Origin of the sequence: Mesorhizobium sp. M1307 (assembly GCF_040318155.1) — a bacterium.
Lineage (GTDB): Bacteria > Pseudomonadota > Alphaproteobacteria > Rhizobiales > Rhizobiaceae > Mesorhizobium.
In genome coordinates, this window is sequence record NZ_JAMYLR010000030.1 from 1 (window position 1) to 56,571 (window position 56,571).

The following is a 56,571-nucleotide window of genomic DNA, read 5'->3' on the forward strand; positions in this document are numbered from 1 at the left end:
TCGGCATGCCCCACAGCAGATTGGCCAGTTCGCGTTCGCCGTCCAGCGCATTGCGCACCACCGGGCCTGGCTGGTTGGGATAGATATCGATGGCGGGTTCGAGATTGCCGAGGATGTCGCGCAAGGCGCGGGTCCACTGGCGGATGGCCTCCTGGCTGGTCGTGATGTTGTAGAGATTGCACATGGCTTGGAATGTGCCCCAATCGCTGCCGTGTCGCAACGTCGACAGGGCAATAGGCACGGCCTCCATTCCCCTGAAATGGACTAGCAGAAGTTTAGCAAGGCCTGCTTTGGCAAAGCTCACACTCGCTGCGGGCAACTACCGTATGTGCAAGGTCGGCCGCTGCGAATCGACAAACACACCCTGGACGAGCTGAACCCGCTCCGCTGGTTCAGCGCGCAGATGGGGTGCGCTTGCGAGGCGCGGCACAGAATTATCGCGCATTACAGATGCGCGATAATTCAGGCCTGCGGTCAGATGTCTGGGAATTTCGCGCATCTTAGATGCGCGATATTCTTGCGTAGGGATCAAGCCCGGCTTTCGCCGTCGCTCGAGACGATCAACATCGCCCGGATATATTCGTGACAGTGGCGCAGCAACCGCCAAGACTCAGATAACAGGACATTTGTTTAGAAAACGAAACATCAGATTTGATATCCGGCAATCGATGTGCTATGGCTGCGAGAGCAGAAGGAACTTACGCGATGGCACGCTCGACCGCTCAAAGCGCTTTGCGCTATCCACTCACCATTATGCTCGGCACCGACGCAAGCGTAAGATTGCTCCGGGAATTATCCCGGCACGGCGGCTTGCTTTCTTCGCCATTGCTTGCGGCTCGTAGTGGGCTTGCGAGGGCAAGCGTATGGTCTGCTCTCGCAACCTTGGAGGGGATTGGCATCGTATCTTCAGAGGGAACGGGCAGGGCTCGTCTTTATCGGTTGAATGATCGCCATCCACTGGCGACATCACTGGAAGCCCTCTTTGAGCAGGAGGCGCTTCGGTATTCCAACATTCGCGCTGTAGTCACTGAGGCGGTTTCCGCAGTTCGGCCGAACGTACTCGCAGCCTGGATTTACGGCAGCGTGGCGAGGGGCGAGGACCGTCCAGACAGCGATCTCGACATCGCAGTGGTTACGCCATCCGAAAAGCTAGAAAGCGCGCTCCAAGAAATCCGTGAGGCACTGGTGACCCAAGGTCAAAAGCTTGGCTTCAATCCCTCGGTCGTGGGACTCACTCCGCAGGATGTGGCAAGGCTGTCGAGCACGCGAGACCCGTGGTGGGGCGGGGTTGAAGCTAATGCCCTGCTCGTCTTGGGTCCACGCCCGGACGAACTCGCAACAAAAACTCGCCAGAAGGCGTTGGCATGATCAGAAGAGGTGCGACGAAAGCAGTCGAGACAGGCTTTGGCGAGGGGCGACTGCGCATCGCCCGCTCATATTTGAAGGCTGCCCGTTTGGAGGTGGCAATGTCTGAAACGGGTGACATCGGAAATCCGGCTATGTCGCAGATCGTAAATGCGGCAATAGCATACGCCGATGCGCTCACTGCCCGATTTGCAGGAAAGATCAACCGCGCGGATCATGCGGCCGTGGTGAAAACCATGCGCGATGCGCTTGGAAATCGCCTTCCTGCAGCGCAGGCCAGCAGGTTGCGGAGCATCCTCGATGAGAAGGACGAAGCTCAATACGGAATCAGGGCAAAATCACTACCCGAAGCCGAGAGCTTGCTCGTCAAGTTGGAAAAATTCGCGGAGTGGGCGGAAAAAGAACTGGAAGTCTGATCAGCAATGGAGGCGGCATGTCGCTTATGGCGACCTGAATGTTACTTCAGCAGTTTGATCAGCACTGTGAAAGCCGCGTCGATGTCGGCGCGAACCGCGCGCGGACCGCTTCCGTATTGCGGTCTCGCAGCGCTGCAAACATCTGCTGATGGTGCTGGTTGGCGGTCGAATAGTTTCCAGAATCGTGCAGCATGTTGAAATAGGAGCTGATCTGCAGCCACAGGTTCTCGATGATGTTGAGCATGTTTTCCGAGCCAGCGGCTCGATAGATGAGAAATGAAAGGCGTAGTTAGCCCTGAGGTAGGATCCGGAGTGGAACAGCGGGTTTTGACGAAGGTTGGGCACCAGCAAAAAACGTAGGTGAAGCATGGCTGCTCATCAGGAAAGCAATGATCGCACTGAGCGTACGGCACGGGAGGCAAAAACGGCCAGACTACGGGAACAGCGGCTGAAGACTGGGACTGCTATGCAAGAGCGGAATGATGAGGGCGCAAAACGACCGTCAGCACAGCGACGCCGCAACCGGTGACGCCTATCTTGTTGGCAGTTAGGGCCTCGTTAGCTCCCGGGCCTGCTCGGGGGACAAGGCCGAATGGGTCAAGCCCGACCTTGTCGGTCGGGTGAAATTTTGCTGCTCAATTTCCTCGATGAGACCTGACTGCCTTTAGCAGTTCGCGCTCGTCCGTGTGAGCATTTCGAAAAGTCGCCACTACCGTTTCCGCCAGGATTTTGCCCTGTTGGCTTAAAGGGTCGAGGTCTTCGTCTGCGCAAATCCGATCGAAAACGCGCTGGCAAATAGCCAAATCATGAGGACTAAGGCAGGTGCGATTGGTACGCTGGCGCTGCGGCATGTGCGAACCCTCAGAGCCCGCTGCCCGTGCAGAGCAGCGGGCCTTTACAGCCAGACTGGAGAACGGAGGAGAGTTCAGTCTCGCGCAAAAAAACGTTTGATGTAGAGTGCTTGTTCCCGGCTAACGAAGTTGGTAATTTTCGTACAGTGCGCCACCTGGGGTCCCGCAAGCAGTTAGCCGTTCAACTGTTTCAATGATAGCCGTGGCAAGCGCCTCATCCTCATGCATGGGCTCTTGGCCATAAGAGCAGGAAGACAGCCTCCTCGATCGGCAGCACGCCGGCCGGCAGGTCTCCTCGATGCCACGCGCACCAGAGCAAGGGCGGCCAGACCTAGCGGACTTGTCTTCGGCATCGATGGTTTGATCTGCGTTCGCTAATCCGCCTCATCTGTGAGCGACATCTTTTTGCGGCGGACAGGCGTCCAGTCGGTGATCGTATCGGCATCCACGGTGATTAGCCCGCCAGCTTTCACGGTCACCCTTCGATTTTCCTCGTCGACCCGCGTGACCTCGCCAGTGAGCTGGAGCTCGTCACCTGGTTTGGCCTTTTTAGGAGCAGGGATCGAATGCGGAAAACCATAGGAGGGGATGCTGACGCTAGCTCTTCCGTCGTCCAGGAGCTTCAGCACCGTCACGGTGATCGCCACCTCATCGCCGATATTGATGTCCGCAATTTCCCAAGCCATGCCCATGATTCTGGAGCGGCTTTGACGATAGTCAAGGGATTGCTAATATGCGGAAAATGCCAACGCCGCCAGCGTGCACCTTGTTTCGGAACCGATTCGAACCAGCGATATTGATTCAAATGGTAGTGTCTGGAGTGCGGGCGCATGCTTCCGTCACAACGCATTTCGGATAGGCTTGCAACCAAGGTCGCTTCTGGCGTGAACCGCCGTGCGGCAGTTAAACGGTTCGAGTTGAAAACGACCGGAGCCCGATTGCTCAGCCGATCAGCAACACGGTTGTGGCGCACCGAAGCAGAGGAACGCTGGCCCTCTGTATTTGCTTTGCCGAGAGCCTGCTTCGCGACGCACAAACTTTTCTGATGCAGTGCGGTTTTGGCCTTCGCACCTGCACAGAACTATGCAAAACCGTCACCGCTGGAACTTGACCCGAGGGAATGTGCCCATGAGTGTGGCGGTTGAGACAAAGGCGCTGACGCCGTCGGACATTGCGGCCCGAAAGCACAAGAAGCCGATTGTCTGCTTAACAGCGTATACAACGCCCGTTGCGCGCCTCGCCGATAGGCATTGCGACGTGGTCCTGGTCGGCGACAGCGTCGGCATGGTGCTTCACGGCCTGACGTCAACCCTCGGGGTTACGCTGGAGATGATGATCATGCACGGCAAGGCCGTGCGCCGCGGTCTTAAACGAGCGCTGATGGTCGTCGACATGCCGTTCGGCTCCTATGAGGAGGGCTGCGAACAGGCCTTTCGCAACGCCGCCCGGCTGATGGCGGAGACCGGATGCGCCGCGGTCAAGCTGGAGGGCGGCGAGAGCATGGCTGACACGATCCGCTTTCTCGTTGCCCGCGGCATCCCCGTCATGAGCCATGTCGGGCTGACACCGCAAGCGATCAATGTGCTTGGCGGCTACAAGGTCCAGGGCAGGGGCAGAGACGGCGACAGGATTTTGCGGGACGCTGTTGCTGTTGCCGAATCCGGCTCATTCTCCGTTGTGCTGGAAAAAGTGGCCGAGCCGCTCGCACGAAGAATAACCGAGGAGGTTACGATTCCAACCATCGGGATCGGCGCCTCCGCCGCCTGCGACGGCCAGGTTCTGGTCGTCGACGATATTCTGGGCATGTTCACCGGTTTTCGTCCGAAATTCGTCAAGCGCTATGCCGAACTGGGCTCAGAGGCCGAAGCTGCCATTGCGGCTTACGCGGCTGATGTGCGGGGAGGGCGCTTTCCGGCGGCCGAACATCTCTTCGCCGACGCGCCGCAGGCCGGAGAAACCGCGTGAGCGTGCCGATCGTCCGCACCATTGCCGAGCTTCGTACCGTTGTGGCGGGATGGCGCCGTTCTGGTGCCAATATCGCCGTGGTGCCTACGATGGGAGCCTTGCACGAAGGGCATTCGAGTCTCGTGCGTTCTGCGCTTCAAAAGGCCGATCGCGTGATCGTGACGCTGTTCGTCAATCCCAAGCAGTTCAACAGTGCGGCGGATCTTGCCGCCTATCCCCGCATGGAAAATGAAGACGCTGCAAAGCTTACGCTGCTGGGCGCCCACCTGCTTTATGTTCCGGATGCGACTGAGATGTATCCTGACGGCTTCGCCACGACCGTGTCCGTGTCCGGCGTCAGTGAAAGCCTGTGCGGTGCGTTCCGGCCCGGCCATTTCGATGGGGTGGCGACCGTCGTTGCAAAACTCTTCCTGCAGACCGGCGCTGATTTCGCCTTTTTCGGAGAGAAGGATTTCCAGCAGCTTCAACTTATCAGGCGCATGGTCCGGGACCTGGATATTCCGATCACCGTCGTCCCCTGTCCGACAGTCCGGGAAGCCGATGGTCTCGCTTTGTCATCGCGCAATGTCCGGCTCTCGCCGGCAGAGCGCGCCGTCGCCCCAAGGCTAGCATCGGTCCTACTCGATACGGCGTCGGGGCTCTCGAACGGCTCTCCCGTCCTGCCAACGCTTGCCGAAGCGCGCGCAGCGATCCTGTCCGCAGGCTATCGCGAGGTCGAGTACCTGGAACTCCGTGGCGAGGCAGATCTGCAACCGATAGCAAGCCTGGATCGGCCGGCACGCCTGTTTGCAGCGGCCTGGCTCGGCGAAACGCGGCTCATTGATAACGTCAGAACACTGCCGTCTCCCCTTCTCGTTGACAAGCCGCCGCCATCAATCGGGCATGCCTTCACCCGTGCCGACGGTCACACCGCAACGCCAGCATTAAAGGATGAGCTTGTAGGCTCTGGCAAGCGCTACCCCTGACCAACTCCGCCCTGTGAGCGCTGGATCGTCCCCTCTGGATGAATCACCGCAGCAGGGCGCCGGAAATGCCCGCTGATGCTCGGCGGTTCGGTTGGTGGTGAGCATCACCGTCCTGCTATGTCGGGCTTGGCGACCTCACCCTATTTCAGCAGTTTGATCAGGACAGTGAAAGCCGCGTCGATGTCAGCGCGAACCGCAGCCCGGACCGCCTCCGCGTTGCGGTCTCGCAGCGCTGCAAACATCTGCTGATGGTGCTGGTTCGCGGTCGAATAGTTTCCGGAATCGTGCAGCATGTTGAAATAGGGACTGATCTGCAGCCACAGGTTCTCGATGATGTTGAGCATGTTTTCCGAGCCTGCGGCTCGATAGATGGAGAAATGGAAGGCGTAGTTGGCCCTGAGGTAGGATTTGACGTCGCCGGCGGCATTGGCCTGTTCGAGTGCGTCCAGATGCTGGCGCAGCAGCGCCACGCTGGCATCGTCCATTCGCTCGGCCGCCCATGCGGCGGCGATCGCCTCGATCTCAAACCTGACGTTCCTGAGATCGATGAGTCGCGCGCGGCTTAATGCCGGGATACCGATTGACCGGCCCGAAACCACCATCAATGCGTTGGCGGCGCTCAGACGCCGCAGTGCCTCGCGAACCGGCATCGGGCTGACGCCGAAAGCGTCGGCAAGGCTCTGCACCGTCACCATTTCACCTGGAACGATACTGCCGTCGAGGATCAACTCGGTGACGTGCCGGTAAACCCTGTCCTGCAGGGTTTCCCTGGAAAGCGGCGTGATCTCGACGCCCGGCTTCCTGAATGCCGCCCCAGCCATCTCTGCCTACCTTTCCCCATACGGCGACATACGGCGACGCTCTTGTCCTACCCGGCGCCTGTGCCCGGAATGCAAGGTTCGGATTGCCGCGTCAAGCGCCGGCCTATCCGGGTTTTACTTATTAGCTTTTCATCATTGATCTTTGATCAAATCATGATACGGTCAGCTGCATCGAATGACAAGGAGCACGTTTCGCGCCCTTGGGAGGCATTTGGTCGTCTGAACTGGGAGGAGTTTTGAATGGGTATCGGATCGAAAGCCCGGCGGCTTGCGCTGCTTGCCGGCATGGCTGTTTGCGTTCTTGGTACGTCCGCCGCCGAAGCGGCCGGAAAGCACAAGATATTTCTCAGCATGAGCTTCATCGGCAATGATTGGCAGGCCGAGGCCGCCAACATGGTCAAGGCGATGGCGTCGCACAAGAGCATGGCCGACAAGGTGGACCTCCAGGTCCAGGTTGCGGGGCCGAACGCACAGCGCCAGATCCAGCAGATCAATGCGATGGTGCAGACAGGTGCCGAAGCCATCGTGATCTTCCCGATCTCGCCGACCGCGCTCAACCAGGTGGTGAAGAACGCCTGCGACAAGGGCGTGAAGGTGTTTGCCTACGATGCCGAGATCACGGAGCCCTGCGCCTACAACGTCCATATCGACCAGGAAGAGGCTGGCCGCGTAACGGCGGAGTGGCTGGTCAAGAAGCTCAATGGCAAGGGCAACATCATCGCGGTGACCGGCGTTCCCGGCACCTCGGTCGATGATCTGCGCACCAAGGCGGCGAAGGAGGTGTTTGCCAAGCATCCCGACATCAAGATCGTCGGCGAGGCTGTCGGCATGTGGAGCCAGGCGGTGGCCCGTACCGAACTTTCCAAGATATTGGCGACGCGCAGTTGGGACGACATCAACGGGCTGTGGATGCAGGTCGGCTGCTTCACCGCCAATTCCATGCAGCTCGAGGCCGGCAAAAAGGTCAGCGAACTCCTGCCTTGCGCCGGCGAGGGTTCCAATGGCGGGCGTATCCAGATGCTGCCGGAGGGCACGGAGGTCGAGGGCGCGACCTCTCCCTATGCGCCGCTCGGCGCGCCGCGCATTTCCTACGCGTCGCCGCCTTATTCCGGTGCGCTGGCCCTCAAGCTTGCGGTCGAGGCGCTTGACGGCAAGGAGGTTGCCAAGAAGACGATCCTGCCACTGCCGGTCGTCACCAACGAGACGATAAAGCTTTGTGACGAAGGCACCTGGGCGGAGATGAAGGCTGGTTGCAACGCGTTCAAACCGTCGCTGGTCTCGAACCCAGGCTGGTTCGCCTCGATCTTCTCCGATCAGACACCGGAAATCGGTCTCGCGGCCGCCCTTGTAGGCCAGCCCGAGGAGTAGGCCCTCCCGAAGTGGGTGTGGGGTGCTTGCGAGGCGCTCGACGCACCTTTCATGCAGGCCGGGACTGGGATCATGATGTCAGCGCATTCGACAGCTGTCGGCATAGAGGGCGTCCGCAAGGCGTTTGGCGCAACAGTCGCCCTCGATGACGTTTCCTTCGAGATCGCTTCGGGCAGCGCGCATGCCTTGCTTGGCGAGAACGGTGCGGGCAAGTCCACGCTCGTCAAGCTGCTGTCGGGACTGGTGCGGCCCGACGAAGGGCAAATCACCGTTCTTGGTGAACCGGCGCCACTCGGTTCGCCGCGCGCCGCGCACGCCAAAGGCGTGCAGACAGCCTTCCAGGAAATGACGCTGGTGCGCGATCTCAGCGTTCTCGACAACATGCTGCTGCCCTACGCGCCTGTCGGCCCGATCGGCCTGATCAAGCGGTCGGCCGCGCGCAAGGCGGTGCGCCAGCACATTTCAGATCTCGGCTTTTCGGTCGATCTTGATGCCGAGGTCGCGACCCTCGATCTCGCCGTCCGCCAGAAGATCGAGATCGCGCGCGCGCTCTATCGCAAGCCGCGCATCCTCCTGCTCGACGAACCGACCTCGACGCTGTCGGGCGGCGATGTCAAATGGCTGGGCGGCATCATCGCGCGACTTAAGGCCGCCGGCACAACGGTCGTGTTCATCACCCATCGCATGCGCGAGGTGCGGGCCTTCTGCGATATGCTGACCATTCTCAGAAACGGCCGTCATATCGTGACGGCGCCGGTTGCCGACGTCCCGGATGGAGAAGTGATCGAGAAGATCATCGGTCGCAGCATCGCCCAGACCTTTCCGCCGAAACCCGAAAGCGAGGCCGTCTTCGGTCCTCCGGTGCTCGGCGTGCGCGATCTCAAGGCCGGGAGGAAGCTCGACGGCGTCGGTTTCGACCTGCGCAAGGGCGAGATCCTCGGCATTGCCGGGCTTCAGGGCATGGGCCAGCTCGACCTGTTCCTCGCCTGCTTCGGCATGGCCGAGATCGAGCGCGGCCATGTCCTGGTCGACGGCCGCATGGTTTGGCTTGGATCGCCCGCCGATGCGCTCAAGCCCAACATGGCGATCGGGCTGGTACCCGAGGACCGCAAGACCGAAGGCCTGTTCCTGAAACTCTCGGGCCGGCAGAACGTATCGCTGCCGGTCGTCGCGCGTTTTACCCGATTTGGCCTGATCAGCAGGCACGAGGAGGCGCGGGCCGTACAGTCCGCCTTCTCGACGGTCGAGGTCGACCACCGCGCCATGTGGACGAGGGCGGGGGCGTTTTCGGGCGGTAACCAGCAGAAGATCGCCATCGCCAAATGGCTGGTCGCCGAGAGCCGCATTCTGCTGCTCTTCGACCCAACCCGCGGCATCGACGTCGGCACCAAGCACGAGCTCTATGTGATGATGCGCGACTATGTGGCGGCCGGCGGCTCGATCCTTCTGCATTCAACCGAAATTCCCGAGCTGGTCCATCAATGCGACCGAGTGCTCGTCCTCTATGACGGTCGCCTGGTGGCGGAGCTTGCCGGCAACCACATCACGGAAGGCGCGATCATGCGACCAGCGCTGGGCCACGGCGACTTGGTCCGGGAGGCGGCGGAATGAGCGTGACGAGTTTGCCCGCCGCGGCACCGGCCGCGACTTTGACGCGGCTTCTCGCGCGGCACAGCGGCGCGATCATAGCGGCGATCGTCTTTGCGGTGCTCCTGCTTATCGTCGATCTGGTCAGTGCCGGGCGGCTCACCTATTTCGACATTTCGTTTCTCTCCAGCGGCGGCGCCACCTCGGCACTGGCGGCGATCGGCCAGACCGTGGTCATCCTGTCCGGCGGTTTCGACCTGTCCGCCGGCGCGGTGATCTCGCTGGTCAATGTCGTCCTGGCAAAAGGCATGGATCCGATGGCGACCGGCACCAGTGTCGCGCTGTGGACCTTGGCCGGAATTGGTGTCGGCATGCTGATCGGCGCCTTCAACGGCTTCTTCATCGCCGTCCTGCGCATGCAGCCAATCGTCGTCACGCTGTCGACCATGTTCATCCTGCAGGGGGTAACGCTGCTGGTCATGGACAAGCCGGGCGGCTTCGTCTCTCCCGATCTTGGCGCCTTCTATCTCGGTGACGCCATCGCCGGCTGGATACCGATGCCGCTGGTGGTTATTGGCATCGTCCTGCTCGGCTGGTTCTGGCTCAAAGGCACACGCTTCGGGACGGCGCTTTATGCCGTCGGCAGCGATCCGGATGCGGCCGCTTCGGTCGGCGTGCGCGTCGTTCTCGTGCGCTTCCTGGTCTATGTCATAGCCGGCGGCTGCTACGGGCTCGCCGGCGTCTTCATTAGCGCCCAGACCGGCAGCGGCGATCCGCTCGTCGGCAACCCGTTGTTGCTGTCGATGTTTGCGGCGGTTGTTGTCGGCGGTACAAGGCTGGGCGGCGGTCAAGGCGGGCCGGTTGGCACCGTCTTCGGCGCCTACATACTGATGATGGTCGTCAACATCCTGCTCGTACTCAACGTCTCGGCCTATTATTCGACGATCGCCGAGGGCACGATCCTGATCCTTGCCGTGCTTGCCGGCTCGCTGTCGCATGGCTCCGTGCTCGCCCGCCAACTGCGTGCGCTACGGGCGCGGTTGGGCGCATGGCGCGCCGGAATGCTGCCCTCGCAGATCGATCGCACCGACCGGCGGCTGAGGATCGCGCGTGGCAGCACCGACGACCAGCAGGCGCCGCTGCCGGCCTTCCATATCCGCAATGCCGAGACGCTGCGTTATGCGCTGCCGGCCTATGTCTGCCTGGCCGTCGTCGTGATCGTCACCCAGATCTGGCTCGGACGCGCCATCCTCAACGTCACATACTGGAACTCGCTGTTCGTGCTGTCGAGCTTCCTCGCCGTCCTGGCGCTTGGGCAAGGCAGCGTAATCCTCACCGGCGGGCTCGACCTGTCGGTGCCGTGGACGATCGGACTCTCGGGCATCCTGCTTGCCGGCATGGTCAACGGCTCGGATGGTGCACTTGCCTATGCGCTGCCGGCGGTGCTGCTCACCGCTTGCCTGATCGGACTTGCCAACGGCATCGGTATCGTCGTCCTCGGCATTTCGCCGATCGTGATGACGCTGGCCACCAACGGCATTCTGCAAGGCGTCGCGCTGCTTTACTCGCAGGGTACGCCGGCCGGCTTCTCCTCGCCGATGCTGCGCTGGTTCATGACCGGGAAGGTATTCGTTGTGACGCCGGTGGTGCTGTTCATGATCGCCTTCGTCGTCTTTGCCGTGCTGCTGCTCGGCCGCACCGCTTTCGGCCGCCGGGTTTATGGCATCGGCAACAGCCTGCGCGCGGCCCAGCTCTCCGGCATCGCGGTCGGGCGCACGCTCATCCTCGTCTATGTGCTGTCGGCGGTCTGCGCGGGGCTCGTCGGCATCATGCTGACCGGCTTTTCCGGCCAGGCCAGCCTCGGCATGGGTGACGACTATCTGCTGCCCTCCATCGCCGTCGTCGTGGTCGGCGGTGCGCTAATCACCGGCGGGCGCGGCCATTATCTTGGCATGCTAGGCGGGGTGCTGCTCCTGACCGCGTTGCAGATGCTGCTCGCCGGCACGACGCTGCCTTACGCGACGCGGGCGATCCTGTTCGGGCTGGTGGTGCTCGGTGCCGTCATGGCGCTGCGCGAAAGGCGGATTCAGTGAAAGGAATGGAATAATGAGCTCAAGCGCACCGGCATCGGCGGACGAATTCCTGACCGGGCTCAAAGGCCAGCGCGTGCTGGTGACGGCGGGTGCCGGCGGCATCGGCTTTGCCATTGCAGAGACGCTGTCGAGGCGCGGCGCGCGTGTCGTGATCTGCGATATTTCCGACGAGGCGCTGGCCGCCGCTCCAGAGAGGCTCACACTCGCCGCCGCAGTCAAAGCGGACGTTTCGCGCGACGACGATGTCGACCAGCTGTTCGAGACCGTCAAGGAGAAGCTCGGCGGGCTCGACGCCCTGATCAACAATGCCGGCATTGCCGGGCCGACCGGTGGCGTCGATGAGATCGATCCGGCAGACTGGCGGCGCTGCATAGATATCTGCCTGACCGGCCAGTTCCTGTGCGCGCGGCGTGCCGTGCCGCTGATCAAGGCGGCGGGCGGGGGCTCGATCGTCTCAATGTCTTCCGCCGCCGGCCGCCATGGCTACGCGTTCCGCACGCCGTATTCGGCTGCCAAGTTCGGCGTTGTCGGCCTGACCCAGAGTCTTGCCAAGGAACTCGGACCGCATGGGATCAGGGTCAACGCCATCTTGCCCGGCATCATCGAAGGGCCGCGCATCGACAAGGTCATTGCCGACCGGGCAAAGCAGCTCGGCGTTTCAAACGAGGAGATGACGCAGCGCTATCTGCAAAACATCTCGCTGCGCCGCATGACCAGCCCATACGATGTTGCCGCGATGGTCGCCTTCCTGCTTTCCGATGCGGGCGTCAATATTTCCGGCCAGTCGCTCGGCGTCGACGGCAACGTTGAGACACTCTGAGGGGGAGATCATGGCGAAGGTAGCAATTGTCGGAAGCGGCTTCATCGGGCGAGCGTGGGCGATCAGCTTCGCTCGTGCAGGCCATGATGTGCGCATGTGGGACCAGGCGCCGGCCGCGGCCAGCGGTGCGCGCGACTATATCGCTGGCGTGCTCGGCGACCTTGCCGCCAACGATTTGCTGCGGGGACAGGCGGTCGATGCCGTGCTTGGCCGCATCACCATTGTGGCGGAGCTTGGCGACGCCTTGGCCGATGCCGTCCACGTCCAGGAGAACACGCCGGAAAACCTCCAGGTGAAGCGGGAAGTGTTCTCCCGGATCGACGCCCTTGCCGGTCCGCAGGCGGTGATCGCCAGTTCCACCTCGGCGCTGTTGCCGTCGAAATTCACCGATCATCTTGAGGGGCGCCATCGCTGCCTCGTCGTGCACCCGATCAATCCGCCCTATCTCATCCCGGCGGCGGAAGTCGTGCCTGCGCCATGGACCTCCGCCGAAACGGTGGAAAGGACCCGCGCCTTTCTTGTCGAGGCGGGCCACGCGCCGCTGGTGATGAAGCGCGAGCTCGACGGCTTCATCATGAACCGCCTGCAAGGCGCGCTGCTGGAGGAGGCGTTCCGGCTCGTCGCCGACGGCTATGCCAGCGTCGAGGACGTCGACACGGGCCTGCGCGACGGGCTGGCGCTGCGCTGGTCGTTCATGGGTCCGTTCGAGACGATCGACCTCAATGCACCGGGTGGTGTGCGCGACTATGTCGAGCGCTACCAGACGATCTATTCCAACATCTTCCCGCAGATGCTGCGGCGCGTCGACTGGGCCGGCGAGGTCATGGAGACCGTCGAGGCCGAGCGCCGCAAGCGGCTGCCGCGAGAAGAACTCGGCGAACGGCAGGTCTGGCGCGACCGCCGGCTGATGGCACTGGCGGCGCACAAGAAAAAGTCGGATCAGGAGTTTGGACGATGACGCAAACAAGCCGCAAGCCCGGCGCCCAGCAACCCAGCGGGAAGGTCATCATCACCTGCGCGGTGACGGGGGCGATCCACACGCCGACCATGTCGCCCTATCTGCCGATCACGCCGGACCAGATCGCCCGCGAGGCGATCGCGGCGGCGGAGGCTGGTGCGGCGATCCTGCATCTGCATGCCCGCGACCCCGAGACCGGCAAGCCCGACCAGACGCCGGAGGCGTTCGCGCGTTTCCTGCCGCGCGTCAAGCAAGGCACCAATGCCGCCATCAACATCACCACCGGCGGCAGTCCCTACATGAAGGTCGAGGAGCGTGTGCGCCCCGCCGCCCAGTTCAAGCCGGAAGTCGCCTCGCTCAACATGGGCTCGATCAATTTCGGGCTCTATCACCTCGTAGACAAATACGAAACGTTCAAGTTCGACTGGGAAAGACCGCACCTGGAAGCGACACGTGATCTGGTCTTCCGCAACTCGTTCAAGGACATCGAATATATACTGGCGACCTGCTACGACAACGGCACGCGCTTCGAGTTCGAGTGCTACGACATCGCCCATCTCTATAACCTCTCCCATTTCGCCGATCGCGGGCTGGTGAAGCCGCCGTTCTTCGTGCAGTCGGTTTTCGGCCTTCTCGGCGGCATCGGCACCCATCCGGAAGACGTCGCCCATATGAAGCGCACCGCCGACCGGCTGTTCGGCGAGCAGTTCCGCTGGTCGGTGCTGGGTGCGGGCGCCAGCCAGTTGCGCATCGCCGCGCAATCGGCAGCGCTTGGCGGCAACATCCGCGTCGGGCTTGAAGACAGTCTGTGGGCCGGAAAGGGCAAGCTTGCCAAGTCAAATGCCGAGCAGGTGGTGCTTGCCCGCAAGATCATCGAAGGCCTCGGCATGGAAGTGGCAACGCCCGATGAGGCCCGCGAAATCCTGTCATTGAAAGGCGGCGACCAGGTCGCGTTTTGACCTTTGCCGCAGAGCGCCGAAACAGAGGAGGACGGCATGAAGATCGAAGTCGTGGTGGACGTGAAGACCACGCTGGGCGAGGGACCGCTGTGGGACGTTGAACAGGAGCGCCTCTACTGGATCGACAGTTTCGACGGGCGTGTGTTTCGGGCGACCGCCGACGGCCGCGAGATCCGTTGCTGGGACGTGCCGATGAAGATCGGTTCGATGGCATTGCGCAAGGACGGCGGTGGCGCGGTGGTATCGCTGCAGCGCGGTTTCCATCTGCTTGATTTCGCCACCGGCGAGGTGACGCCGATTCACGATCCGGAGCCGGACAGGCCGATGAACCGGCTCAATGACGGCAAGGTCGATCGGCGCGGCCGCTTCTTCGCCGGCTCAATGGACACGATGGAAGAGGGACCCTCCGGCGGGCTCTACCGGCTCGATCCGGATTTCTCCGTTACCAGAATAGATTCCGGTATCATCTGCTCGAACGGTCCGTGCTGGAGCCCGGACGACCGCACCTTCTATTTCGCCGACACCTGGACCGGCGAGATCTGGGCCTACGACTATAATATCGAAACAGGTGCCGCCGACAACCGGCGCACCTTCACCCGCGTCGATACCAGCCGGGGAGGGGCGGCTGACGGCTCGACCGTGGATGCGGAAGGATTCCTGTGGAACGCGCTGGTCTATGACGGCAGGCTGGTGCGTTACGCGCCCGACGGCAGCGTTGATCGCATCATCGACATGCCCGTCAAGAAGATCACCAGCGTCATGTTCGGCGGGCCGAAGCTCGACACCCTGTACGTCACTTCGATGGCCAAGCCGCCGCTGCCGCGCTTTCCAAGCGACGGTGTCTTGCGCGGCAGCCTTTTTGCCATCACCGGCCTGGGTGCAACGGGAGTTCCGGAGCCAAGATTTGCCGCATAAATCGGTGCTTAATGGCGATCATCCTCCCCGCCTCTTGGTGCCACCCCAACCTCCCGCCGCAGGGCAACCGGCGCTGGAAGCTCGTGCAGTGCGGTTCTGGCCTGGGGTCGTGTCAGGAACTAAGAGCACGATGGCGGCAGCACGGCAGGCGCTGCGCGAGCCATCACCAGTCCCGTGTTGAGGGCATGTGGGTTTCCGCCATCAACCGCTTCGTCATCGACCACAAGCTGCAGTCATAGCCCTTCGTCTGGACCGACGATCCCGACAAAATCATCACGGCCGCCGCACGCAGGCACCAGGTGCTGCAGTCGATCCATAGCATTGGCTATAGCAGTGTGGCGGTCTGCGAGTATCCACTCTCCGGCAAGCAAGCCTGGAAAGCCCGTATATTCCGGAATAAAGGAGTCTCGCCGATGAGCACCACCGTCACCGCCGCCGCCGTCTCGAAAAATGGGGCCACCGAGCCGAAACGACCAGACTAGGAAGCCAATTGACCACAATACTTGCCTGATATGCTGCCCCGGTTGCGCGCTCCAGAACGGTCACTCGTCGAGCCAGTATTGGCGGGAACAGCCGAACTGGCGCGAGGCGACAGATTGGCGCTTGGCGACAAATGCCATTGCGGAGAGACTCCGGAGCGAGTTGTTCGCTTTCGCACCAGGCACGATCGTGTAACCCTGATCGACCAGTTGCAATTTCAGCTCCCTAAGATGCCGTTTAAAGCCGTTCTCGATTTGGCTCCGAGGGTAGCGCCATCCGTTCCTGCACGCTCGGATGAGGACGTCGGAATACAATTCGGCACTGACGGCTCTCGTGGCATCTTCGGAAATCAGCTTGCCACCAGATTGCCTGCCTTCGGACAAGCATGGTCCAGCCGACAAAGGCAGCACCAGCATTGCGGCAAAGATAGATGACTTTGTCATGGATACCTCCTGTTACAGAATGGATCGGGGTCTGCGACCTGACGAAACCCTATCGACAGGAAAGCCTAGAATTGCTGGCGGTCGGATGGGATCGTTCAAATGCAGTGTTTTCGAGATCGCATCTGTAGTATTTTGCCGTGCGGGGTCGACCACAACTCGTAGCGGATCGGAGACCTGAAGCGATGCTTCGCGCCGTGAGCAATCCTCTGACCAGTCTGTCGGACCGGGAGCGGGTGGTCGCTGCAAAATTTGCCCAGGGGATGACCTATCGTGAAATCGGCGAGACGCTCTTCATAGCGCCGACTACCGTGCGGACCCATCTGTCGGCCATCTATCGGAAACTCGATATTCGCAACAAAGTGGCGCTTGCAAGCTTGCTTGCCGACCAACACGAGCAAGACACGGGCCAGGCACCATCCGGTGACCTTTCGGTAGAGGGCTCAGGGCCAACAGTCGTTGCGGTTCTCCCTTTCGACAATCTGAGTGCGGACGAACCATGGAACCGCCTGGCCGATGGCTTGTCGGCAGTCGATCTGGCTCGCTACCCCGATCTTGCGGTCATCGCCCGCCAGACCATGCTCTCGTACAAGGGACGGCGCGATGACGTGCGATCCATCGGGCGGGAACTGAATGCGGATTATCTACTTGAGGGGACCTTGCAGGCGGCAGCGCAGCAGCTGCGGATCTGCGTCCAACTCGTCGACGCGCGCACTGGAGTCGATTTGTGGACGGTCCGCTATGATCGATCAGCGGAAGATCTGTTTGCGATGCAGGACATGGTCACCGAAAACGTCGTCAATGTCCTTGCTAGCTGTTGCGGCAAGCTCGCAAAACTTCGACGTGATGTCGTCCGTCGAAAACACCCCGCCAGCCTTCGTGCCTATGACTACTATCTGCTCGGCGTCGAGCAGCACAATTTTTACACGCACGCTTCGAATGCGGAAGCGGTGCGGCTTCTGACGCGTGCCATCGAGCTGGACCCGGGCCTTGCCAGAGCCTGGACTGTCTTGGGGCTGGCGCATGCCGTCGCCGCCATCAATGCGTTTACCAATAAACCTTCCGTCGCAAAGGAGCGCTGGAAACTGTGCCTCGAACGAGCTTTGGCGCTCGACGCGGGTGATACCCATGCGCGCATATGTCTAGCCGAGCTGCGGGCCTTGCAGGGCGATCTCGATGCGACAGCAAGAGAACATGATCTTGCCTTGGCGGCCGCCCCGCACGATGCCGATACCCTCGCCTTGCTTGCCGGAGGAAAGGCATTCGTGACAGGCGACCCGCAGGAAGGATATGAATTGGCGAACCGCGCGATCCGTCTCAATCCACATGTTTCCTGGTACTATAGCATGCTGGGCCGGTCGAGCTTCGTTGTAGGTCTCCACAGGGAGTGCCTGACCGCGTTCAGCCAAGCTCCGCCGGACTCGCCTGCAACGCTGCTGTTCCAGGCCATGGCGCACGCCATGCTCGGCGAAACACCTCAGGCAATAAAAATTGCCAACCGGTTGGCGAGAGAATTTCCAGACATTTCGGCCGAAGGATTTATCGGCTCCTATCCAGTCACCAATCCTCCCGCAATTGCCGCGATCCGGGAGGGCGCCCGCCGCGCGGGGCTGGCCTAGCTTCAATTGAGATACCATTGTGGAGCCCTCGGCACGACCCTGTTGATTGCCTGTGTGTCGTAGACGCTCTCGGCTACGCGCAGGCGCAGAATCCGCTCACCATCATTGCACCAGTGTCTGGTCAGACTGTTGATGGGACGCTCTCCTTTTCCGGGACGGCTTCCGTCAACAGCATTCCGCTAAACTGTCGTAAGCGCGTACCGGAAAGAGCTGGAAGCGCACGGCCAGGTCGATCGATTGCAGAGCGCATCGGATGCGGACCGCGTCCTCCATCTACGACCGCACAAGATTGTCAACAATCTGTAAAAGTTTTGTTGACAGATAATAGATTTGAGCCCTCACTCACAAAACTCCGCGTATCGGTCGAGTTCTGTCGCAACAATGCGCGGCCTCCAAAGGGGAAAGAACAATGATCAATAGACGTTCAATAATCACATACGCCACGCTCAGCGCAGTCTCTGCGCTGGCAATCATGGCCGGCGGCACAATCACGGTGCACGCCGCCAACAAGGAACTCAAGATCGGCTTTGTCGGCGTGACGAGTGGCGCGGCCGCTGCGTGGGGCACATCCAACGTCCGCTCGATGCAGACGCGCGCCGCCTGGATCAACGAAACCGGCGGTGTGAAGATTGGTGACGAGACCTATGACATCAAAATCGTCACCTTCGACGATCAGAAGGACCCGAAGCGGGCGATCGCCGGCATGGAGAAGATGGCCCAGGAGGGCATCCACTATGTCGTCGGTCCGAATGTCGACGACGGCGCGGCGGCGGTGCGTCCCGTGGCAGAATCCAAGGGCATCATCTATTTTCCCTACGCATTCCCGAAGGAACTCTACACCCCGCCGGCGTCCAACGCCGTGCTCGGCATGATCGCCAACTACCAGTCAGCTCCGGCGATCTACAAATATCTCATGGAAAACAGGGGCGTGAGAAAAGTTGCCTTTGTCGCCGCCAACGAATCCGATCCGCTGAGCCAGCGGGATGGCGGTGTTGCCGCGGCAAAGGCGCTCGGGCTTGAGGTTGTGGCTGCCACGGATGTCTACCAAAACGATACCCGCGATTTCACGCCGGTACTGACGCCGATCGTGTTGCAAAAACCGGACCTGCTGGTGCTTTCGGGTGTCGCGCCCGGCAATGCGCCGCTGCTGATCCGCGCCGCGCGCGAGCTCGGCTACGAAGGTCTGATCTCCACCGAAACGGCGCAGGATGCCAAGGTGCTGGAAGAGGGCGCGGGCGAGTTGGCCAACGGCTTCATCTCAGTCGGCGCCGATGGTGGTCACGGAATACCGCGACGGCAAGTTCGAGACGCTCTTCGTCGCTCAAGTCGATTGACGCAACTGCACTGAAGCGGATTGCCGCGGAGGCTCGTGCATTCGTCTTGAGCCTCTGAATGGCCGGGAAACCATCCTGATGGAACAAGTCATCGCCAACGGGCTCTATCTTGGCGCGCAATACGCCTTGATCGCGCTCGGTCTGACCCTGATCTTCGCGCTGATGAACGTGCTTAACTTTGCCCATGGGCAGATGTACGTTCTCGGCGGCTTCATCACCTACACCGTCTATGGCCAGCTCGGCATGCCTTTCGTCGTCGCGCTCGTTGCGTCCGGGATCACGCTGCTGGTCATTGGAGCGCTGGTCGAGAAATTCCTTTTCAGAACGGTGATCAAGCGAAGCGTGCGGGAGGAAAGTACGATGCTTCTCGCGGCGGCGGTCGCATTTTTCCTCGACGCCGTGATCCTCCTCCTGTTCGGTGAAAAGCAGCGCGGCGTGCCGAAGATCGTCAACGGCGTCTTCGTCTCCGACAGCCTCATAATGCCTTACGACCGGCTGCTGGTCGGCGCACTCGCCATACTGTTCATCGCCTCCTTCGTGCTTTTCATGCAGTACAGCAAGCCGGGACGCGCCATGCGGGCGCTGGCGCAGGACCGGGTCGCGGCGCAGCTTATGGGCGTCGAGGTCGACCGCTATTCGATGATCGGCTTTGCGCTCGGCGCCATGCTTGCCGGCATAGTCGGCGGGCTGCTGGTCGCCATCACCGGCGTCAATTCGGGCATCGGCGGGCCGATCTCGATCAAGGCGTTCTTGATGGTGATGATCGGCGGGGCCGGCGTGGTCAGCGGAGCGATCGCCGGCGGCTTCATCCTCGGCATGATGGAATCGGTCGGCCTGACGGTGCTACGCCAATATGGCGACGTCACTTATCTCGTCATCTTCGCCGCGCTGATGGTGTTCCTGAGCATCCGCCCGAACGGGCTCATGGGCAAGCCGTGGGGGTGATCGACATGAAGCGTACACGCAACATTCTCGGCGTCGCTGTCTTCCTGCTGGTCGTACTCATCGGCGTGCCCTGGCTGATCGAGGCGACCGGTCGGCTCGACCTCTACTACACGCTGACTTCGGTCGCGCTGCTCAGCATCGCCAGCGCCGGGGTGTGGGTGACTTTCTACATCGGCCGCATCAATATCGGCCAGGGCTGCTTCGCGCTTATGGGCGGCTATGTTTCGGCCATCCTTGTCGTCCAGTATGGTGTGTCGTTCTGGCTGACACTGCCGCTGGCTGGGCTGTTCTGCGCCGCTGCAAGCGTGCTGATCGGGCTGCCCATCCTCAGGCTTCGCGGCGTCTATTTCGCCATGGTCACGCTGGTTTTGACCGAAGTGGCGCGGCTGCTCGCGCTGGCACTGCCGATCACCAACGGAGCCAAGGGCATGGTCAGCATTCCGCTCCCCGGCGGCATCTCGATCTTCGGGCTGACCATCCTTCCGGATTTCGCGACGCTCGCCAATCCGCGTCCCGCCTTCTATCTGGTGTCGGTTGCGCTGATGGTGCTGTGCTTTGCCGGGCTTTACCGCCTTGTCCATTCGCGCATCGGCAAACTCTGCCAGTCGTTGCAGCAGAACGAGGAACTGGCCTCCTCGATCGGCGTCAACATCGCCTATCTGCGCGTCATCGCTTATGCCATCTCCTCATTCCTCGGCGGTCTCGGCGGTGCGATGTTCGTCGCCATCTCGCAATCGATCTATCCGTCGAGCTTCACCGTCACCGACTCGGTGAACTTCATGCTGAACTGCTTCCTCGGCGGTCTCGGCCACGTCTTCGGGCCGATGATCGGCACCTTCGTGCTCTATTTCGGCTGGGATTTCCTGTTTGAGACCGGCGAGTTCCAGTTGCTGATCTTCTCTTCGGTGCTGATCGCGCTGATGCTGTTCCTTCCCAACGGCCTGCTCAGCCTCAGGCTGTTCGGCAAGAAGCAGGGCTAGGACCATGACTGAGCTTCTCCAGATCAAGGCAGTGACCAAACGCTTCGGCGGGCTGGTCGCGGTCAACAATGTTTCCTTCGCGGTCCGCGAACGCGAGATCCTTTCCGTCATCGGCCCCAACGGCGCCGGCAAGTCGACGCTGTTCAAGCTGATTTCCTCTTTCCTCAATCCGACCTCGGGCGAAGTGCTGTTCCGGGGAGAGCGGATTTCAGGCCTGGCGCCGCATATCGTCGCCCGGAAGGGCGTGGTGCGCACGTTCCAGGAGACGACGATCTTCAAGGGCATGACGGTGCGCGACAATGTCATAATCGCGCATCACCTGCGTTCCAATGCCAGCCTTGCCGGCTTCTATCTCGGCACGAATACCGCACGGCGCGACGAGGATGAATTCGGCCGCTCGGCCGACGAGATCATCGACTTCCTCGGTCTCGGCGCGCAACGGCATGAGATCGCCAGCACGCTGCCACACGGCCATCTGCGCGCGCTCGGGATTGCCATCGGGCTCGCCACGAACCCGACCGTGCTTCTGCTCGACGAGCCCTTCGCCGGCATGAACCATGACGAAACCGTGCGCGCGGTGGAGATGGTGCGCGGCGTGCGGAAGCGCGGCGTGACTGTCCTGCTGGTCGAGCACGATATGCCCGCCGTCATGAACATTTCCGACCGCATCGTCGTCCTGAACTTCGGTGTGAAAATCGCCGAGGGAACGCCGAAGGAAATCCAGGAGAACGAAAAGGTCATCGAGGCCTATCTCGGCGCCGAAGATGAGACGATCGGATTTTAGCCATGAGCGAACTGCTGAAAGTCTCCGACGTCGAACTCTACTACGACCATGTCTATGCACTGAAGGGTGTGTCGCTGAGCGTCAACGAGGGCGAGACGGTAGCGCTGATCGGCGCGAACGGCGCGGGCAAATCTTCGATCCTGCGCGCCATCACCGGCCTGAAGAAGGTCCGCAGCGGCGAGATTCATTTCCAGGGCCACCGCATCGACGGAACGCGCCCGGACGAGCTGGTCAGGATGGGCATCGCCATGGTACCTGAGGGTCGGCGCGTCTTTTCCTACATGACGGTGCGCGACAATCTGATGATGGGCGCCTTCACCCGCACCGACAAGGCCGAAATCGCAAGGACGCTGGACATGGTGCTCGGGCGCTTCCCGCGCCTGAAGGAACGCTATTCCCAGACGGCGGGTACGATGAGCGGCGGCGAACAGCAGATGCTGGTGATCGGGCGGGCGCTGATGGCCAAACCGAAGCTTCTGCTGCTCGATGAACCCTCGCTCGGCGTCGCGCCGAAGCTCGTTCAGGACATCGCCCGCTCGATCGTCGCGATCAACCGCGACGAAAAGGTCAGCGTGCTGCTGGTCGAGCAGAATTCGCGCATGGCGCTGCGCATCTCGCAGCGTGCCTACGCACTGACGACCGGAAAGATCGCGCTGGCCGGACATTCGGCTGAGCTGCTTGGCGACGACCGGGTCAAGAAACTCTATCTCGGCGGCGAAATATGAAAGCGCAAATGGACGTACTTGTCGTCAATCCCAACACCACCGCGTCCATGACTGAAAAGATCGGCGAGGCGGCGCGCCGCGCGGCTTCGGCCGGCACCAGGATCATCGCCGTCAATCCGAAGGACGGGCCGCCGAGCGTCGAAGGCTATTTCGACGAGGTCTTCGCCATCCCGGGAATGATCGGCGAGATCCAAAAACATCCGGCGGCGAGCGCCTGCGTCATCGCCTGCTTCGACGACACCGGCCTCGACGCAGTACGCTGCGTCGGCGAGATGCCGGTGGTCGGTATCGGCGAAGCGGCGTTTCACATGGCGAGCCTGATTGCCGGCAAGTTCAGCGTGGTGACGACGCTGTCGCGTTCGGTGCCGGCGATCGAGCACAATCTGGTGCGCTACGGCCTCGCCAGCCGCTGCGCCAGGGTGCGGGCCAGCGACGTTCCCGTTCTGGAGCTCGAAGTGCCCGGCTCCAACGCCCGCCATCGAATTTCGGAGGAGATCGAGCGCGCCATCCGCGACGACCGAGCCGAAGCGATTGTGCTGGGATGCGCCGGCATGGCCGACCTCGCAGCCGCGCTCAGCCGCGAACATAGCCTTCCCGTGCTCGACGGCGTCGCCTGCGCAGTAAAACTCTGTGAGAGCCTCGTCGGCCTTGGCCTGTCGACCTCAAAGCGCGGCGGCTACCAGGTTCCACTCGAAAAATCCTTCGCCGGAAGCTTTGCGTCCTTTTCGCCCTCCGGCCGTGTATCCTGATGCGTGCAAAATTGTTGACATTCCCACACAGGATGTTCGATGTCCGGCCGGAAACGCGGTGTTCGCGCCGCTAAGCGATCCGGCCGCCGGGACAATGAGACGATGGACCTGCTTGGGCCAAAGCCACGGGATGGCGACAAGCCGACGATGCGCTGGTTTCCGGTCTATGCCGGCCTGCGCGACGCCATCGTCAGCCACCGCCTCGCACCGGGCACAAAACTACCCGAGGACGAACTCGCCTCGATCTATTCGGTGAGCCGCGCGGTGATACGCGCGGCGCTGCAGGCGCTGTCGCATGACCGCTTGGCTCGGCTCGAGCCGAACCGCGGCGCGTTCGTCGCCCAGCCGACCAGGCAGGAAGCGCGCGAGGTGTTCGAAGCGCGGGCGCTGATCGAGCCCAAGGTCGCGGCGCTTGCCGCCGAAGTGGCAAAGCCGGCCGAGATCGCGCAACTGCGGCTTCATCTCGAAAAAGAGCACGAGGCCCTGCATGCCGGCCGCGACAGCGACGCCATCATGCTGTCGGCAAAATTCCATGTCGGCATCGCCGAAATCGCCGGCCATTCTATCCTGACCGGTTTCGTCAAAGACCTGCTGTCGCGGTCGTCGCTGATCATCGCGCTCTACTGGCGCCGCCGCGACACCACCTGCGAAAGCCACGCCCATCACGCCCTCGTCGATGCCATCGAAAAGCACGACGCACAAAACGCCTCCGACCTGATGCAAAGCCATCTCGTCGACCTGCTGTCGGGCCTTGATCTGTCGCTTGGCGAGAAGAAGCCCGAGAGCCTGTCGGACATCTTGCGCTGATCTGCGCTGTCAAACTCTTCGCCAAGCTTCGCATTGCAGATGTCGTCGCGATGCTGGACGAATATCGGATCACCCGCAACCGGCACCGGCCAACGAAGCTCGCGCGTAAGTGGCTCTCAAAGCTAGTAAAGCCGAAGTGCCATACTGGATCGCCCCCGATCGGGCGCTCACGGCGAAGCCAGGATGCACGTCACCCCGCAATCCTGACCTGGCGCCTACCTCTGAAACGTCCCAATGCGACATTTCTACTTGCCAGTAACGCGACATTCGAACTTGGTGCAACATGATCCCAGGTTGATTGGCGATCCTGCCCCCGGTCCACCCGGTTCCGAAACGGCACCATGCGCCATCTTGGGACGTTCGCCAATGCGGCGGGGAACTTCGCGATCCGACCCTTCTCGGACCTTCCCTGAATGCAAGATCACGGGCAGGTTCTGACCCTATTCCCGACCTTGACAGCCAAGTGCAATATGCGCCAGTTGCGTCTTCGTTCGTTGCAAGCTTTGACACGATATGATTCAGCATTGTTGGGCGGCAGCCCGAGGATTGAAACCGATATTCGCCCCACTGGAATGTCTAACGCGACTCCGTCATGATCTTCCGGCCCTGTCGAGCGACGCTGCCAAAGCCGTTGACGCCAACGCAGGTGATGAGGGCAGGCTAGACCAGTGCAGCAGATCCGCCCGGCGACTTTTCTTTTTGCGGCCCGAGCCCTGCGCGACATGGGCGATGGCTTCGTGGCCGTTCTGTTGCCGGTCTATCTCCTCGCATTAGGCTTCGCGCCTCTGCAGGTCGGCATCATTGCAACCGGATCGCTGCTCGGTTCAGCGCTCTTGACCATCGCCGTCGGACTCCTTGGTGCCCGACACGATCACCGCCAACTCCTGCTTGCCGCCGCCAGTCTGATGGTCGCCACGGGTGTGGCCTTTGCTGTGGTCCACGACTACGCGCTGCTTTTGGTGATCGCCTTCGCAGGCACCATCAACCCGTCGGCCGGCAGCGTCAGCGTGTTCGTGCCCTTAGAGCATGCCGTCCTCACACGCGAAGTCACCGACGCCGCGCGGACCAAGATGTTCGCGCGCTACAGCCTTGTGGGTGCGCTCGCAGCCGCGGTTGGCGCGCTCGCTTCGGCAACCCCTGATCTTCTGGCTCCAGCCGGCCTCGATCAACTCACCGGCATCAAGGCGATGTTCGTGCTCTATGCGTTGCTGGGCCTGCTCGGCGGTCTCCTTTACGCGCAGATCCCGCAGCGCCGTCCAACGTCGGACTCCGGCAGCACGTCCGCGCTTGGCCCCTCGCGGAATATCGTTTTCAGGCTTGCGGCCCTTTTTAGCCTTGATGCCTTTGCCGGCGGCTTCCTCGTCCAGTCGCTGCTTGCCCTGTGGCTTTTCGAAAAATTCGACCTGTCGCTTTCGGAAGCGGGCTTTTTCTTCTTCTGGTCCGGCGTGCTTTCGGCGTTCTCATTCCCCGTTGCCGCCTGGCTGTCGCGGCACATCGGACTCATCAACACGATGGTGTTCACACACATTCCGTCCAGCATCGCCCTGATGCTGGCGGCGCTTGCGCCGACGCTCCCTCTGGCGCTCGCCCTGCTGCTGATCCGTGCCGCGCTTTCGCAGATGGACGTCCCGACGCGCTCATCTTACGTCATGGCGGTCGTCACGGAGGCGGAGCGGGCAGCCGCCGCGAGCTTCACATCGGTCCCGCGCAGTTTGGCTGCCGCAGCCAGCCCCGCCCTGGCGGGCGCTCTGTTCGCTGCCTCGTTCCGGGCATGGCCCCTACTGATCTGCGGCGCACTCAAAATCATTTATGATCTGCTGCTGCTGAGGCAGTTCCAGAACGTCAAGCCGCCAGAGGAACGCTGATATTTGGGGGTCAATCGGGAAGGCAAATGTTGGAAAGGTCGTCGATCACTTCGGCTCTGACCCGGACTTGTCGAATGCCTAATGTGACCCGACGCCCTCGACGCGACGCCTGCTGACCATCACCCGCCAGTGCAGCGGACAACGAAAGTCTCCGCTGGGCTCTGCCGATCAGGCAGGCCGTGCTTTGTAAAAGCGGCACCAACCATCGGGGCTGATTTCACCCGCGACAATCTCGGATGCATTCGGCTTCAGGAAATGGGTGCACCCGGCGCAGCGGCGACCTTTGTTTGGAACATCCTAATAAAGCGCCACAGGCTTTGGGGTTCTTTCGGCGCCGCGCGCCGCAGGCTGACCTGTCATGCAGGAAGCAAGCCCACCTGCACCGGCAAATCGCCGCGCCGGTCGTCGACACCTTAAGAAATTTCCGGCGAGACAGCGCTTGGCCTGGCTCACATTGTGCCGACCCGCAATTTATCTCACCACGATCTTCTTTATTGATCTTTCCTCCATCGAACCCAAAGAAGCGCCGAGTGCTGATCAGATCGATTGAGGTACTCGATCAGATCACTCTTTTCCTGATCGGTCAGATCAAGGCCGAGATGGCCGTCATAGTGCTCCTTCTGCGCAAGACGTCGATCGGTTCACTCCTCCTGCCAGGGGTCGATCAAGTTAAGGACCCGACGTCTCCTCCCGGCTCGAGGTCTATTTCAATAAAACCGTATGTCACCGTCCTGCTTCCTTGATCCCTTGCCTTCCCTTACAATCCCTTCCGGACACAGAGGAGTTCCGCCATGAGCGAAGACGCCGTCAACATGTCGATCCGCAAGTTCCTAAAGGAAGTCGGCGTCACCTCCCAGCGCAAGATCGAGGAGACGGTGCGCGAAGGGCAAATCGGCGGCAAGAAGCTGAAGGTCCGCATGACGCTGACGGCGGAAGGCACCGGCCTCAACCACGTGGTGGACGGCGAGATCGAACTTCCATAAGCCGGGCGAAGCGCGTCTTTGCCTGCCGATCCAGTGGTGGCAGGAGGTGGAGTGCCGCGAACTGGAGGGCGCACCCCGTCATCTGGCGGGACGCGGAGCGGCCGTTCAGGCCTCTACTACTATTGTCGGCGCGCCGGGCCTGGCATGGCCGATGATGCGAGCCGAAGGATAGCCGTCCGCGACGATCCTCTCGACGAGCGCCGCTGCGTGGTCGGTCTCGCAAGCAACCAGCAACCCGCCCGAAGTCTGTGGATCCGTGAGAAGATGGCGTCGCCACTCGGGCATGCCGGGAGGTAAGCTTACCGCGTCGCCATAGCTCGCCCAGTTGCGCCGCGATGCGCCGGTGACGTGGCCGTCGACCGCGAGCGAGGCAGCTTCGGAAAAGAGCGGCACGTCGTGGCTGCAAATTATCAGCGTGCACCCGGCACCGCGTGCCATCTCGAGGCCATGTCCGAGCAAGCCAAATCCGGTCACGTCGGTGACGGCGTGGACGCTCGCGTCCTGCGCCAGCTCCGATCCGATCCGGTTGAGAAGGGTGGTGGAGGCGATCATTTCGCGATAACCGCTCTCGGAAAGCGCCTGCTTCTTGATGGCGGCGGAGTAGATGCCGACGCCGAGCCCTTTCGTCAGGATCAAGGCGTCACCCGGCCTGGTGTCAGAATTGCGTCGGATATCTCCGGGTCGGCATGTGCCGATGACTGCGAGGCCATAAATCGGCTCCGGCGAGTCGATCGAGTGGCCACCTGCAACCGGGATTCCGGCGTCGGCGCAGACAGCTTCGCCACCTTTCAGGATTTCGCGGACCATGAGCGTCGGGATCTTGTCGAGAGGCATCCCGAGGATCGCCAGCGCCATGATCGGCCGGCCACCCATCGCATAGATATCGGACAGGGCGTTGGTTGCGGCAATCCGGCCGAAATCGTAGGGGTCATCTACCATAGGCATGAAGAAGTCGGTGGTCGCGATGACGCAAGTCGCGCCGTCGAGTTGCCAGACTGCCGCATCGTCGCCGGTCTCCGTGCCAACGAGAAGCTGATGATAGGGACTGGCAGCCGCCGGATCGGCGAGAAGCTGCTGCAGCACTGACGGTGCCAGCTTACAGCCGCAACCGCCGCCATGGGCGAGGCTGGTCAGGCGCACAACGGGCGCATCGGTTATTTCGGGCGAGAGGGCGATTGCCATAGTCGTCGAGCCTCCTCTGCTGGCACGCTTTAGTAGGGATCAAGGTCAACCGGAATGGAAAATACGATCGCCCAACGCACGGCACGTTTGGAGCACGCTTGCTCTCAGCGGATTTCGTTGAGCTAGGAAAGGCAAGGACCGTATCCGGCGTGCGAGGCATCGCCGTCATTGGGTATCGATCGAAAGGCGCCCCGACCCGCGGGAGCTGTTTCATCGCCACGCTTTACTGTATGATAATGCGTTCGTTTTCGTCAATCTCAATCGCGGTCACGAAAGGATGACAAGAATATTCAACAATAATACACAATGCCGATTTGCGGGCACAAACCTGTTGCAGGAAGGCGGTTCGGAGGGGCGCTTTTGCTGCACCGTACGCGCCTCGTTCTTTGGCATTGATTTTATTTGGTCCGAGACTAGTTAGTCGGATTGAACCGTTGGTTCGAGTTGCCTTGTGGGGCATCGGCTTCGGGAGGAACCCATGAACATCGATCTTTCTCGACGCGCGTTCCTGCAAACAGCAGGCGCGGGTCTCGCCGGTACTACGCTTGGAGCCCTCGGCTTCGGCGATAGCGAGGCCGCACACGCGGCGGCTATACGGCCCTTCAAGCTCGCGAACACCACCGAAACACGCAACACCTGTCCATACTGCTCGGTGGCTTGCGGCATAATCTTGTATTCGAAGGGCGATCTCAGAAAGGGCGAGCCGGCCGAGATCACCCATATCGAGGGTGACACTGATCATCCGACCAATCGCGGCACCTTGTGCCCCAAAGGGTCGGCCCTGCTCGGATTTGTCAAGTCGCCGACCCGTCTGCAACATCCGATGATCCGCAAACCGGGCTCGGACAAGTTCGAGCCGATAAGCTGGGAAGACGCACTCGGCCGCATCGCCCGCCTGATGAAGGACGATCGCGACAAGAACTTCGTCGCGACGAACAATGACGGCGTGACGGTCAACCGGTGGATCACCACCGGCTTCCTCGCCGCCTCGGCTTCGACCAATGAAACCGCGTTCGCGACCTACAAGGTGGTCCGCAGCGCGGGCATGCTGGTGTTCGACAACCAGGCACGTGTCTGACACGGCCCGACGGTGGCGAGTCTCGCCCCAACATTCGGCCGCGGCGCAATGACCAATTCCTGGACCGACATCAAGAACACGGATCTCGTCGTCATCATGGGCGGCAATGCCGCAGAAGCGCATCCTTGCGGCTTCAAATGGGTCACAGAGGCGAAGGCCAACCGCGGCGCCAAGCTCATCGTCGTCGACCCGCGCTTTACGCGCTCGGCTTCGGTGTCGGATCTTTACGCGCCGATCCGCCAGGGAACGGACATCGCCTTCCTGCTCGGGCTGATCAACTACTGCATCCAGAACGATAAGGTGCAATGGGACTATCTGAAGGCCTTCACAAACGCGACGTATGTCGTCAAGGAGGGCTTCACCTATCAGGACGGCCTCTTCTCCGGCTATAACGAGGCGAAGCGAGACTATGACAAGTCCAGTTGGGACTATGACATAGGCACGGACGGCTTTGCCGTTGTCGACGCGACATTGGCCAATCCCCGCTGCGTCTGGAATCTGCTCAAGAAGCATGTCGCGGTCTACACGCCGGAGATGGTCGAGCGCATCTGCGGCACACCGAAGGACCGGTTCCTGGAGGTGGCCGCGATGGTCGCCGAGACATCGTCTCCGACCAAGGCGATGACCTCGATGTACGCGCTCGGCTGGACCCAGCACTCGAAGGGCTCGCAGAACATCCGCGCCATGGCGATGCTGCAGCTTGTTCTCGGCAATATCGGTGTACGCGGCGGCGGCATGAACGCGCTTCGCGGTCACTCCAACATCCAGGGGCTGACCGACCTCGGGCTGATGTCGAACCTGCTGCCCGGTTATCTGACGCTGCCGACTGAGAAGGAGGTCGATCTGGCAGCCTACATGTCGACCCGAGGCTTCAAGCCGCTCCGGCCGAACCAGATGAGCTACTGGCAGAACTACAGGAAGTTCTTCGTAAGCTTCCAAAAGTCAATGTGGGGCAACGCGGCAACGCCGGAGAACGGCTTCGCCTATGACTACCTGCCGAAGCTCGACCTGCCGGGCTACGATCTGCTGCGGGCTTTCGAGCTGATGCACCAGGGCAAGATGAACGGCTATTTCTGCCAGGGCTTCAACCCGCTACAGGCAGCTCCGAACAAGAAGAAGGTGATCGAGTCCCTCTCGAAGCTCAAATACCTCGTCATCATGGATCCGTTGGACACGGAGACGGGCCGGTTCTGGGAGAACCACGGGCCGTACAACGATGTCGATCCGTCGCAGATTCAGACGGAAGTCTACCAGCTTCCCTCCACCTGCTTCGCCGAGGACGACGGCTCGCTGGTCAATTCGGGGCGCTGGCTGCAGTGGCATTGGGCCGGCGGCACGCCCCCCGGCGAGGCCAAACGCGATACCTGGATTATGGCGCAGCTCTATCTGCGCCTGAAGGAGCTCTACACCAAGGAAGGCGGCGCCTTCGCCGAGCCGATCGTCAAGCTCAACTGGCCTTATGCCGATCCCGGCGATCCGACGGCCGAGGAGCTTGCCCAGGAGATCAATGGTAGGGCGCTCGCCAGGGTAACCGACACGGCCGACCCGACAAAGGTGCTGGCCGAGGCCGGAAAGCTCTTGCCGGGCTTCGCCGCGCTGCGCGACGACGGCTCCACCTCCTGCGGCTGCTGGATCTATTCCGGCTGCTTCAACGAAAACGGCAACAACATGGCCAGGCGGGACACCACCGATCCTGACGAAACCGGCGCCTATTCCAAATGGGCGTTCTCATGGCCTGCCAACCGCCGCATTCTCTACAACAGGGCGTCGGCTGACCTCACCGGAAAGGCTTGGGATCCAAGCCGCAAGGTGATTGAATGGGACGGCACGAAATGGTCGGGCTACGATGTCCCCGACATCTTGCCAACGGCAAAGCCCGATCAAGTAGGCCCGTTCATCATGAATCCGGAAGGCGTCTCGCGCCTCTTTACCCGGGGCATGATGCGCGACGGACCATTCCCGGCGCATTACGAGCCATTCGAGTCGCCCATCGCGAACCCGATAGCTCCCAAAGTCCGCGGCAACCCCGCAGCGCGGGTGTTCGAAGGCGATATGGCCCAGTTCGCCGAATCGGCTTCGCAGGAGTTCCCCTACGCGGCGACCTCCTACCGACTGACCGAGCATTTCCACTTCTGGACCAAGCACGTCATCACCAATGCGGTGATGCAGCCGGAGTTTTTCGTGGAAATTTCGGAACAGCTTGCGGCCGAGAAGGGCATCACCAAAGGCGGCTGGGTGCGCGTCTGGTCGAAGCGCGGTTCCGTTGTGGCGAAGGCCATGGTGACCAAGCGGATCAGGCCGCTCACCTGCGATGGCAAGACCGTCCACATCGTCGGAATACCATTGCACTGGGGCTTCACGGGAGCGGCGAAGAAAGGCTTTGGCCCGAACATGCTCACCCCCTTTGTCGGTGACGCCAACATCGAGACGCCGGAATACAAGGCGTTCCTTGTCAACATCGAGCCCATCGTCGGGCCGGTAGCGTAGGAGGAGTAAGCGATGTTTCCTCCACTTCCAAATCCTTCGACGACGGATACCGCACCGCGTTTTTCCGACAAGGACCTCATCCGCCGCTCTGCCTCGACGGTTCCCGCGCCCGAGCAGCAATTGACGGAAGTCGCCAAGCTCATCGATGTTTCGAAATGCATCGGCTGCAAGGCGTGCCAGACGGCCTGCATCGAGTGGAACGACACGCATCCGGAGATCGGCTTCAATGCCGGCGTCTATGAGAATCCTGCCGATCTGACGCCGGACATGTTCACGCTGATGCGCTTCAGCGAATGGGACAATCCCGAGACAAACGAACTCGAATGGCTGATCCGCAAGGATGGCTGTATGCACTGCGCTGACCCGGGCTGCCTCAAGGCTTGTCCGGCACCAGGCGCCATAGTGCAGTATTCGAACGGCATCGTCGATTTCGTCCATGAGAACTGCATTGGCTGCGGCTATTGCATCAAGGGTTGCCCGTTCAACATTCCGCGCATCTCCAAAGTCGATCACACGGCCTACAAATGCACGCTCTGCTCCGACCGCGTGGCTGTCGGCCAGGGACCAGCCTGCGCCAAGGCCTGCCCGACCCAGGCAATCGTGTTCGGCACAAAAGACGAGATGAAACAGCACGCCGACGGCCGCATCAAGGACCTGAAATCGCGCGGCTATTCGAATGCCGGCCTCTACGATCCGCCCGGCGTCGGAGGGACGCATGTGATGTATGTGCTGCACCATGCCGACCAGCCGGAACTCTATTCTGGTCTGCCGAAGGAGCCGAAGATCAGTCCGCTCGTGGAGGCGTGGAAGGGCGTGACCAAATATGCCGGCCTCACCATTCTCGGCGTGGCGGCCGGCGTCGGCCTGCTTCACCATCTGGTGATGGGACCGAACAGGGTCTCCGAGGCGGATGAGGAGCATGCCGAAGAGCTGACGGAAGGCGACAACGATGGCCGCATATGACGTGAAGCCGAACGAGCAGGTACATCCCGGCAAGCCAGTCATCGTGGACCGCTACACGGTGAGCGCGCGGATCAACCATTGGATCACGGCGGCCAGCCTGATCCTGCTCGCCTTGTCCGGCCTTGCCATGTTTCACCCGAGCCTGTTCTTCCTGTCGGGGCTGTTTGGCGGCGGCCAGTTCACGCGCTTCATTCACCCATGGATCGGCGTCTTGCTCTTCTTCAGCTTCCTTGGGCTTTTCCTTCGGTTCTGGAAGGCCAATTTGTGGAGGCCCGAGGACGGAACGTGGCTCGCCCGTTTCCGTGACGTATTGTCCAATCACGAGGACAACGTTCCCGACGTCGGCAAGTACAATGCCGGCCAGAAGCTCGTCTTCTGGTCAATGTCGATCCTCATCATCATCCTGATTTCGAGCGGCGTTGTCATCTGGCAACAATATTTCGCCGCTTACACCACGATCGGCCAGCAGCGGGTTGCGCTGCTTGTTCATTCGATCGCTGCCGTGGCGATCATCGGCGTCTGGATTATCCATTTCTATTCGGCCATCTGGGTACGCGGCACCATTCCCGCCATGACGCGCGGACGGGTGACCGGCGGCTGGGCTTGGCGGCATCATCGCAAATGGCTGCGTGAACTGATCGCAGGCAAACCGGACGGACGTTCGGGATCGAATCCCGCCGAATGAGCGGGTATTTGTTTTTACGCAATTCCGGACGGAAAACCGTTATACACTTTTCGTGGAATTGCTCTGGAGCAGTATCAAGCCGACCACGTGGCCCGTGAGGTTCGTGAGGTTGAAATGCCAAGGCAACAAGATCCGTCACGCCCTGACCCGACTGTAATCGGCGAGGTCTCGGCCCCACCCTTTGCGCGCCTGCCTGATCCGCAGACCTTGTTCATTCGCCGCTCCGAGCGATTGAATGTGTTGGCGGATGACCACCAGCTCGGCCCCTATCTCCGCTTCCTCGCTGCACTGACGGATGCGCAGCACCGCATCCAGGACGGCTTGCCGGAGATCGAATTGCCGACCGCGGAGGCGCGCGAGCGCGCACGAACCTTCGCTATGCCGCCGCTCGATCGCAACCAATCCACTTCGGATGCCGCCCTTAGAATGACGCTCGGCCGCCTGTTCGAAGTGGCAGCCACGATCGAAAAACCCAAGGCGGCCGCAGCCGCCTTGGACAGGCTGGCGAATATCGATGCGTCCGGGGTCGACTCCATGGTGCGCAATGTGCTCACCGATGCGATCCCAATGAACGCGCTTGCCGAGCATGTCTATGTCGCGGCCGCGCTGCAGGTTCACTTTGCCCGCCTCGCGGCATGTCTCGACAGCTCGAAGCTGGTTCCGGTTGCCGACGGCGCCTGTCCGGCCTGCGGTGGGCCGCCCGTATCCTCGATCATCGTCGGTTGGCACGGCGCACACGGGGCGCGGTTCTGCGTCTGCGCGCTGTGTGGAACATTGTGGAACCACGTCCGTGTCAAATGTACGCTGTGCGGCTCGACCAAGGGGATAGGCTATCAGGAAATCGAGGGAGGCCCTGGCACGGTCAAAGCCGAGACCTGCGATGCATGCGGCTGCTATGTAAAGATCCTGTACCAGCACAAGGATCCGGCTCTCGATCCGGTCGCCGACGACGTGGCGACGCTCGGCCTCGACCTGCTCGTCCGCGAGGGTGGCCATCGCCGCGGATCGTTCAATGCGTTCCTTGTTGGCTATTGAGGATACGATGACCGCTTCATCGGCAAACCCTTTGCGCAATCTTCCGTCGGTCGACCAAGTGCTGAGGACCCCGCTGGCGGCGGCCGCAATCGAGCGCTTCGGACGGCAGGCCGCGACGGAGGCCATTCGCCGAGCCGTCGCCGATGCACGAATGGCCTCCCGCAATGCCGCAGCCGTCGTGCCGGAGGCAAACGATCTTGCCGGCGACGCGCTCGTGCAGCTCAGGGACGGCGAACGCTCTTCCCTGCGTCCCGTTTTCAACCTGACCGGAACGGTGCTGCATACCAATCTCGGACGAGCCCTCCTCGCGAAAGAGGCGGTCGAGGCTGTTGGGCTGGCGATGCGCGAAGCGGTGGCTCTCGAATTCGATGTCGAGAAAGGCGAGCGCGGCGAACGGGACGATCATCTTCGATCGCTCGTTTGCGAGCTGACCGGAGCCGAGGATGCAACCGTCGTCAACAACAACGCGGCTGCCGTCCTTCTCGTGCTCAACACGCTGGCGCTCGGTCGCGAAGCGATCGTTTCGCGAGGCGAGTTGATCGAGATCGGCGGCTCTTTCCGGATGCCCGAGATCATGACGCGCGCCGGCGCCAGGCTTGTCGAGGTCGGCACCACCAACCGCACGCATCGCAAAGACTATGTCGCGGCGATCGGCCCGGAGACCGGGCTCATCCTCAAGGTGCACACGTCGAACTACCGGGTCGAAGGATTCACGGCCGAGATCCGGGCACCCGAGCTCGCTTCAATCGCAAAGGCGCATGGGGTACCGCTGGTCCATGATCTCGGTTCGGGCACGCTGGTCGATCTAGCCCGCTACGGCCTTGGGCGCGAGCCGACCGTGCGCGAGGCGATCGCCGACGGCGCCGATCTCGTCACATTCTCCGGCGACAAGCTGCTTGGCGGTCCGCAGGCGGGTTTCATCGTCGGCCGCAAGGACCTGCTCGCAGCGATCAGCCGCAACCCGATGAAGCGGGCGCTCAGGGTCGACAAGCTTCGTCTGGCCGCGCTCGAGGCGACGTTGAAGCTCTACCGCGACCCCGACCGCCTGGCCGAGCGCCTGCCGACGCTAAGGCTGCTCTCGCGCTCGGTGAGGGAGATTGCAGCGCAGGCAAAGCGCCTTGCTCCCCTGGTTGCTGACGCCGTGGGCGAAGCCTTTGCGGTCGACACGGTGGAGTGCCGGAGCCAAGTCGGATCCGGCGCGCTGCCGCTCGAAACTGTGCCAAGCGCCGGGCTTGCTCTCAAGCCGCGCTCAGGGAGCGGCCGGGCGCTCGAAGCGCTTGCGGCTGCGCTGCGTGGGCTGGGCGTCCCCGTGATCGGGCGCATCGAAAACCAGGCGCTCGTGCTCGATTTCCGCTGCCTGGAAGACGAGGCGAACTTCATCGCCAATCTAGCCGGCTTAAATCCGGGAGGAACCGATGCGCTGGCTTGACCGCCTTGCGCGCCGCCCAGCCGAGACGCCTGTGGCCGCACGCATGACCGAGGCCCTCGAAGCCGCGCGGCGAGGCGATCATGCCGTGGCTCTCTCCATATGGGAGCCGCTGGCTCACCGGGGCGTTGCCCGCGCTCAGAACAATATCGGCGCCTGCTTCGCCGCAGGGCTCGGCGTCGAGCGTGATGCGGATATGGCCCTTCGCTGGCTGGCGCTCGCCGCCGAGGCAGGGGATCCTGTCGGGCAAAGGAACCTGGCGTCGCTCTATTTCCGCGGCGAAGGCGTCGAGCAGGACTTTCGCCGGGCGGCCGAGCTCTATCGGGCCGCAGCGGAAACTGGCGACGGACCGGCGCAGGATATGCTGAGCTGGATGCTGCTGGAAGGCGAAGTGATGGCTCCCGATGTCGGCGAGGCGCGACGTTGGGCGCTTGCCGCGGCCGATCAAGGCATCGCATCCGCGATGACCCGGATCGGCATGCTTTATCATAATGCGCTCGGCGTGCCGCGCGATCCGGACGAGGCTGTCCGCTGGTGGCGCCGTGCTGCCATGCGAGGAGACGCCGAAGGGCAGGCAATGCTCGGCGCCGCCTGCCATCTTGGTACGGGCGTGCCGGCTGACGCGGTCGAGGCGCTGGTTTGGCTCCTGCGTGCCCAGGCAGGCGGCAGCGCCCTTGCCAGCCGCTATCTGGCTGCGGTGCGGGCCGAATTGAGCGCGGGCGATGCCGCCGAGGCCGAGCGTCGCGCCGCCGCGCCGTTGCCGGAGACCGCATCATGATCGTCGGCACGGCGGGACATGTCGACCATGGCAAAACTGCGCTGGTGCATGCGCTGACCGGTATAAACACCGATCGTTTGCAGGAGGAAAAGACACGCGGCATGACCATCGATCTCGGCTTCGCCTATTTGCCGGTGCCGGGTGGGGATAGCATCGGTTTCGTCGATGTTCCCGGGCACGAGCGTTTCGTACACACGATGCTCGCCGGCGCCAGCGGCATCGACTTCGTGTTGCTCGTGGTGGCCGCCGACGACGGCGTCATGCCGCAAACCCGGGAGCATCTCGCCATCGTCGATCTGCTCGGTGTCAAGCGCGGCGCCGTCCTGCTCACGAAATGCGATCTGGCCGGTCCAGAGCGCCGCACTGCGGTGGCGAACGATATCCGCTCGGTGCTTGCCGGGACGATGCTTGCCGAGGCCCACCTGATTCCCGTCTCGGTCGTTACAGGCGAAGGTATCGATGAACTCAGGTATCTCTTGTTCGAGGAGGCGTCTCATCTTGCCCGGCGTGCAGTTTCGGGCCGTTTTCGATTAGCGGTGGACCGCTCGTTCACGCTGCGCGGCGTGGGCACCGTCGTGACGGGCACCGTGCTTTCGGGTTCTCTCGGTACTGGGGACAACGTGGTCGTAAGCCCGTCAGGATTGCTTGCGCGGGTCCGATCGATCCACGCCCAGAACCGGCCGACTGAACGTGGTCGGGCGGGAGACCGTTGCGCGCTCAATCTGACCGGCGAAAGGGTTTTCAAGGAGGCGATCCGGCGCGGCGACGTAATTGTCGATCCGAAGCTTCACGCGCCGTCGGACCGGATCGATGCAAGCCTTCGCGTTCTGCCGGGTGAACGCAAGCCGATCGGCCAATGGTTTCCGGTGCGGCTCCACCATGCCGCGACGGAGGTGGGGGCACGCATTGTACTCCTCGGAGACGAACCGATCGGGCCTGGCGGCACGGCCAATGTTCAATTGGTGCTGGACAGTCCGATCGCGGCCGCTGCCGGCGACGTTTACGTGGTGCGCGACACCTCCGCGCAGCGAACCATCGGCGGCGGACATTTTCTCGATCTGCGGGCGCCCAGCCGCAAACGCCGCGCGCCGGAACGGCTGGTCCAACTCGATGCCCATGCGCTATTGGCGCCCGAACTGGCCGCCGCCGCACTCCTTGATGCGCCGCCCCACTATTTCGACCTGAAGGGTTTCGCGCGCGACAGGGCGCTTAGTGATTGCGAGACGGAAGGCCTGATCGATCAACTCGGGCTTGTCCGATTTGCCGTCGGAGAAATGCTTCTCGTGCTGTCGCCAGAGCGCTGGTTGCGATTCAAGCGCGACTTGGCCGCGACCCTGGAGAACTTCCATGCCGACAATCCGGATTTGCCGGGCGTAGGAATGGAGAGACTGCGTATTGGGCTTGATCCACGTCTGCCGGCCCCCTCTTTCATAGCAGTTCTGCGGAGCCTTTCGCACGCTGGAGAAGTTGCCTTGGACGGAGCCTGGGTGCGGCTGCCCGGTCATGAGGCGCACCTGACGGCAAAGGATGAAACTCTCTGGCTGCAGATCCAGCCTCTCATCGGCGGACCCGAACGATTCCATCCGCCGAGAGTGTGGGATATTGCCGAGGTGCTGGCCGCGCCGGAGACGGAAATCCGGCGGCTTCTGAAGCTTGCCGGCCGCATAGGGAAGGTCCACGAGGTCGCTCATGATCACTTCTTCCAGCGCCAGGCGTTGGCGCAGATCGTCGAGATCGCGCGCGACCTCGCTGCGTCGATGCCCACAGACGAGTTCACCGCTGCTCAATTTCGCGATCGCGTGGGCAGCGGACGCAAGGTCGCCATCCATATCCTCGAATTTCTCGATCGGCACGGCGTGACGCTGCGGCGGGGAGACTTGCGCCGTCTGAACAGGCGCAGGCTGGACCTGTTCCGCCTGACAGGCGAGGGTGAGCCGCCGATGGCGCAAATTTCTGGAGGAGCATCGTCCCCGGTGGGGCGTCCGGACTTCAAATCCGGGAGGGGCCGCGAGTCGGTCTCTGGTGGGTTCGACTCCCACTCTCTTCCGCCATCCTGGTGAGCCAAGATGAACCCGACGGCTTCCTTTCTGAATGACCTGAAAACGACGGCTGAGACCGCCAGGACAACCGAGGCAAGCTTCAGGCGACAAGCGGCCAATCAGATCGCGGTTCTGGAACAGGAGCGCGCTTTCGCCTTCAGGCGGCTCAATCTCATGCAGGCGATCTCGGACGCCGTGGCCTCAGCCGAAAGTGAGGAGATCGCCGTGGCCAGCGCTTTGGCCGTCCTGCGCTTGCGGCTCGGCTGGAATGCGGACAGCGAGGCGCGCACGGAAGCGATCACGCATTTTGGCCCCGTTGCGCTTGCGTTGTTCCAGGCTGCGAAGCTGCCCGAGGACGAACCCGCCACCAATATCGGCGAGGCCCTTGCGATTTTTGAGCATTGGTACTCCGAATCCCGGGGATCGTCGTTCTGGTTGCTATTCGAGCACCAGATCGTGGACACGCCGCTGGTCGACTTTTGACCGACGGACTTTTCGGCATACCCGGATGTGAAAGCAGAGAGCGCAACGTCGCTTTTTTACCGACGACACGATGCGGTAACCGGCGCCTCGGTCACCGCCGCAAGCAGCTGCTTGGGCGCGGACGCCGGAAGGCGTTCACTCCCATGACATGGGAGCCATATTCGAGCCTTATGTCGTCGAGGTTGGCCGGCTACCTAGAGATCGCGCGCGCTCTCAAGCCAGGGGATATGTGACAGAACGAAAGGCGCTCGGCGCCAGGAACGGCGCGCAAGAAGACAGGAGCAATTAGCAGGTGGCCCGCGGAGCGCGCGACTCGATGGAAGGGCATGGGTGTCACCCCACCAAAGCTGGTGCAGAACTGCGACGAAGCGAAAGGCCCACCACGTCTGGGCATTGTTCCGCTCCGAGGCTTCATCATGGCTCTTTGATAATGGCAGGAGCAATCAAGGTGCTCATTGTCAGGTATCCCGCAATTCGTATAGGCCGCCATGGTTCTTGTTGCAGAGTTCTTTGAAGGCGGACTCTGCTTCCCGCGGGATCGTCTTCTCGTACTCACGCCATTTAGGGAGGCAGCCTTTGTCCCCGGGGAGCTTCGTGTAGGTCGGGCAGCCCTGGCGGCCGGTCGATGATCCCGAGCATTTCGTTCTGTGGACCTGCTTCTTGCGCGATCCGAGTTTCCCCCATACGAAAGCGGACTTGCAATAGGAGTTGATGAATGACCGAAGAGAAGAATCGCCAGAACGCGGAATTGATGGAATTGACCGCGGATATTGTCGCGGCGTTTGTCCAAAATAACGCAGTGCCCGAAGCAAGCCTGCCCGATCTGATTTCTTCGGTAAACTCCGCTCTCGTTAGCTTAGTCAAGCCAGCTGAAGTTGAGCAGCCAACACAGAACCCGGCGGTCAATCCCAAAAAGTCTGTGTTTCCCGACCACATCATTTCGTTGGAAAACGGGCGCAAGTTCAAGTCGATGAAACGGCACTTGGGCTTGCTTGGCATGACGCCTGACGAGTATCGAGCCAAGTGGGGGTTGGCGCGGGACTATCCTATGGTGGCACCAAGCTACGCAGCACAGCGATCGGAGCTGGCGAAGTCGATCGGACTTGGTCGCAAGGCGGGCGAAAAAATGCCCGCCAAGAAGCCCCCGGGCAAGAAGGTAGCAGCCAAGCGGGTGAAGGCCTAAGACCCAGCCTCAGGCAAGCGGACCAATGCAATGACACGCCAATCATTGCCGAAGAGCTTGAAAGCGCGGCCGATCGCATCGCAGACATTTCGCGCGCGGATCTGCAGATCATTCTGCGTCGCGCTGCATTGATGCTCAGAAATATGACAGGCGTGCCGCTGGAACCGGCAACTCATGACGGCTCTGAAGTCTATTGCTGCTGAAATGAGAGTCGGCGGATCAGACCTACTTCAGGTCATCTTGTGCGAGTGGCTCGAAACAACGCGATCCCCGGGGGGTCAGGAATTGGTGATGATTCGTTTCCGACGCTTGATCGAAATCAGATGGGAACGACGGGTTATCTGGAGAGACCAGAGCGAAGCGCTCCCGTCCATTCACTGTCCTCATCGAATTCGCGTACCGGGAGTAAGACGCGACTTCGACACATCGGCGAACGGATCAAAAGCTGCCCCCAGTCTCAGCGACGGGTCCCTACGATATGGCTCTGCTGGGCCTTCTTTGACCGATCGCAACTCTGTTATTATCGGATGGGAGTCCTTCAGCGAAGTGAGCGAGTAGTCAAGTTGTCGCCACATGGGCAACTTCATCCGGTCGTTCGAGCCGCCCCCTAACATCATTCGGGAACGCGAACTTTCGACCGCGGGGGAAGTTCGCCCGCTCGCGGCCGCCCTTGTGCCAATCACGTCGCTACTGCCCTGCATTGTACAGCGGCGTCGCAGCACATGGGCGGTGGTCGTTAACACGCTGGGGTTCGGAGCGATGGGCTTCCTGGTCCTTGCATTTGCGCTTGCCTAGGTCCTCAAAACGCCGAACCATCCCTGCAGCAGATGGTGGCCGCGATTTTGGTTCCCGGAGTTCACCGTCTCTCAGCGCGGCCTCCGGTACTGGCCCTGCCATAGGGGTGGCGCCAGAAGACGCCCAGGAACGACTGCAACGATGGCGATGACGACAGATATGCACCAGGCTGCAGCCTCTGCTTCTTGAGGCACTGCGCTACCGCGCAGGGGAGCAGGGGTTTCTGCCCGTATTGACTAAGCCCCGTAAGCCTTTGATGTTGCGTGCTGGAGCATAGATATTTGGCGTCGCTGTGGAGTATCTCATGGCCGATCTCAAGGAAACCGAATCGTCCGCGCCGACCGAAGTGCCGGTGAAAGAACAGACATCTGGCACCAAGAAAACGGCGTCGAAGCCGAAGAAAGCAACCGGGCAGCAGACGCGTGCCGTGCGGACCAGAGCGGCCAAGTCGGGCAAGCCGCTGCCTTCAGCAGAAGCGGTCGCTTCCGCCACCGTCCGGAAAGCGCGGAAAATATACTCTGCAGAGGAGCGTGCCCAAAAGCTCGGAGAGGTCGAGAAGCAGACAAGCCGGGGGGAGAGCACCAAGGCCGCTGTCAAGAAAGCAGGAATATCGGAACAGACCTACTATCACTGGAAGAAGGCTGCCGGGCAGGCGGCGCCACATAGCGACGAGCTCAAGGATCTGCTGAGGCTTGAAGAGGAGAATGCCCGGCTGAAGAAGCTCCTCGCCGACCGGCTCCGCAAGGAAAATGCCGATCTCAGGAAGAAGCTCGGGCTTGATTGAGCCGGTTCTTGGGGAAAGCTGCGCCGTTGGTCGGGCGCCGAATGCACTTGTGCCGCCTGAGTTTCGACGCCGCTCTTTTCTAGCTGAGCTGCTGCGGCAGAACATCGTCGTGCTTTCAGGCAACACCCACAGGCCGTCGAAATCACGAACGCTGGCGCATCATCTGGGGGAGGCGCTGCGCGAAAGATTATCCGTCACGGTGAATTTCCTCGATCTGGTCGACGCCGGCCGCGGTTTGGGTGCAGCATTCACGCGGCAGGAATTGACGCCGGAGGCGCTGAGTGTCTTGGGGGCTGTCGAGCAGGCTGACGCGCTGATCGTCACGACGCCGGTCTACAACGGCTCCTATGCGGGCCTCGTCAAACATCTGTTCGATCTCATCGATCCGCTGGCGCTCGTCGACCGGCCGGTCCTGATCGGCGCAACAGGCGGCGGTCAACGCCACGCTCTGGTGGTCGAGCATCAGCTTCGCCCCCTGTTTGGCTTCTACTCGGCACTGACGGTGCCAAGCGCCGTCTACGGCAGTGACAGCGACTTTTCCGACGGGAAGCTCACGGACCCGCAGGTTCTGGCGCGGGCCGGGCAGGCGGTGGACCAGTTCGCCACCCTGGTTTCGGCACGGCAGCCGAAGCGCCAACAGGTCAGTCTGGCCTCAGCCTAAGGGGCAGCGAGTCGTAGACGTCCCTGGTCCTTAGGTTCGCCAGACCATACGAGAGAATGCGAAGGAAATGGGTTGGCGAACCCTCCGCTAACGTATTGATTTCCCAATAGGGAACGTTGACCCTGCAGGTCGAAGGGTCGCATTTGTTCGCCATGGCATCGTTCGCGCGTTGGAAGCGATGTTAGCATGCGGGCGAGGCATGATGAAAACGGGGAAGGTCTCATGAGTTTCGATGATATCGATCTCAATTTGCTGAGAGTGTTCGACGTGATGATGCGTGAAAGGAGCGTAACGCGCGCAGCTGCCGAATTGGGAAGAACACAATCAGCTGTAAGTCATTCCCTATCGAAGCTTCGCTACCTGTTGCAGGATGAATTGTTCACGAGAGACGGGGGCGAAATGCGACCAACCCCTCGGGCAGTGGAGTTGCTGTCAGATATTTCTGCTGCGCTGGCGACGATCCGTGCGTCGATCGACCGGCATCAGATCTTCAATCCAGCAACGACGCGACGCAACTTTCGCGTGGGACTCACTGACTATCACGCCATGATATTCATCCCAGGGCTCATTCGAGAATTTTCGAGGCAAGCGCCTGGCGCGACGCTGAACGTCATTCCCGCAAACGGACCCGAAATCGGTTCATCGGTCTATTTGAGACAAGTCGACTGTGCACTGACGGGAGCGGCAATACGCGACGACCCAGGTCTCTTGAAGGTGGAGCTTGGCCAGGATCGATTGTTTTGCGCGGTGTGGAGTGGAAGCAAGATCGCCAGGAACGCAATGACACTGGAAACATATTTGGCCAGTTCTCACCTGCAGATTTCCGCAGATGGTCTGGCAGAAGGCCTCGCGGATGCCGCCCTCAAGCAGCATGGTCTCCGGCGCAATGTCGTTGCGACCATCTCGAATTATCTGGTGCTGCCCTGGGCGCTTCGCGGCACTGAACTGATTACTCATTGCGGCGATGCAATCCTGCAAATGCTGGACGAGAGGAGTGAGGTGACGTTGGTCCCGCCGCCCCTTCCCGTATCGAATGTGAATGCCTGGCTCATTGTTCACCGCCAGATGGCGAATGACCCCGGTACCAAATGGCTCCGGGAAATAATCATGAGCATCTACAACGAGTCGCGGACCGAGAGAGACCAAGGGTCAACCGTCGGAGCACCGGGGTTGGCTGCACCATAGGTCGCGCGCGCCGTCGCTCATTCGATTAGCCCGCCCCAAGCAAACTAGCCCGATCAGCACCCAAGCTCCCTTTCACCCGAGAGCGAGTGCCTCCTCAATTATGAATGACGCTCATTTTCGCAATGAGAACAGTCAATTTGACGAATAGTCATACTTGAGGCCACATTCCCTTCAACAAAAACAGGGGAATACCGAAATGAGATCGATGTTCAAGGGCTTTCTTGCCCTCGCTATCGCGTGCACCGCCTCCTCGGCGTGGTCCGCAACCCTCGACAATGTCAAGAAAAATGGCGTGCTGACGTGTGGCACAAATTCGGCCACGGCTGGCTTCAGCCTTCCCGATAATGAAGGCAAATGGACCGGATTTGTGGTCGACTATTGTCGCGCCGTGGCCGCTGCCGTGCTCGGGGATGCGCAAAAGGTCAAGTTCATCCCATTGACGCCAAAAGATCGCTTCACCGCCTTGCAGTCGGGGGAGATCGACATTCTTGCACACAACGCAACATGGACATCGTCGCGCGATACGTCGCTCGGCATCCTGTTTGCGGGGACGTACTTCTATGACGGTCAGGGATTTATGGTGCGCAAGGCGGACAACATCACATCAGCCAAGGGGCTCGAGGGCGCATCGATTTGCGTCACCCAGGGCACCACGACCGAGTTGAACCTTGCCGACTATTTTCGCTCGCAGTCGATCAAGTACACCACGGTTGGTTTCGCCGACGAGGAAGCTGTCGTGAAGGCTTACGAGGAGGGGCGTTGCGACGTCCTGTCGGCGGACACCTCCACCTTGAACGCATCGCGGCTTCGCATGGCCAAGCCGGACGACAGCATCGTTCTTCCCGAACTGATCTCCAAGGAGCCGCTTGGCCCGGCAGTGCGGCAGGGAGACGACCAGTGGTTCAATGTGGCTAAGTGGACGCTGTACGTGATGGTGGCCGCGGAAGAATATGGGGTCAGCTCCAAGAACGTTGATGCGATGAAGTCGTCGGACAATCCTAGCATCCGTCGTCTGCTTGGAGTGGACGGCAGCATAGGCAAGGATATCGGGCTCGGCAACGACTGGCCGGTCCAGGTGATCAAACAGGTCGGCAACTACGGCGAAGTGTTTGATCGCAATGTCGGCAAGGATTCGCCGCTGAAAATGGAGCGCGGCATGAACGCGCTCTGGAACAAAGGCGGCGTTCAGTACGCTCCGCCGATTCGCTAGGCAAAGCATGGTTGCAAGGCGCTGGCGCGTTACCGCCAGCGCCTTGCACAGATCCCGATAGGAACACGCCATGTCCGATTTGTCGCTTCCAGCGCCCTCGCGCAGGAGCCTATCGCTGCACGATACGAAAGTGCGCGGCGTTTTCTACCAGCTCTTGCTCGCAGGTTGCCTGTTGGCTTTGGCCCTGGGCATCGGCATGCAGACCGCATCGAATATGCGGGTCCGGGGGATTCCGCTCTCATTCGATTTTTGGGGTGAGGCTGCCGGCTTCGACATCAATCAAACCCTGATACCGTACGATGCACTATCCACCTACGGTCATGCGTTCTGGGTGGGAGTGGTCAATACCCTCTACGTCAGCTTCCTCGCAATCTTGCTGGCCACCTTGCTTGGCTTCGTCATCGGCGTTGCCCGCCTCTCGCCGAACTGGATCGTTTCGAAGGTGGCGACCGCCTATGTCGAGCTTGTGCGCAATGTCCCGTTATTGCTGCAGCTGCTGTTCTGGTACAACGCCGTCCTCAAGCCGTTGCCTTCCCCGAAGGCGTCCATCGCCATCCCCGGCGGCATCTACCTCAACAATCGCGGCCTCATCATTCCGGAGATCCAGTGGCATCCGGGGGCGGGGCTTGTGGGCCTGGCATTGGTAGCGGCCGTTTTCTGCTGCATTGCATTCTGGTTCCGCGCCAAGAGTGTCCAGAAACGAACTGGCAAGCAGCTGCCGGTATTTTTGGTCAGCCTGGCGACCTTGATAGGATTTCCGCTGATCGTGTTCCTGGCGGCTGGCGAGCCGGTCTCGTTTGTCGCGCCGCAGCTGCGGGGTTTCAACTTTCAAGGCGGACATCAACTCTATCCAGAGTTTGCCGCTCTCCTGATCGGTCTGTCGGTCTACACCGGATCCTACATCGCCGAGATCGTCCGGAGTGGCATCCAGGCAGTGCCAAAGGGCCAGAGCGAGGCTGCGTATGCGCTGGGGCTGGCGCCGGGCAAGACGCTTCGCCTTGTCGTTGTTCCGCAGGCGCTGCGTATTATCATCCCGCCTTTGACAAGCCAGTATCTCAATCTAATCAAGAACTCGTCGCTTGCGGTGTTCATCGGCTATCCCGACCTCGTTCAGATCTTTGCCGGGACGGTCCTCAACCAGACCGGCGCCGCCGTCCAGGTCATGGCGATCACCTTGTCCGTCTATCTCGTTATCTCCCTTGCCACGTCGTTGGCCATGAACGCGTGTAACCGACATTTTGCGATCGTCGAGAGGTGACGCATGAGCGATCAGTCCATGCATTCGCCAGTTGTCAGCAGCGCGCTCATACCAGCGATGGCGCCCCCCGCTGACGTTTGGCCGGGTCCAGTGACCTGGATGAAAAAGAATCTGTTTTCGACGCCGTCTTCAGGCGCGCTGACAATATGCTTTCTCCTCTTCGCCGTGTGGCTGCTGCGTCACTTTCTGAGCTTTGCGATCTTCGACGCGGTCTGGAGCGGCGGTCGCGAGGCTTGCCGCACGAACAGCCAAGGAGCTTGCTGGCCGTTCATTGCCGAGAAGTTCGACTACCTGCGATACGGCGCGTACCCGGTTTTCGAGCGGTGGCGCGTGGACCTGGCACAGGCGATCGGCGCCATCCTCATCGTTTGGCTTCTGTGGACGAAGGCTCCGCGGCGCAAAGTGGCGGCGTTGTTGTTCTTCCTTGTCTACCCCGTTGCCGCGTTCGTTCTCGTGCGCGGGGTCGCCTGGCTCCATTTGTCTGTCATCGATACGACGCTCTGGGGCGGTCTCCTGATCACGCTGCTGATGTCGATTGTGGGCATCGTCTTCTCGCTTCCGATCGGGGTTATCCTGGCGCTTGGACGCAGGTCCGAACTGCCTTTCGTCAAGGCGGTTTGCGTCACATTCATCGAAGTCGTCCGGGGCGTGCCGTTTATCACGGTGCTGTTCATGGCGAACTTCATGATGCCGCTTTTCGTGCCGGATTACTTAACGCCAGATCGTCTCCTTCGCCCCCTCATGGAGCTGTTCTCGTCCGCCTATATGGCCGAAGTTGTGAGGGCCGGCCTTCAGGCGATCCCGAAGGGCCAATACGAGGCGGCGAAGGCGCTTGGGATCAGCTACTTCGACATGATGCGCCTGATCGTCCTCCCCCAGGCGTTGACGATCGTCATACCGAGCATCGTCTCCACCTTCATCGGTCTGTTCAAAGACACCACTCTGGTCGCCATCGTCGGCATCGCGGATTTCCTGAAAGCCATCGAAACGGCGCGCGTCGATCCGAACTGGGCAGGCCCGACGATCTCATCAACCGGCTACCTCTTTGCGGGACTGGTCTACTGGGGCTTTTGCTTCGGCATGTCCCGTTACTCGCAATCGATGGAGCGCCAATTGGCGCGCGGCCACAAATCTTAGGACGCGACGATGATGCCACAAGCAATGTACGCATCGACGAAGGGACAGCCCTTCAACAAGGCGATGGCCATTGAACTGCGTGACGTCAACAAATGGTTCGGTTCATACCATGCGCTCAGGAACATCAACCTGTCGGTGCCACAGGGGCAGCGCATTGTGATCTGCGGCCCCTCGGGGTCGGGCAAATCGACGATGATCCGGTGCGTCAACCATCTCGAGGAGCATCAGTCGGGCGAGATCATCGTCGACGGCAAAGCGGTAACCGGGGATCTGCGCAAGATCGACGAAGTTCGCAGCAACGTCGGGATGGTTTTCCAGCACTTCAATCTGTTTCCCCATCTTACGGTGCTTGAGAATTGCACCCTTGCGCCGGTGTGGGTGAGAAACATGCCGCGGATGGCGGCCGACGAATTGGCGCGCCACTATCTGGAGCGAGTCAAAATTGCGGAGAAGGCGGACAGCTACCCAGGGCAGCTGTCAGGCGGCCAGCAGCAACGCGCCGCGATAGCCCGGGCTCTCTGCATGAACCCAAAGATCGTGCTCTTCGACGAGCCAACCTCTGCCCTCGATCCGGAGATGGTCAAGGAAGTGCTGGACACGATGGTGTCGCTCGCCAGCGAGGGCATGACGATGCTGTGCGTGACGCATGAGATGGGCTTCGCGCGGGAGGCGGCCGATCGCGTGGTGTTCATGGACCGCGGGGAGATCGTCGAGACCAACACGCCCCATCAGTTCTTCACCAACTCCCGGTCGGAACGGGCGCGGCAGTTTCTGGCGCAAATCCTCAAGTAGGGCCGTCCGCGGAGGCAAAGCGGCCGTGGCCGTGGCAATAGATTTTTTCAGGTGATTATCACATGGCTTGTGCAGACACGCCCGCATCGGCGGTTGGGCAACGAAATATTGCGGGAATAGATTTCGACCAAATCCACGACCGCCAGCAATTCGGATCCGTCAAATGGGCCAACCAGTGGGACGAGTTCTCTCCGCAGGTCGAGGGCCAGGACCTGCTGTCCCTATGGACGGCAGATATGGATTTCCGTGCCCCGGAAACCGTCATCGCGCGGCTGCGCGAGGCCGCGGACCATGGCATCTACGGCTACACACGACGCGATCCGCGCCACTATGAGATCGTGCAATCGTGGTTCACACGCCGGCACAATTGGTCACCGAAACTGGAGACCCTGCTTCCCGCGCCGGCGATCATGCCGTCGGTCGCTGCGATACTGCGAACCTTCACGAAGCCCGGTGACGGCGTCATTGTGCAGTCGCCCGTGTACTCGCCCTATTTCGAAGTGGTTCAGGGAAATGGGCGGATTCTGCTCACGAACCGGCTGAGGCTGCAAAACAACAGGTATGAACTCGATCTGGAAGACTTCGAGAAACTGGCGGCCGGCGGCGCCAAGGTGTTCCTGCTGTGCAATCCTCACAATCCTGCCGGAATGGCCTGGACACTCGAAGAATTGACAGCGCTGAACGACATTTGTGAGCGCCATGGGATTTTGGTCATATCCGACGACATTCACTGCGACATAAGGTTGTCGGACCGCCCGCACATCGTCTTCTCCTCCATCTCGGACGATGCCGCGGAGAAGTCGTTCATCTGCACCGCTCCAACGAAGACTTTCAATCTTGCCGGGGTGCCTTCGGCAACCATTGCGGTGGCGAGCAAAAAGCGCCGCGAGCAGCTTCTTGCCGCGATGCAGGCCTCATTCATGGTGAATGCAAACTTTTTCGGCCGCCTGGCCCTGGAGGTTGCCTACAGCACCGGCGCGCCCTGGCTCGATCAACTCACACCCTACATCGCCAGCAACATTGATCTGGTTTGTGACTTCGCCGGCGAATACCTTCCAGGCATTACGCCCATGCGGCCCGACGCATCGTTTCTGGTGTGGTTGGACGCGTGCGCGCTCGATCGTAGAGTGGGTGGAATTCAGAAGTTCTTTGTCGATCAGGCCGGGGTCAATCTGTATGACGGCCGCGTCTATGGGCCTGGCGGCGAAGGTTTCATCCGCCTGAATGTCGGCTGCCCGCGTCCTCTGCTACGCCGAGGGCTGGAGCGGATGTCCAGCGCGCTGGCATCCTTGTGACTGAGCGGAACCAAGCCAGGATGCCCCGAATGCGAATTGCCATCATCAATCCCAACACGACCGCTTCGATGACCAGGGGGATCGTCGCAGCCGCCATGGCGGTGGCAGGCCCAGGGACGAGATAGTGGGCATGCATGCCAACGGCTGGACCTGAAGCGATCGAAGGGCCATTTGACGGTGCACTCTCCGTACCGGGCCTGCTCAAGCAGGTGGTCGCGGCGGAAATGGACAATGTCGACGCCATATATTGGCTGCTTAGACGATACGGGTCTCGACGCGGCAAGGGCCATCGCTACCAAGCCCGTCATCGGTATAGGCAAGGCTTCGCTTCATCCGTCAGCCTTGTCGCTCACAGCTTCTGTGTCGTGGCCACTCTGTCGCGTTCCGCGCCACTGATTGAAGACAACATTCGCCGTTACGGGTTCTCCCATCGCTTCCGGCGCGTGCTTGCCTCCGACATCCCGGTCCTCGAGTTGGAGAGATCTGAAAGTGGTGCCTCCGAACGAATTTCGGAGCTCATACGCGAAGGTGGAGGCATAGGCTGCTTTGGCGCCGAGCTGGAGGTGGTCTCCGACCGGTCGCCGAACTGATCACCTGGAATACACCGATGATCATGCTCGGCATGAGCGCCGGCCCAAATGCCGACGCGCAGTATTTGTTCAGCGAGGACGTGCTTGGCCACACCGCTGGCCACAGGCTGCGCCACGCCAAGACCTACCGCAACTTCGCCGCCGAATATGAGCGGCTGCAACGCGAGCGTATTGCCGCCTATCGCGAGCTCATATCCGACGTGCAGACGGGCGCTTTTCCCGAGCCGCAGCACGTGGTCCCGATCACAGATGAAGAGTTCTCGACCTTCAGCACCGCTCTCGAACTTTAGAAAGCCAAGATACAGAGCAGGCTGCGAGATTCCCTTGCGGTACGCTGACCAAACGAACCTAATCTGTTTGGTCAGTTCACGACCTCGGTTCTCGCAGGTGGAGGTCAGCTATCTCCGCTCCGGACACAAAAGCTGACAGGCTGCCTTCGTGACCCAAATAGCCAATACAGAACTGCAGGGCGAGCGATCAGCGCTTGTCCGCCGGCTGGCTGCTCGTCGTCGAAGGGATGCGGGCGATGACCTTGATCTCGAAATCGAAGCCCGCAAGCCAATTGACGCCCACTGCGGTCCAGTTCGGGTAGGGAGGTGCACCGATTTCTTCCGCTCGGACGGCCAGAACTGTCTCGATCTGTTCGTCCGGGTTAGTGTGGAACGTTGTGACGTCGACGAGGTCGTCGAAGCTGCACCCGGCGGCCGCCAAGACCGCGCGCAGATTGGCGAAGGCCCGTCGAACCTGATCCTCGAATACGGGCTCAGGCGAGCCGTCCTCACGGCTCCCGACCTGACCCGACACGAAGAGAAGATCGCCGGACCGAATGGCAGCGGAATAGCGGTGGATATCGTATAACGCGTGCCGGTTGGCCGGGTAGACGGCGTCACGTGTAGGCATCTCATGTTCCTTTCTGTCTTGATAAGAGGTGGGCACGAGCAGCGGGCCGGAGCCGGGGGTCACAGCCGCGCCAACTCCTCGTCTGTGAAATCCGCCGCAACCGCGATGTCATTCTGCCGGTCGAGCTCCTCGATGCGTCCGCCGAGTGCCTTGCGGATGCCGGCATAGGCCTCGGCACCGAGCACCAGCCGTTTCGGGAGCGGACCATCCTGATCGGCAAGCCTGATCATTGCGTCCGTCATGCGGTCGGGGTCGCCCTTGATCACCCATGAGACACCCAGCGCCTCGCGGATCTGACCGGCGGGTGTTCCCTCATAGGCCGCGAGCGGCTTGGTCCGCGCGAGATTGCCGCCGAACCCGGTCCGCGCCGGCCCGGGTTCCACAAGGCTGAATTCGATGCCGAAGGGAGCAGCCTCCTGCGCCACGGACTCGACGAACCCCTCGATACCCCACTTGGTCGCGTGATAGAGGCTGAAAGCCGGATAGGCGATCTGGCCTCCCTCGCTCGATACCTGTAGAATCCGACCACCACCCTGGCTGCGCAGATGCGGCAACGCCGCCTGGATGAGCGTGATCGAGCCGATGAGATTGGTGTCGATGATGTCCCGAACCTGCACATCGCCAGCCTCTTCAGCCGCGCCGAGCAGGCCATAGCCAGCATTGCTGACGACGATGTCGATCCGAGCGGATGCCGCGAAGGCCCGGTCGACCGCGGCGCGGACCGAGCTCTGGTCCTTGAGGTCCATTGCGACGATGCGGAGCCGTTCGGGGTAACTTGCACGCAGGTCGGGAAGTGCGTCCTCGCTGCGGCTGGCACCGACGACGCGGTCTCCCCTGATCAGGGTCTTCTCCGCCAGCAGCCGGCCTAGACCGGAAGACACACCCGTTATGAGCCAGGTCTTTTCCATTTCTCATTTCTCCAATTGATCCCAGCAGGAGATAGGGCAATCGCATTGCGCGCGTTAGCCGTTGAAATCGGCATGGGATAATGCAAAATCCCCATCAATGCCCCGCCCGTCACTCAACGATCTCACCGCCTTCGTCGCCGTTGCCACACACCGTAGCTTCCGCCGCGCAGCGGACGAGATCGGCACGGCACCTTCCACATTGAGCCATGCGATGCGTGCGCTCGAGGAACGCATGGGCGTGCGACTTCTGAACCGCACCACACGCAGCGTCTCGCCGACAGAAGCCGGGTTCCGGTTGCTCGACCGTCTTCAGCCGGCGCTCGCCTCGCTGGACGAGGCGCTCGACAGCGTCGCGGGGTTCCGGGGCAATGTCGCAGGAACGGTCCGCCTCAACGCACCGCGATTAGTGGCCGGGCTTCTCGTTCGCGCGGTTCTTCCGCGGATGGCGGAGCGCCATCCGAACGTGACCGTGGACGTCGTCGTCGAGGGACGGCTCATCGATATCGTGTCCAGCGGGTTCGACGCCGGCGTGCGCCTCATCACATCAATTCCCAAAGACATGATCGCCGTGCCGTTTGCACGCGCGTTGACGTTCATCTGTATCGCGTCGCCCGGCTATCTCGATCGCTTCGGGGAGCCGGGAACGCCCGAGGAATTGCAACGCCACCATTGCATTGGCCACCGCATGCCCAGCGGCAAGCTCTATCGATGGGAGTTCGAACGCGCAGGCCAGGAACTGGTGATCGGGGCAAACGGCCCCATCGTCCTTGATGACGAGGAACTGATGGTCGAAGCCGCAATAGAGGGTCTGGGCATCGCCTATGTGGCGGATTGGGCCGCCGAAGCGGCGTTGTCCGATGGCCGGCTGCGCAAGGTCCTGACCGCGTGGACGCCAGCACCGGAAGAAGTTGCGGTCTACTACCCCGGACATCGAGCCGTGCCGCCCGCCCTGCGGGCTTTTCTCGATGTTGTAAAGGACCTGCGGAAGAAGGAACCCTAACCAGATCAACGAAGCCGACGCCCTCGCGCGGAACAGCCGCTCTCCGGACAAAGCTGCCCTCGCCACCGGTTCCTTGGCCATGCGCGTCTGAAGTTAGTCCGTGCGTCTGAGCTGGGCTGTGTGGGCGCCTACCCACTGCGTTAGACATGGCGCAGGAAAGGACGCCTTTGACACTAACTCCTTGGCCGATAATCAGGCGGTGACTGGCTGCATCAGTTCGAAGATGTTGCCCGACATTTGCGGAAAGCCCGGAAAGCCCGTATATTCCGGAATAAAGGAGTCTCGCCGATGAGCACCACCGTCACCGCCGCCGCCGTCTCGAAAAATTTTGGCGCCTATCAGGATGCCGCGGTCCGCGACCCGGTAATCATCACCAAGAACGGTCGCCCGCGCACGGTGCTGCTGGCCTATGAGGATTTTGTCCGGCTGTCGAAGCGCGACCGGCGGGTCGATCTGACAGCGGAGCTCGGCTCGGACGAGATCGCCGCGGTCGAAGCCTCTGAAATGGAGCCGGATCTCGACCATCTCAACGACGAGCTCTCTGGGTCAAAACCCTCGGGTCGAAACCCCACGGGGCAAAAGGCCTGACGGCAAAAAATGCTACCGGCTGAAATCAAGGTCGGCTACGTCTTCCGTTACTCCTACCTCTGGCATTGGCAACACCGCGAAGGCCGCGAGGAAGGCGACAAGGACCGGCCCTGCCTGGTGCTCGCGCTGGTCGCCATGCAGGAGGACGGCTCGCGGTCGTCCGGGTCCTGCCGATCACTCATACGCCGCCGTCCGATCCCGATGATGCCATCGAGATTCCGGCTGCGGTCAAGCTGCGTTTGCGCCTTGACGGTGAGCGGTCGTGGATCGTTTTGACGGAAAGTAACCGGTTCGCCTGGCCGGGGCCTGACATCCGGCCGCTGGAGACGGAGAGCGGCTACTACGGGCCGCTGCCACCGGCGTTGTTTGCCGCGGTCAAGCGCCGGTTTGTCGCCATCGCGACAGGCCAGGCGCATACGAGCACGTCGCGTACGGCGTGACGTCGGCAGGTGCTGCGGCATGCCGAGCAGCGTGAGGCAATGGCAGTCTCCATCAGGGCATCTTCCAGGCAGGTTGAGGCCTCACCGTCGATATCCATCTGCACCAGCGCGAACCGGTCGTCCGACGCCCGCAGCCAGCCGCCCTCCAGCAGCGACGCATCGCGTGGCTTCGGCTGACGCTACGCCGGTGAGCGCGGTCCGCGTTGGGGGAGCACGTCGCGTTCGGTTTCGACGCCGTCATTCGCCCAGCGCACCGACAAGTCACGATCGCCGAGGTTGATCTGGGCCGGCACCACCAGCGGCATGACCGGTCCGGTTAGCCGCATCAGATGGGGAGGCTGGCCGAGCGCCGAGCGATTCAATGAAAATCGATGCGCTTTTGATAGTCTGCCGGATCGGGCAGGGGCATGCGCTCGGTCGAGCGATAGACGGCGTCCTCATGCGGGTCGTCCACCTCGACAGGCTTGTCGAGCGGCCGATGATCGCCAGGCGGGGCGAAGCGAACAGCTGAAGATCGCGGTCCTGCTCTGACCCAGCTCGCGTCGCATGAGTTCGAGCAACTATTCGAGCGAGAGCTTCTCGCGGGGGCGCAAATTCCTCGATCGGGGCTAGCTTCCCGAGATGAGGCAGGTCACCGCCCGCATCGGGCGATGCCGCCAGATCGGTGTAGATGCCGGCGATGATACGTTAGAGCTCGACCATCGGCTGGATCAGCACGTCCTTCCCGCGATAGTCGTCGAAGGGTGGGGGATCACATTCTTGCTCACTGGAACAGCGCCTCCCTTACCGCCTGCTCGGCAAGCAGGACGCACTGCGTCGAAAAGGTGCGGTACGAAAATATTCGCCAGATCTGACGAGACGGTCCGACTCCGGTTAAACGCAGCGTCCAATCACAACCTTCCCGTGACCTTCCGAACGTCTGCAAACGAGCAGGGCCGCGCCGCTTTTCTGGCAGCTGTGAAAACGGCCTGGGGCGGGTACCAAGCGTGAGATTCACTAGTTGCAGCTAACACGGTGGAGGCATTCGCGGCCAGTTTACTGATGAACTGATGGCTCTCAGAACGCGGTCATCTGCTTAGCTCCGTTCAGCGCACCAGCGCGTCCCGATGACAGCCACACGGATGCCGGCAGTGCCGCCGACGCTATCCCTTGACCGCCGAGCCGACGATCGAATCCACAAAGAAGCGCTGCAGGAAGACGAAGAGCACCAGTGGCGGAAGCACGGCAAGCGTCGCGCCAGCCATCACCAGTCCCGTGTTGAGAGCGCCTCGATTGTAGCTGAGCAGGCGACTAAGGCTGATGACGATCGGATATTCGTGTGCATTGCCCTGTAGAACGGTCAGCGGCCAGAGATAGCTATTCCAGTGATAGACGAAGGCAAACAGCGCCAGTGCCGCGATTGCCGGCGCCACGCTCGGCGCGACGATCTTGAACAGGATCAGGAGTTCCGACGCCCCATCCATCCGCGCTGCGTCGATCAGATCGTCGGGCACGCCGGCTATGAACTGGCGCATCAGGAAAATGCCGAACGCATTGGCGAGATTTGGCACGATAATACCGGCAAGGCTGGCGTTCAGGCCGATTGATCCGACGAGACGGTAAAGCGGGATCAGCGTGACGATCGGCGGCAGGAACATGGTGGCGATCAGCACCGAAAACAGCAGTGAGCGGCCGGGAAAGTGATGCTTGGCGAAGGCGTAGCCAGCCATCATGCTGGTGACCAGAATGCCGGCGGTGGTGATCGTGGCGATCACGAGCGAATTCCACATCGAGCGGCCGACATTGATGACGCCGGACACTTTCTCATACGCTTCGAGGCTCGGCGTGCGCGGTATCCACACCGGCGGCACCTGCATGGTTTCGGCCGGCGTTTTCAGGCTGGAGAGCACCATCCACAACAGCGGGAAGGCGGAGGCCACGGCAACCAGCAGCATCAGCGTGGTGAGCAGCGCTCTGCGGCCCGCCAGGCGTTTGCGCGCCAACCGGCTCGATGCTGAGCGGCCCGGCGCGCTCATTCGTCATCCTTCCGGTTGGCGAATGCAAACAGCGCACACACAATGACGATCAGCGCCAGCATCAGCATCACTGCCATGGCCGAGCCCAGCCCGCCTTGTGCCCGCTCGATGCCGACTCGGCGGATATGGTAGGTCAGCACGTTGGTCGAGCCGACCGGCCCGCCTTGGGTGATCAGCGCCACCGGCTCGAACACCTGCACGGCATTGATGATGGCAATGACGGCGCTGAACAAGAGCGTGCGGCTCAATAGCGGCAAGGTGATGAAGCGGAACTGTTCGCGCCGGTTGGCGCCGTCAAGCGTCGCCGCCTCGTAAAGACTGCCTGGGATCTGGGTCAGCCCGGCAACGGCCAGCACCGTAAAATAGCCGATCTGCTGCCAGACATTGAGGACGACGATCGAGATCAACGCCGATCTTGGCGAGGACAACCAGAGTTGCGGGCCGATGCCGGCGAGACCGAGCACCTGGTTGAGCGGCCCCTCGCTCGGCGAATAGAGCTTCGACCAGACCAGCGTCACGGCGATCATCGGCACCATGTAGGTGGAAAACAACACGGTCCGCAGCGCCGTGCCGCCTGCGACATCGCGCTGGTGGACCATCAAGCCGAACACTACCGAAAGGGGCAGGATGAGCATCACCGACAATGCCGTGTAGATGGCGGTGTTGAGCAGCGCTCGCTTGAAATCCCGCCCGACCGAGGTCGGCCCGAATATTTCGCGAAAATTGTCGAAGCCGATGAAGCTCGCATTGGAAAAAGGCGTCTGCGTCGACCAGTCCTGGAATGACAGCCAGATGGTGAGCAGCATCGGCAGCAGAATGAAAACGCCGATCAGTGTCATGGCGGGCGCCAGCATGATGCCCGCCGAGGCACGATAGGTCT

At 61.4% G+C, this 56,571-nt stretch carries 53 protein-coding genes, 1 tRNA gene and 3 pseudogenes (1 of these 57 only partly in view); 46 read left to right on the forward strand and 11 right to left on the reverse strand.

All coding sequences use genetic code 11. The features are described 5' to 3' along the window. A pseudogene (locus NKH16_RS24965) lies at nt 1-184 on the reverse strand (SOS response-associated peptidase); the annotation flags it as partial. 521 nt (nt 185-705) lie between these two features. Between NKH16_RS24965 and NKH16_RS24970 the strand changes: the two are divergent. Beyond that, entirely contained in the window at nt 706-1,368 is a 663-nt protein-coding gene (locus tag NKH16_RS24970; protein ID WP_352745286.1) for a nucleotidyltransferase domain-containing protein, read from the forward strand. Then, complete coding sequence (locus NKH16_RS24975) at nt 1,365-1,781, forward strand: hypothetical protein (protein WP_352745288.1); 417 nt, start codon at nt 1,365-1,367, stop codon at nt 1,779-1,781. Before NKH16_RS24970 ends, NKH16_RS24975 begins: the two co-directional genes overlap by 4 nt. 58 nt (nt 1,782-1,839) lie before the next feature. On the opposite strand, the gene NKH16_RS24980 is transcribed toward NKH16_RS24975, so the two are convergent. Next, complete coding sequence (locus NKH16_RS24980; RefSeq protein ID WP_352745290.1) at nt 1,840-2,025, reverse strand: FCD domain-containing protein; 186 nt, start codon at nt 2,023-2,025, stop codon at nt 1,840-1,842. Between the two features lie 981 nt (nt 2,026-3,006). Then, complete coding sequence (locus NKH16_RS24985) at nt 3,007-3,318, reverse strand: hypothetical protein (protein WP_352452181.1); 312 nt, start codon at nt 3,316-3,318, stop codon at nt 3,007-3,009. Between the two features lie 442 nt (nt 3,319-3,760). On the opposite strand from NKH16_RS24985, the gene panB reads away from it, so the two are divergent. Further along, nucleotides 3,761-4,597 carry a 3-methyl-2-oxobutanoate hydroxymethyltransferase gene (gene panB, locus NKH16_RS24990; RefSeq protein WP_352902394.1) on the forward strand — a complete coding sequence of 279 codons (837 nt, stop codon included), beginning with the start codon at nt 3,761-3,763 and terminating at the stop codon, nt 4,595-4,597. Further along, a complete protein-coding gene (gene panC / locus NKH16_RS24995) occupies nt 4,594-5,562 on the forward strand; it encodes a pantoate--beta-alanine ligase (RefSeq protein ID WP_352452183.1) in 969 nt (322 codons plus the stop codon). The genes panB and panC overlap by 4 nt, the downstream gene beginning before the upstream one ends. Nucleotides 5,563-5,702: 140 nt before the next feature. Here panC and NKH16_RS25000 read toward each other — a convergent pair whose 3' ends face one another. Further along, on the reverse strand, nt 5,703-6,383 hold the full coding sequence (locus tag NKH16_RS25000; RefSeq protein ID WP_352452184.1) for a GntR family transcriptional regulator: 681 nt from the start codon (nt 6,381-6,383) through the stop codon (nt 5,703-5,705). Between the two features lie 240 nt (nt 6,384-6,623). On the opposite strand from NKH16_RS25000, the gene NKH16_RS25005 reads away from it, so the two are divergent. The 7 genes from NKH16_RS25005 (at nt 6,624) to NKH16_RS25035 (ending at nt 15,083) form a co-directional block, all read left to right on the forward strand. Next, a complete protein-coding gene (locus NKH16_RS25005; protein ID WP_352452185.1) occupies nt 6,624-7,751 on the forward strand; it encodes a sugar ABC transporter substrate-binding protein in 1,128 nt (375 codons plus the stop codon). Nucleotides 7,752-7,823: 72 nt separating this feature from the next. Further along, nucleotides 7,824-9,362, forward strand: coding sequence for a sugar ABC transporter ATP-binding protein (locus NKH16_RS25010; RefSeq protein ID WP_502904511.1), 1,539 nt, complete (start codon nt 7,824-7,826; stop codon nt 9,360-9,362). Then, a complete protein-coding gene (locus tag NKH16_RS25015; protein ID WP_352902397.1) occupies nt 9,359-11,431 on the forward strand; it encodes an ABC transporter permease in 2,073 nt (690 codons plus the stop codon). Before NKH16_RS25010 ends, NKH16_RS25015 begins: the two co-directional genes overlap by 4 nt. Nucleotides 11,432-11,444: 13 nt before the next feature. Then, complete coding sequence (locus NKH16_RS25020; RefSeq protein WP_352452187.1) at nt 11,445-12,251, forward strand: SDR family oxidoreductase; 807 nt, start codon at nt 11,445-11,447, stop codon at nt 12,249-12,251. 10 nt (nt 12,252-12,261) lie between these two features. Further along, nucleotides 12,262-13,209 (forward strand): 3-hydroxyacyl-CoA dehydrogenase, encoded by a 948-nt coding sequence (locus NKH16_RS25025; protein WP_352452188.1) that lies wholly within the window; start codon nt 12,262-12,264, stop codon nt 13,207-13,209. Then, nucleotides 13,206-14,168, forward strand: coding sequence for a 3,5-dioxohexanoate:acetyl-CoA acetone transferase (gene kce, locus NKH16_RS25030; protein WP_352452189.1), 963 nt, complete (start codon nt 13,206-13,208; stop codon nt 14,166-14,168). Before NKH16_RS25025 ends, kce begins: the two co-directional genes overlap by 4 nt. Nucleotides 14,169-14,204: 36 nt before the next feature. Beyond that, entirely contained in the window at nt 14,205-15,083 is an 879-nt protein-coding gene (locus NKH16_RS25035; RefSeq protein WP_352452190.1) for an SMP-30/gluconolactonase/LRE family protein, read from the forward strand. A 542-nt stretch (nt 15,084-15,625) separates the two neighbouring features. Here NKH16_RS25035 and NKH16_RS25045 read toward each other — a convergent pair. Further along, nucleotides 15,626-15,778: a hypothetical protein gene (locus tag NKH16_RS25045; protein WP_352837609.1), complete on the reverse strand. Its 153-nt coding sequence runs from the start codon at nt 15,776-15,778 to the stop codon at nt 15,626-15,628. A 410-nt stretch (nt 15,779-16,188) separates the two neighbouring features. On the opposite strand from NKH16_RS25045, the gene NKH16_RS25050 reads away from it, so the two are divergent. From NKH16_RS25050 to NKH16_RS25100, 11 genes are all read left to right on the forward strand, one after another. Continuing rightward, the gene (locus tag NKH16_RS25050; RefSeq protein WP_352902402.1) at nt 16,189-17,622 is read left to right on the forward strand and encodes a LuxR C-terminal-related transcriptional regulator; all 1,434 of its coding nucleotides are present in this window, start codon (nt 16,189-16,191) and stop codon (nt 17,620-17,622) included. A 409-nt stretch (nt 17,623-18,031) separates the two neighbouring features. Continuing rightward, the gene (locus NKH16_RS25055; protein WP_352902404.1) at nt 18,032-18,970 is read left to right on the forward strand and encodes an ABC transporter substrate-binding protein; all 939 of its coding nucleotides are present in this window, start codon (nt 18,032-18,034) and stop codon (nt 18,968-18,970) included. 64 nt (nt 18,971-19,034) lie between these two features. Continuing rightward, a complete protein-coding gene (locus tag NKH16_RS25060) occupies nt 19,035-19,901 on the forward strand; it encodes a branched-chain amino acid ABC transporter permease (protein WP_352452194.1) in 867 nt (288 codons plus the stop codon). Nucleotides 19,902-19,906: 5 nt separating this feature from the next. Continuing rightward, nucleotides 19,907-20,881 carry a branched-chain amino acid ABC transporter permease gene (locus NKH16_RS25065; protein ID WP_352902406.1) on the forward strand — a complete coding sequence of 325 codons (975 nt, stop codon included), beginning with the start codon at nt 19,907-19,909 and terminating at the stop codon, nt 20,879-20,881. A gap of 4 nt (nt 20,882-20,885) precedes the next feature. Beyond that, complete coding sequence (locus NKH16_RS25070; RefSeq protein WP_352474568.1) at nt 20,886-21,665, forward strand: ABC transporter ATP-binding protein; 780 nt, start codon at nt 20,886-20,888, stop codon at nt 21,663-21,665. 2 nt (nt 21,666-21,667) lie between these two features. Further along, on the forward strand, nt 21,668-22,390 hold the full coding sequence (locus tag NKH16_RS25075) for an ABC transporter ATP-binding protein (protein ID WP_352503769.1): 723 nt from the start codon (nt 21,668-21,670) through the stop codon (nt 22,388-22,390). A gap of 8 nt (nt 22,391-22,398) precedes the next feature. Next, nucleotides 22,399-23,139, forward strand: a complete 741-nt coding sequence (locus NKH16_RS25080; protein ID WP_352452197.1) for an aspartate/glutamate racemase family protein — start codon at nt 22,399-22,401, stop codon at nt 23,137-23,139. A gap of 102 nt (nt 23,140-23,241) precedes the next feature. Beyond that, entirely contained in the window at nt 23,242-23,946 is a 705-nt protein-coding gene (locus NKH16_RS25085) for a GntR family transcriptional regulator (protein WP_352452202.1), read from the forward strand. Nucleotides 23,947-24,668: 722 nt separating this feature from the next. Next, complete coding sequence (locus NKH16_RS25090; RefSeq protein ID WP_352902477.1) at nt 24,669-25,811, forward strand: MFS transporter; 1,143 nt, start codon at nt 24,669-24,671, stop codon at nt 25,809-25,811. Between the two features lie 358 nt (nt 25,812-26,169). Beyond that, nucleotides 26,170-26,361, forward strand: coding sequence for a hypothetical protein (locus NKH16_RS25095; RefSeq protein ID WP_352902409.1), 192 nt, complete (start codon nt 26,170-26,172; stop codon nt 26,359-26,361). 241 nt (nt 26,362-26,602) lie between these two features. Next, nucleotides 26,603-26,794: a DUF6494 family protein gene (locus NKH16_RS25100; RefSeq protein ID WP_023679340.1), complete on the forward strand. Its 192-nt coding sequence runs from the start codon at nt 26,603-26,605 to the stop codon at nt 26,792-26,794. 105 nt (nt 26,795-26,899) lie between these two features. Here the strand turns inward: NKH16_RS25100 and selD are convergent, their stop codons facing one another. Then, the gene (gene selD / locus NKH16_RS25105; protein WP_352451681.1) at nt 26,900-27,976 is read right to left on the reverse strand and encodes a selenide, water dikinase SelD; all 1,077 of its coding nucleotides are present in this window, start codon (nt 27,974-27,976) and stop codon (nt 26,900-26,902) included. Nucleotides 27,977-28,454: 478 nt separating this feature from the next. Between selD and fdnG the strand changes: the two genes are divergently transcribed. The 20 genes and pseudogenes from fdnG to NKH16_RS35105 all read left to right on the forward strand — a co-directional run bounded on the left by fdnG (nt 28,455) and on the right by NKH16_RS35105 (nt 50,130). Further along, nucleotides 28,455-31,541 (forward strand): formate dehydrogenase-N subunit alpha, encoded by a 3,087-nt coding sequence (gene fdnG / locus NKH16_RS25110; RefSeq protein ID WP_352902411.1) that lies wholly within the window; start codon nt 28,455-28,457, stop codon nt 31,539-31,541. A gap of 12 nt (nt 31,542-31,553) precedes the next feature. Then, the gene (gene fdxH, locus NKH16_RS25115) at nt 31,554-32,504 is read left to right on the forward strand and encodes a formate dehydrogenase subunit beta (RefSeq protein ID WP_352833432.1); all 951 of its coding nucleotides are present in this window, start codon (nt 31,554-31,556) and stop codon (nt 32,502-32,504) included. Beyond that, nucleotides 32,491-33,189, forward strand: coding sequence for a formate dehydrogenase subunit gamma (locus NKH16_RS25120; RefSeq protein WP_352902414.1), 699 nt, complete (start codon nt 32,491-32,493; stop codon nt 33,187-33,189). Before fdxH ends, NKH16_RS25120 begins: the two co-directional genes overlap by 14 nt. A 114-nt stretch (nt 33,190-33,303) precedes the next feature. Next, entirely contained in the window at nt 33,304-34,224 is a 921-nt protein-coding gene (gene fdhE, locus NKH16_RS25125; protein ID WP_352902417.1) for a formate dehydrogenase accessory protein FdhE, read from the forward strand. 7 nt (nt 34,225-34,231) lie between these two features. Beyond that, nucleotides 34,232-35,653 (forward strand): L-seryl-tRNA(Sec) selenium transferase, encoded by a 1,422-nt coding sequence (gene selA / locus NKH16_RS25130; RefSeq protein WP_352902419.1) that lies wholly within the window; start codon nt 34,232-34,234, stop codon nt 35,651-35,653. Then, nucleotides 35,640-36,428: a tetratricopeptide repeat protein gene (locus tag NKH16_RS25135; RefSeq protein WP_352902422.1), complete on the forward strand. Its 789-nt coding sequence runs from the start codon at nt 35,640-35,642 to the stop codon at nt 36,426-36,428. Before selA ends, NKH16_RS25135 begins: the two co-directional genes overlap by 14 nt. Beyond that, nucleotides 36,425-38,260: pseudogene (selB, locus tag NKH16_RS25140) on the forward strand (selenocysteine-specific translation elongation factor); the annotation flags it as partial. The gene NKH16_RS25135 and the pseudogene selB, both read left to right, overlap by 4 nt. 123 nt (nt 38,261-38,383) lie before the next feature. Next, nucleotides 38,384-38,479, forward strand: a tRNA-Sec gene (locus NKH16_RS25145). A 15-nt stretch (nt 38,480-38,494) separates the two neighbouring features. Further along, nucleotides 38,495-38,950 carry a hypothetical protein gene (locus tag NKH16_RS25150; protein WP_352579372.1) on the forward strand — a complete coding sequence of 152 codons (456 nt, stop codon included), beginning with the start codon at nt 38,495-38,497 and terminating at the stop codon, nt 38,948-38,950. Between the two features lie 715 nt (nt 38,951-39,665). Continuing rightward, the gene (locus NKH16_RS25155; RefSeq protein ID WP_352902425.1) at nt 39,666-40,133 is read left to right on the forward strand and encodes a Ros/MucR family transcriptional regulator; all 468 of its coding nucleotides are present in this window, start codon (nt 39,666-39,668) and stop codon (nt 40,131-40,133) included. Nucleotides 40,134-41,232: 1,099 nt separating this feature from the next. Next, a complete protein-coding gene (locus NKH16_RS25160) occupies nt 41,233-41,712 on the forward strand; it encodes a transposase (protein ID WP_502902489.1) in 480 nt (159 codons plus the stop codon). Beyond that, nucleotides 41,705-42,373: an FMN reductase gene (gene msuE / locus NKH16_RS25165; RefSeq protein WP_502911748.1), complete on the forward strand. Its 669-nt coding sequence runs from the start codon at nt 41,705-41,707 to the stop codon at nt 42,371-42,373. Before NKH16_RS25160 ends, msuE begins: the two co-directional genes overlap by 8 nt. Before the next feature lie 222 nt (nt 42,374-42,595). Further along, nucleotides 42,596-43,558 (forward strand): LysR family transcriptional regulator, encoded by a 963-nt coding sequence (locus NKH16_RS25170; protein WP_352678655.1) that lies wholly within the window; start codon nt 42,596-42,598, stop codon nt 43,556-43,558. A gap of 196 nt (nt 43,559-43,754) precedes the next feature. Beyond that, on the forward strand, nt 43,755-44,768 hold the full coding sequence (locus NKH16_RS25175; RefSeq protein WP_352902428.1) for an amino acid ABC transporter substrate-binding protein: 1,014 nt from the start codon (nt 43,755-43,757) through the stop codon (nt 44,766-44,768). 70 nt (nt 44,769-44,838) lie between these two features. Next, nucleotides 44,839-46,026, forward strand: coding sequence for an amino acid ABC transporter permease (locus NKH16_RS25180; RefSeq protein WP_352902430.1), 1,188 nt, complete (start codon nt 44,839-44,841; stop codon nt 46,024-46,026). A 3-nt stretch (nt 46,027-46,029) separates the two neighbouring features. Next, nucleotides 46,030-47,163, forward strand: coding sequence for an amino acid ABC transporter permease (locus tag NKH16_RS25185; protein WP_352902433.1), 1,134 nt, complete (start codon nt 46,030-46,032; stop codon nt 47,161-47,163). Nucleotides 47,164-47,175: 12 nt separating this feature from the next. Further along, nucleotides 47,176-47,955, forward strand: coding sequence for an amino acid ABC transporter ATP-binding protein (locus tag NKH16_RS25190; protein WP_502911752.1), 780 nt, complete (start codon nt 47,176-47,178; stop codon nt 47,953-47,955). Between the two features lie 62 nt (nt 47,956-48,017). Continuing rightward, the gene (locus tag NKH16_RS25195; RefSeq protein WP_352902439.1) at nt 48,018-49,250 is read left to right on the forward strand and encodes a MalY/PatB family protein; all 1,233 of its coding nucleotides are present in this window, start codon (nt 48,018-48,020) and stop codon (nt 49,248-49,250) included. Nucleotides 49,251-49,474: 224 nt separating this feature from the next. Next, nucleotides 49,475-49,840: an aspartate/glutamate racemase family protein gene (locus NKH16_RS35100; RefSeq protein WP_502911753.1), complete on the forward strand. Its 366-nt coding sequence runs from the start codon at nt 49,475-49,477 to the stop codon at nt 49,838-49,840. A 17-nt stretch (nt 49,841-49,857) separates the two neighbouring features. Beyond that, nucleotides 49,858-50,130 carry a 3-methyl-2-oxobutanoate hydroxymethyltransferase gene (locus NKH16_RS35105; protein WP_502911749.1) on the forward strand — a complete coding sequence of 91 codons (273 nt, stop codon included), beginning with the start codon at nt 49,858-49,860 and terminating at the stop codon, nt 50,128-50,130. 187 nt (nt 50,131-50,317) lie between these two features. Here the strand turns inward: NKH16_RS35105 and NKH16_RS25205 are convergent, their stop codons facing one another. Further along, nucleotides 50,318-50,740 carry a RidA family protein gene (locus tag NKH16_RS25205; RefSeq protein ID WP_352745468.1) on the reverse strand — a complete coding sequence of 141 codons (423 nt, stop codon included), beginning with the start codon at nt 50,738-50,740 and terminating at the stop codon, nt 50,318-50,320. Between the two features lie 59 nt (nt 50,741-50,799). Continuing rightward, nucleotides 50,800-51,648: an SDR family oxidoreductase gene (locus tag NKH16_RS25210; protein ID WP_352750133.1), complete on the reverse strand. Its 849-nt coding sequence runs from the start codon at nt 51,646-51,648 to the stop codon at nt 50,800-50,802. A 97-nt stretch (nt 51,649-51,745) separates the two neighbouring features. Here NKH16_RS25210 and NKH16_RS25215 point away from each other — a divergent pair, with 97 nt between their 5' ends. The 3 genes and pseudogenes from NKH16_RS25215 to NKH16_RS25225 all read left to right on the forward strand — a co-directional run bounded on the left by NKH16_RS25215 (nt 51,746) and on the right by NKH16_RS25225 (nt 53,676). Next, nucleotides 51,746-52,648, forward strand: a complete 903-nt coding sequence (locus NKH16_RS25215; protein ID WP_352902442.1) for a LysR family transcriptional regulator — start codon at nt 51,746-51,748, stop codon at nt 52,646-52,648. Nucleotides 52,649-52,936: 288 nt separating this feature from the next. After that, complete coding sequence (locus NKH16_RS25220) at nt 52,937-53,236, forward strand: type II toxin-antitoxin system Phd/YefM family antitoxin (protein ID WP_352678672.1); 300 nt, start codon at nt 52,937-52,939, stop codon at nt 53,234-53,236. A gap of 9 nt (nt 53,237-53,245) precedes the next feature. Further along, nucleotides 53,246-53,676, forward strand: a pseudogene (locus NKH16_RS25225) (plasmid maintenance toxin (PemK-like)). A gap of 179 nt (nt 53,677-53,855) precedes the next feature. On the opposite strand, the gene NKH16_RS25230 reads toward NKH16_RS25225, so the two are convergent. Beyond that, nucleotides 53,856-54,038 carry a hypothetical protein gene (locus tag NKH16_RS25230; protein WP_352451700.1) on the reverse strand — a complete coding sequence of 61 codons (183 nt, stop codon included), beginning with the start codon at nt 54,036-54,038 and terminating at the stop codon, nt 53,856-53,858. Here NKH16_RS25230 and NKH16_RS25235 point away from each other — a divergent pair. Continuing rightward, nucleotides 54,038-54,187: a hypothetical protein gene (locus NKH16_RS25235; RefSeq protein ID WP_352451701.1), complete on the forward strand. Its 150-nt coding sequence runs from the start codon at nt 54,038-54,040 to the stop codon at nt 54,185-54,187. The genes NKH16_RS25230 and NKH16_RS25235 overlap by 1 nt on opposite strands. 631 nt (nt 54,188-54,818) lie before the next feature. On the opposite strand, the gene NKH16_RS25240 is transcribed toward NKH16_RS25235, so the two are convergent. Then, the gene (locus NKH16_RS25240; RefSeq protein ID WP_352902447.1) at nt 54,819-55,691 is read right to left on the reverse strand and encodes a carbohydrate ABC transporter permease; all 873 of its coding nucleotides are present in this window, start codon (nt 55,689-55,691) and stop codon (nt 54,819-54,821) included. Next, a protein-coding gene (locus NKH16_RS25245) for a carbohydrate ABC transporter permease (protein ID WP_352902450.1) crosses the window boundary here: on the reverse strand, nt 55,688-56,571 show its 3' portion. The gene runs 7 nt beyond the window's last position; only the last 884 of its 891 coding nucleotides appear in the window; the start codon falls outside the window, past its right edge — the gene reads right to left on this strand; its stop codon occupies nt 55,688-55,690. The genes NKH16_RS25240 and NKH16_RS25245 overlap by 4 nt, the downstream gene beginning before the upstream one ends.

Bases quoted from the DNA above. Each gene is read 5' to 3' on its own strand.
- NKH16_RS25215 (WP_352902442.1), top strand. From the start codon at position 51,746: ATGCCCCGCCCGTCACTCAACGATCTCACCGCCTTCGTCGCCGTTGCC.
- NKH16_RS25150 (WP_352579372.1), top strand. From the start codon at position 38,495: ATGAACCCGACGGCTTCCTTTCTGAATGACCTGAAAACGACGGCTGAG.
- NKH16_RS24975 (WP_352745288.1), top strand. From the start codon at position 1,365: ATGATCAGAAGAGGTGCGACGAAAGCAGTCGAGACAGGCTTTGGCGAG.
- NKH16_RS24985 (WP_352452181.1), bottom strand. From the start codon at position 3,318: ATGGCTTGGGAAATTGCGGACATCAATATCGGCGATGAGGTGGCGATC.
- NKH16_RS25180 (WP_352902430.1), top strand. From the start codon at position 44,839: ATGTCCGATTTGTCGCTTCCAGCGCCCTCGCGCAGGAGCCTATCGCTG.
- NKH16_RS25085 (WP_352452202.1), top strand. From the start codon at position 23,242: ATGGACCTGCTTGGGCCAAAGCCACGGGATGGCGACAAGCCGACGATG.
- NKH16_RS25055 (WP_352902404.1), top strand. From the start codon at position 18,032: ATGATCAATAGACGTTCAATAATCACATACGCCACGCTCAGCGCAGTC.
- NKH16_RS25170 (WP_352678655.1), top strand. From the start codon at position 42,596: ATGAGTTTCGATGATATCGATCTCAATTTGCTGAGAGTGTTCGACGTG.
- kce (WP_352452189.1), top strand. From the start codon at position 13,206: ATGACGCAAACAAGCCGCAAGCCCGGCGCCCAGCAACCCAGCGGGAAG.
- NKH16_RS25120 (WP_352902414.1), top strand. From the start codon at position 32,491: ATGGCCGCATATGACGTGAAGCCGAACGAGCAGGTACATCCCGGCAAG.
- selA (WP_352902419.1), top strand. From the start codon at position 34,232: ATGACCGCTTCATCGGCAAACCCTTTGCGCAATCTTCCGTCGGTCGAC.
- NKH16_RS25205 (WP_352745468.1), bottom strand. From the start codon at position 50,740: ATGCCTACACGTGACGCCGTCTACCCGGCCAACCGGCACGCGTTATAC.
- panB (WP_352902394.1), top strand. From the start codon at position 3,761: ATGAGTGTGGCGGTTGAGACAAAGGCGCTGACGCCGTCGGACATTGCG.
- NKH16_RS25020 (WP_352452187.1), top strand. From the start codon at position 11,445: ATGAGCTCAAGCGCACCGGCATCGGCGGACGAATTCCTGACCGGGCTC.
- NKH16_RS25095 (WP_352902409.1), top strand. From the start codon at position 26,170: ATGCAGGAAGCAAGCCCACCTGCACCGGCAAATCGCCGCGCCGGTCGT.
- NKH16_RS35100 (WP_502911753.1), top strand. From the start codon at position 49,475: ATGGACAATGTCGACGCCATATATTGGCTGCTTAGACGATACGGGTCT.
- NKH16_RS25185 (WP_352902433.1), top strand. From the start codon at position 46,030: ATGAGCGATCAGTCCATGCATTCGCCAGTTGTCAGCAGCGCGCTCATA.
- NKH16_RS25235 (WP_352451701.1), top strand. From the start codon at position 54,038: ATGAAAATCGATGCGCTTTTGATAGTCTGCCGGATCGGGCAGGGGCAT.
- NKH16_RS25160 (WP_502902489.1), top strand. From the start codon at position 41,233: ATGGCCGATCTCAAGGAAACCGAATCGTCCGCGCCGACCGAAGTGCCG.
- NKH16_RS25190 (WP_502911752.1), top strand. From the start codon at position 47,176: ATGCCACAAGCAATGTACGCATCGACGAAGGGACAGCCCTTCAACAAG.
- NKH16_RS25015 (WP_352902397.1), top strand. From the start codon at position 9,359: ATGAGCGTGACGAGTTTGCCCGCCGCGGCACCGGCCGCGACTTTGACG.
- NKH16_RS25050 (WP_352902402.1), top strand. From the start codon at position 16,189: ATGCTTCGCGCCGTGAGCAATCCTCTGACCAGTCTGTCGGACCGGGAG.
- NKH16_RS25065 (WP_352902406.1), top strand. From the start codon at position 19,907: ATGAAGCGTACACGCAACATTCTCGGCGTCGCTGTCTTCCTGCTGGTC.
- fdhE (WP_352902417.1), top strand. From the start codon at position 33,304: ATGCCAAGGCAACAAGATCCGTCACGCCCTGACCCGACTGTAATCGGC.
- NKH16_RS24980 (WP_352745290.1), bottom strand. From the start codon at position 2,025: ATGCTCAACATCATCGAGAACCTGTGGCTGCAGATCAGCTCCTATTTC.
- NKH16_RS35105 (WP_502911749.1), top strand. From the start codon at position 49,858: ATGATCATGCTCGGCATGAGCGCCGGCCCAAATGCCGACGCGCAGTAT.
- NKH16_RS25005 (WP_352452185.1), top strand. From the start codon at position 6,624: ATGGGTATCGGATCGAAAGCCCGGCGGCTTGCGCTGCTTGCCGGCATG.
- selD (WP_352451681.1), bottom strand. From the start codon at position 27,976: ATGGCAATCGCCCTCTCGCCCGAAATAACCGATGCGCCCGTTGTGCGC.
- NKH16_RS25175 (WP_352902428.1), top strand. From the start codon at position 43,755: ATGAGATCGATGTTCAAGGGCTTTCTTGCCCTCGCTATCGCGTGCACC.
- NKH16_RS25090 (WP_352902477.1), top strand. From the start codon at position 24,669: ATGGGCGATGGCTTCGTGGCCGTTCTGTTGCCGGTCTATCTCCTCGCA.
- NKH16_RS25135 (WP_352902422.1), top strand. From the start codon at position 35,640: ATGCGCTGGCTTGACCGCCTTGCGCGCCGCCCAGCCGAGACGCCTGTG.
- NKH16_RS25080 (WP_352452197.1), top strand. From the start codon at position 22,399: ATGGACGTACTTGTCGTCAATCCCAACACCACCGCGTCCATGACTGAA.
- NKH16_RS25210 (WP_352750133.1), bottom strand. From the start codon at position 51,648: ATGGAAAAGACCTGGCTCATAACGGGTGTGTCTTCCGGTCTAGGCCGG.
- fdxH (WP_352833432.1), top strand. From the start codon at position 31,554: ATGTTTCCTCCACTTCCAAATCCTTCGACGACGGATACCGCACCGCGT.
- NKH16_RS25240 (WP_352902447.1), bottom strand. From the start codon at position 55,691: ATGAGCGCGCCGGGCCGCTCAGCATCGAGCCGGTTGGCGCGCAAACGC.
- NKH16_RS25100 (WP_023679340.1), top strand. From the start codon at position 26,603: ATGAGCGAAGACGCCGTCAACATGTCGATCCGCAAGTTCCTAAAGGAA.
- NKH16_RS25075 (WP_352503769.1), top strand. From the start codon at position 21,668: ATGAGCGAACTGCTGAAAGTCTCCGACGTCGAACTCTACTACGACCAT.
- NKH16_RS24970 (WP_352745286.1), top strand. From the start codon at position 706: ATGGCACGCTCGACCGCTCAAAGCGCTTTGCGCTATCCACTCACCATT.
- NKH16_RS25035 (WP_352452190.1), top strand. From the start codon at position 14,205: ATGAAGATCGAAGTCGTGGTGGACGTGAAGACCACGCTGGGCGAGGGA.
- NKH16_RS25155 (WP_352902425.1), top strand. From the start codon at position 39,666: ATGACCGAAGAGAAGAATCGCCAGAACGCGGAATTGATGGAATTGACC.
- NKH16_RS25060 (WP_352452194.1), top strand. From the start codon at position 19,035: ATGGAACAAGTCATCGCCAACGGGCTCTATCTTGGCGCGCAATACGCC.
- NKH16_RS25195 (WP_352902439.1), top strand. From the start codon at position 48,018: ATGGCTTGTGCAGACACGCCCGCATCGGCGGTTGGGCAACGAAATATT.
- NKH16_RS25000 (WP_352452184.1), bottom strand. From the start codon at position 6,383: ATGGCTGGGGCGGCATTCAGGAAGCCGGGCGTCGAGATCACGCCGCTT.
- NKH16_RS25220 (WP_352678672.1), top strand. From the start codon at position 52,937: ATGAGCACCACCGTCACCGCCGCCGCCGTCTCGAAAAATTTTGGCGCC.
- NKH16_RS25025 (WP_352452188.1), top strand. From the start codon at position 12,262: ATGGCGAAGGTAGCAATTGTCGGAAGCGGCTTCATCGGGCGAGCGTGG.
- NKH16_RS25070 (WP_352474568.1), top strand. From the start codon at position 20,886: ATGACTGAGCTTCTCCAGATCAAGGCAGTGACCAAACGCTTCGGCGGG.
- NKH16_RS25010 (WP_502904511.1), top strand. From the start codon at position 7,824: ATGATGTCAGCGCATTCGACAGCTGTCGGCATAGAGGGCGTCCGCAAG.